This is a genomic window from Collinsella aerofaciens, from assembly GCF_015670745.1.
GTDB lineage: Bacteria > Actinomycetota > Coriobacteriia > Coriobacteriales > Coriobacteriaceae > Collinsella > Collinsella aerofaciens_T.
This window is the reverse complement of record NZ_JADPCH010000001.1, coordinates 1-57,671: the sequence shown is the minus strand read 5'-3', so window position 1 is coordinate 57,671 and position 57,671 is coordinate 1. Positions and strand designations below refer to the sequence as shown.

44 protein-coding genes (1 of these 44 running past the window's edge) are annotated in these 57,671 nt (G+C 60.7%); 31 read left to right on the top strand and 13 right to left on the bottom strand.

The features are described from left to right. From I4W07_RS00220 to I4W07_RS00175, 10 genes are all read left to right on the top strand, one after another. Positions 1-285: the end of an MFS transporter gene (locus tag I4W07_RS00220; RefSeq protein ID WP_196025228.1), read on the top strand. 915 nt of this gene lie to the left of the window's left edge; 285 of the gene's 1,200 nt are visible here — the last part of the coding sequence; its start codon lies off the left edge, out of view; its stop codon occupies positions 283-285. Between the two features lie 240 nt (positions 286-525). Then, a complete protein-coding gene (gene dnaE, locus I4W07_RS00215) occupies positions 526-4,329 on the top strand; it encodes a DNA polymerase III subunit alpha (protein ID WP_196025227.1) in 3,804 nt (1,267 codons plus the stop codon). A gap of 28 nt (positions 4,330-4,357) precedes the next feature. Then, positions 4,358-7,822, top strand: coding sequence for a DEAD/DEAH box helicase (locus I4W07_RS00210; RefSeq protein WP_196025226.1), 3,465 nt, complete (start codon positions 4,358-4,360; stop codon positions 7,820-7,822). Between the two features lie 150 nt (positions 7,823-7,972). Further along, positions 7,973-8,335, top strand: coding sequence for a desulfoferrodoxin family protein (locus I4W07_RS00205; RefSeq protein ID WP_196025225.1), 363 nt, complete (start codon positions 7,973-7,975; stop codon positions 8,333-8,335). Positions 8,336-8,452: 117 nt separating this feature from the next. Continuing rightward, entirely contained in the window at positions 8,453-10,438 is a 1,986-nt protein-coding gene (locus I4W07_RS00200; protein WP_196025224.1) for an NAD(+) synthetase, read from the top strand. Positions 10,439-10,575: 137 nt separating this feature from the next. Then, a complete protein-coding gene (gene ruvC, locus I4W07_RS00195; protein ID WP_118405685.1) occupies positions 10,576-11,097 on the top strand; it encodes a crossover junction endodeoxyribonuclease RuvC in 522 nt (173 codons plus the stop codon). Beyond that, complete coding sequence (gene ruvA / locus I4W07_RS00190; RefSeq protein WP_099431955.1) at positions 11,097-11,717, top strand: Holliday junction branch migration protein RuvA; 621 nt, start codon at positions 11,097-11,099, stop codon at positions 11,715-11,717. The genes ruvC and ruvA overlap by 1 nt, the downstream gene beginning before the upstream one ends. Beyond that, on the top strand, positions 11,717-12,784 hold the full coding sequence (gene ruvB, locus I4W07_RS00185; RefSeq protein ID WP_022095140.1) for a Holliday junction branch migration DNA helicase RuvB: 1,068 nt from the start codon (positions 11,717-11,719) through the stop codon (positions 12,782-12,784). Before ruvA ends, ruvB begins: the two co-directional genes overlap by 1 nt. 144 nt (positions 12,785-12,928) lie before the next feature. Continuing rightward, positions 12,929-14,596 carry a formate--tetrahydrofolate ligase gene (locus I4W07_RS00180; RefSeq protein WP_196025223.1) on the top strand — a complete coding sequence of 556 codons (1,668 nt, stop codon included), beginning with the start codon at positions 12,929-12,931 and terminating at the stop codon, positions 14,594-14,596. Positions 14,597-14,776: 180 nt separating this feature from the next. After that, entirely contained in the window at positions 14,777-15,745 is a 969-nt protein-coding gene (locus I4W07_RS00175; protein WP_196025222.1) for a hypothetical protein, read from the top strand. An 18-nt stretch (positions 15,746-15,763) separates the two neighbouring features. Here the strand turns inward: I4W07_RS00175 and I4W07_RS00170 are convergent, their stop codons facing one another. Then, positions 15,764-16,945, bottom strand: a complete 1,182-nt coding sequence (locus tag I4W07_RS00170) for a cation diffusion facilitator family transporter (protein ID WP_196025221.1) — start codon at positions 16,943-16,945, stop codon at positions 15,764-15,766. 218 nt (positions 16,946-17,163) lie between these two features. Here I4W07_RS00170 and I4W07_RS00165 point away from each other — a divergent pair, with 218 nt between their 5' ends. Beyond that, positions 17,164-18,501 (top strand): TFIIB-type zinc ribbon-containing protein, encoded by a 1,338-nt coding sequence (locus tag I4W07_RS00165; RefSeq protein WP_196025220.1) that lies wholly within the window; start codon positions 17,164-17,166, stop codon positions 18,499-18,501. A gap of 395 nt (positions 18,502-18,896) precedes the next feature. Here the strand turns inward: I4W07_RS00165 and I4W07_RS00160 are convergent, their stop codons facing one another. Continuing rightward, on the bottom strand, positions 18,897-19,946 hold the full coding sequence (locus tag I4W07_RS00160) for a PDDEXK nuclease domain-containing protein (RefSeq protein WP_229055537.1): 1,050 nt from the start codon (positions 19,944-19,946) through the stop codon (positions 18,897-18,899). A gap of 168 nt (positions 19,947-20,114) precedes the next feature. On the opposite strand from I4W07_RS00160, the gene I4W07_RS00155 reads away from it, so the two are divergent. Then, a complete protein-coding gene (locus I4W07_RS00155; protein ID WP_022095134.1) occupies positions 20,115-20,384 on the top strand; it encodes a hypothetical protein in 270 nt (89 codons plus the stop codon). A gap of 94 nt (positions 20,385-20,478) precedes the next feature. Here the strand turns inward: I4W07_RS00155 and I4W07_RS00150 are convergent, their stop codons facing one another. From I4W07_RS00150 to I4W07_RS00140, 3 genes are all read right to left on the bottom strand, one after another. Next, positions 20,479-22,965: a phosphatidylinositol-specific phospholipase C gene (locus I4W07_RS00150; RefSeq protein WP_196025219.1), complete on the bottom strand. Its 2,487-nt coding sequence runs from the start codon at positions 22,963-22,965 to the stop codon at positions 20,479-20,481. A gap of 304 nt (positions 22,966-23,269) precedes the next feature. Continuing rightward, on the bottom strand, positions 23,270-23,863 hold the full coding sequence (locus tag I4W07_RS00145; protein WP_196025218.1) for a hypothetical protein: 594 nt from the start codon (positions 23,861-23,863) through the stop codon (positions 23,270-23,272). A gap of 241 nt (positions 23,864-24,104) precedes the next feature. Continuing rightward, positions 24,105-24,533, bottom strand: a complete 429-nt coding sequence (locus tag I4W07_RS00140) for a hypothetical protein (protein ID WP_196025217.1) — start codon at positions 24,531-24,533, stop codon at positions 24,105-24,107. 549 nt (positions 24,534-25,082) lie between these two features. On the opposite strand from I4W07_RS00140, the gene I4W07_RS00135 reads away from it, so the two are divergent. The 7 genes from I4W07_RS00135 (at position 25,083) to I4W07_RS00105 (ending at position 35,765) form a co-directional block, all read left to right on the top strand. Continuing rightward, a complete protein-coding gene (locus I4W07_RS00135; protein WP_196025216.1) occupies positions 25,083-25,715 on the top strand; it encodes a cyclodeaminase/cyclohydrolase family protein in 633 nt (210 codons plus the stop codon). 2 nt (positions 25,716-25,717) lie between these two features. Further along, positions 25,718-26,572 (top strand): bifunctional 5,10-methylenetetrahydrofolate dehydrogenase/5,10-methenyltetrahydrofolate cyclohydrolase, encoded by an 855-nt coding sequence (locus tag I4W07_RS00130; protein ID WP_196025215.1) that lies wholly within the window; start codon positions 25,718-25,720, stop codon positions 26,570-26,572. 354 nt (positions 26,573-26,926) lie between these two features. Further along, positions 26,927-28,450 (top strand): C69 family dipeptidase, encoded by a 1,524-nt coding sequence (locus I4W07_RS00125; RefSeq protein ID WP_196025214.1) that lies wholly within the window; start codon positions 26,927-26,929, stop codon positions 28,448-28,450. Between the two features lie 99 nt (positions 28,451-28,549). Next, the gene (locus I4W07_RS00120) at positions 28,550-28,966 is read left to right on the top strand and encodes a hypothetical protein (RefSeq protein ID WP_196025213.1); all 417 of its coding nucleotides are present in this window, start codon (positions 28,550-28,552) and stop codon (positions 28,964-28,966) included. Between the two features lie 8 nt (positions 28,967-28,974). Beyond that, positions 28,975-30,738 (top strand): ABC1 kinase family protein, encoded by a 1,764-nt coding sequence (locus I4W07_RS00115; RefSeq protein ID WP_117655841.1) that lies wholly within the window; start codon positions 28,975-28,977, stop codon positions 30,736-30,738. Between the two features lie 431 nt (positions 30,739-31,169). Beyond that, complete coding sequence (locus I4W07_RS00110) at positions 31,170-34,847, top strand: DUF4430 domain-containing protein (protein WP_196025212.1); 3,678 nt, start codon at positions 31,170-31,172, stop codon at positions 34,845-34,847. A gap of 9 nt (positions 34,848-34,856) precedes the next feature. After that, complete coding sequence (locus tag I4W07_RS00105; protein ID WP_271739714.1) at positions 34,857-35,765, top strand: DUF4430 domain-containing protein; 909 nt, start codon at positions 34,857-34,859, stop codon at positions 35,763-35,765. Between the two features lie 159 nt (positions 35,766-35,924). Here the strand turns inward: I4W07_RS00105 and I4W07_RS00100 are convergent, their stop codons facing one another. From I4W07_RS00100 to I4W07_RS00090, 3 genes are all read right to left on the bottom strand, one after another. Further along, entirely contained in the window at positions 35,925-36,332 is a 408-nt protein-coding gene (locus I4W07_RS00100; RefSeq protein WP_022095123.1) for a GtrA family protein, read from the bottom strand. Between the two features lie 219 nt (positions 36,333-36,551). Beyond that, positions 36,552-36,947 (bottom strand): GtrA family protein, encoded by a 396-nt coding sequence (locus tag I4W07_RS00095; RefSeq protein ID WP_022095122.1) that lies wholly within the window; start codon positions 36,945-36,947, stop codon positions 36,552-36,554. Between the two features lie 78 nt (positions 36,948-37,025). Beyond that, complete coding sequence (locus tag I4W07_RS00090) at positions 37,026-38,942, bottom strand: fructose-1,6-bisphosphatase (protein WP_196025211.1); 1,917 nt, start codon at positions 38,940-38,942, stop codon at positions 37,026-37,028. Positions 38,943-39,263: 321 nt separating this feature from the next. Here I4W07_RS00090 and I4W07_RS00085 point away from each other — a divergent pair, with 321 nt between their 5' ends. Next, positions 39,264-40,154 carry a DegV family protein gene (locus I4W07_RS00085; protein ID WP_196025210.1) on the top strand — a complete coding sequence of 297 codons (891 nt, stop codon included), beginning with the start codon at positions 39,264-39,266 and terminating at the stop codon, positions 40,152-40,154. Between the two features lie 81 nt (positions 40,155-40,235). Here I4W07_RS00085 and I4W07_RS00080 read toward each other — a convergent pair whose 3' ends face one another. After that, positions 40,236-41,327 carry a beta/alpha barrel domain-containing protein gene (locus I4W07_RS00080; RefSeq protein ID WP_089572116.1) on the bottom strand — a complete coding sequence of 364 codons (1,092 nt, stop codon included), beginning with the start codon at positions 41,325-41,327 and terminating at the stop codon, positions 40,236-40,238. A 191-nt stretch (positions 41,328-41,518) separates the two neighbouring features. Between I4W07_RS00080 and I4W07_RS00075 the strand changes: the two genes are divergently transcribed. After that, entirely contained in the window at positions 41,519-41,689 is a 171-nt protein-coding gene (locus tag I4W07_RS00075) for a hypothetical protein (protein WP_006235403.1), read from the top strand. A gap of 24 nt (positions 41,690-41,713) precedes the next feature. On the opposite strand, the gene I4W07_RS00070 is transcribed toward I4W07_RS00075, so the two are convergent. Together I4W07_RS00070 and I4W07_RS00065 are read right to left on the bottom strand one after the other, a co-directional pair. Continuing rightward, a complete protein-coding gene (locus I4W07_RS00070) occupies positions 41,714-42,817 on the bottom strand; it encodes an RsmB/NOP family class I SAM-dependent RNA methyltransferase (protein ID WP_196025209.1) in 1,104 nt (367 codons plus the stop codon). A gap of 151 nt (positions 42,818-42,968) precedes the next feature. After that, entirely contained in the window at positions 42,969-45,119 is a 2,151-nt protein-coding gene (locus tag I4W07_RS00065; protein ID WP_196025208.1) for a class I tRNA ligase family protein, read from the bottom strand. Positions 45,120-45,251: 132 nt separating this feature from the next. Here I4W07_RS00065 and I4W07_RS00060 point away from each other — a divergent pair, with 132 nt between their 5' ends. From I4W07_RS00060 to queA, 3 genes are all read left to right on the top strand, one after another. Next, a complete protein-coding gene (locus tag I4W07_RS00060; protein WP_196025207.1) occupies positions 45,252-45,818 on the top strand; it encodes a DUF3267 domain-containing protein in 567 nt (188 codons plus the stop codon). Between the two features lie 10 nt (positions 45,819-45,828). Further along, positions 45,829-46,404 carry an epoxyqueuosine reductase QueH gene (locus tag I4W07_RS00055; protein ID WP_196025206.1) on the top strand — a complete coding sequence of 192 codons (576 nt, stop codon included), beginning with the start codon at positions 45,829-45,831 and terminating at the stop codon, positions 46,402-46,404. A 70-nt stretch (positions 46,405-46,474) separates the two neighbouring features. Beyond that, entirely contained in the window at positions 46,475-47,686 is a 1,212-nt protein-coding gene (gene queA / locus I4W07_RS00050) for a tRNA preQ1(34) S-adenosylmethionine ribosyltransferase-isomerase QueA (protein ID WP_196025298.1), read from the top strand. Between the two features lie 388 nt (positions 47,687-48,074). Here the strand turns inward: queA and I4W07_RS00045 are convergent, their stop codons facing one another. Continuing rightward, positions 48,075-49,838 (bottom strand): coiled-coil domain-containing protein, encoded by a 1,764-nt coding sequence (locus I4W07_RS00045; RefSeq protein ID WP_196025205.1) that lies wholly within the window; start codon positions 49,836-49,838, stop codon positions 48,075-48,077. Positions 49,839-50,132: 294 nt separating this feature from the next. Here I4W07_RS00045 and I4W07_RS00040 point away from each other — a divergent pair, with 294 nt between their 5' ends. From I4W07_RS00040 to I4W07_RS00020, 5 genes are all read left to right on the top strand, one after another. After that, positions 50,133-50,933, top strand: a complete 801-nt coding sequence (locus I4W07_RS00040; RefSeq protein WP_006235414.1) for an SDR family NAD(P)-dependent oxidoreductase — start codon at positions 50,133-50,135, stop codon at positions 50,931-50,933. Positions 50,934-51,313: 380 nt separating this feature from the next. Then, positions 51,314-52,453: a tRNA guanosine(34) transglycosylase Tgt gene (gene tgt / locus I4W07_RS00035; protein WP_195239462.1), complete on the top strand. Its 1,140-nt coding sequence runs from the start codon at positions 51,314-51,316 to the stop codon at positions 52,451-52,453. Between the two features lie 213 nt (positions 52,454-52,666). Then, positions 52,667-53,425, top strand: a complete 759-nt coding sequence (locus I4W07_RS00030) for an LOG family protein (protein WP_196025204.1) — start codon at positions 52,667-52,669, stop codon at positions 53,423-53,425. A gap of 113 nt (positions 53,426-53,538) precedes the next feature. After that, the gene (locus tag I4W07_RS00025) at positions 53,539-53,838 is read left to right on the top strand and encodes a type II toxin-antitoxin system RelB/DinJ family antitoxin (protein ID WP_138112866.1); all 300 of its coding nucleotides are present in this window, start codon (positions 53,539-53,541) and stop codon (positions 53,836-53,838) included. Between the two features lie 2 nt (positions 53,839-53,840). Further along, positions 53,841-54,149 (top strand): type II toxin-antitoxin system RelE/ParE family toxin, encoded by a 309-nt coding sequence (locus I4W07_RS00020; RefSeq protein WP_195239464.1) that lies wholly within the window; start codon positions 53,841-53,843, stop codon positions 54,147-54,149. 93 nt (positions 54,150-54,242) lie between these two features. Here the strand turns inward: I4W07_RS00020 and I4W07_RS00015 are convergent, their stop codons facing one another. Continuing rightward, on the bottom strand, positions 54,243-55,103 hold the full coding sequence (locus I4W07_RS00015; protein WP_196025203.1) for a DegV family protein: 861 nt from the start codon (positions 55,101-55,103) through the stop codon (positions 54,243-54,245). Positions 55,104-55,226: 123 nt separating this feature from the next. On the opposite strand from I4W07_RS00015, the gene I4W07_RS00010 reads away from it, so the two are divergent. Then, entirely contained in the window at positions 55,227-55,922 is a 696-nt protein-coding gene (locus I4W07_RS00010; protein ID WP_196025202.1) for an HAD hydrolase-like protein, read from the top strand. Between the two features lie 54 nt (positions 55,923-55,976). Further along, positions 55,977-57,413, top strand: a complete 1,437-nt coding sequence (locus I4W07_RS00005) for a M20 family metallopeptidase (protein WP_196025201.1) — start codon at positions 55,977-55,979, stop codon at positions 57,411-57,413. The last annotated feature ends 258 nt before the right edge of the window (positions 57,414-57,671 follow it).

The window sequence follows — 57,671 nt, the reverse complement described above, 5'->3', positions numbered from 1 at the left end:
TGTTTGTTTGGCCTTAGCATGGTGCTTTGTTTTCTCCCAGAAGTGGTGTACATCACTTCGGAAAACTTAATCCAAGACGCGATAGCGGACGATCTCCGCGCGACGATCCTTTCCATCGCATCTCTGGTAAGGGCTCTCTTTTCCGCAATGTTTTTCTCCATATTTGGACATGTGTTAGGGTTATATCCCATTCAGATAGCGCTCGGTATTATTGGCGCAATCGCGATAGCAATTACCGCCGTCGTTTCATTAAAAATGGTAGGAATGCAGGTCTCCAAGAATTGATATATCGATTGACGAGCCATCCGAAGCGTCGAGCCTTCTTGATGGACATGACTATTCGTCACAAATCATTCCGCGCATCGCCGGGGTTCCAGTAATACTCGATATATCTGGATGCCCTCATTCCCCTTTTTGAAGGTTCCAAAAAGACTACCCGTGTGGGTTTGGCTAGGTTCGGGTGCTGTCCGTGCCGTGGGGTAAAATCGTTCAGTCAGAACACGAACCCGCATCGGAGCTCATCACATGGCATTCGTCCATCTGCACAATCACACTGTTTTCTCCATGCTCGACGGCGCAACCCGTATCCAGGATATGGTCAACCGTGCCGTTGAGCTGGGCATGCCTGCCGTGGCCATCACCGACCACGGCTACATGTACGGCGTACCCGACTTGGCGCTGGCCTGCGACGCCGTCAATCACAACACGCCCGAGTACAAAACCTGGAGCCACGACAAGGCCTTCTTGGAAAAGGACCGCCGCGACGAGCTGGTGGAGCCCGATCCCGAGTCCAACCCGCGCGAGCATGCCCAGTACGTCAAAGACATGGCCATGTGGGACGAGAAAGGCAATATCGACGAGCTCAAGCCGCCCCTGGTCATCAAGCCCATCTTTGGCTGCGAGGTCTACTTTACGCCGGACGAGACCCTTGCCCGCGACCACAAGCCCGAGCTCTACCACATGATCCTTCTGGCCAAGGACCAGGAGGGCTACGTCAACCTGATGCAGACGGTCTCCGAGGCCGCCGTGCAGGGCTTTTACTACAAGCCGCGCGTGACGCTCGACAACCTGCGCCGCCATGCCAAGGGCATGATCTGCACGAGCGCCTGTATCGCGGGCATCATCCCCAAATACATCGACCACGGCGACATGGAAGGCGCCATCAAGTGGGCCGAGACTTTCCGTGATACCTTCGAGCCCGGCGACTTCTACATCGAGATCCAGGAACACGGCATCACCACCGACAACGGCCTGACTGACGAGCAGATGGACCGCACACTCATTGATATCGCCAAGCAGGTGGGCGTCAAGGTCATCGCCACCAACGACTTCCACTACCTGCGCCGCGAGGATGCGCCCGTGCAGGACGTCATCATGTGCATCGGCATGAACGCCAAGGTCGACGACCCCAACCGCATGCGCATGACCGGCTCGGAGTTTTACATGAAGACCGAGGAGGAGATGCGGGCGATGTTCCCGTATTGCCCCGAGGCCTGCGACAACACGCTCGAGATCGCCGACAAGTGCTACGTGGAGCTGGACTGGGACTCCATCATCCTGCCGCGCTTCCCGCTGCTCGACCCCGGCGAGACGCACGAGAGCCAGTTCCGCCGCGAGTGCGAGAAGGGCCTGCGCCAGCACTACGGTGACGACTGGGCCACGCGCGAGATCGGTGGCGTCAACATCAAAGAGCGCTTTGAGTACGAATACAAGGTCATCTGCGACAAGGGCTTTGCCGCCTACTTTTTGATCGTCGCTGAGTACGTGCAATGGGCCAAGGACAACGGCATTGGCGTCGGCCCCGGCCGTGGCTCGGCTGCCGGCGCTATCGTCGCCTACGCCATGAACATCACCGCGTTCGATCCGCTCGAGAACGGCCTGATGTTCGAGAGGTTCCTGTCCCCGCAGCGTACCGAGATGCCCGATATCGATATGGACTTCGACGATGAGCGGCGCCTCGAGGTCGTGGAGCACGTTCGCCAGCTCTACGGCCCCGAGAAGGTCACCCACGTCATCACCTACTCGACCATTAAGGCCAAGCAGGCCATCAACGACGCCGCGCGCGTCCTGGACTATCCTGTCTACATGGGCCAGCGCCTGTCCAAGATGGTCTCGAGCGACCCCAAGGTCAAGCTCAAGCAGGTGCTCGACAAACAACCCGGCAAAGAGGATTTGTTTAACCCCGATTTTGCCGAGGCCTATAAAAAGGACGACGACGCCCGCCGCATCATCGACACGGCGCTCTCGATCGAGGGTCTCACCCGTGGCGAGGGTGTGCACGCGTGCGCCGTTCTGATCTGCCGCGACCCCGTCAACGAGCACGTGCCCACCAAGCTCGACACCAAGGGCGGCGTCGAGATTACCCAGTACGAGGGCCATACCGTCGCCGACATGGGCCTGCTCAAGATGGACTTCCTGGGCCTGCGCACGCTGACGGTTATCTCCAAGGCCAAGGCAAACATCAAGAAGAACTTCGGCATCGACATCAAAGAGGAAGAGATTCCCTTTGACGATCCCGAGATCTTTAAGCTCATGGGCTCCGGTCACACCGCCGGCGTCTTCCAGGTCGAGTCCGCCGGCATGACGGCCACGATCAAGAACATGAAGCCCACCGAGTACAAGCACGTCGTGGCATTGATCGCTCTGTACCGCCCGGGCCCGTTGGGCGCCGGCATGGTTTCGTCCTACATCAACCGTATGAACGGCAAGGAGCCGGCCGTCTCCTACGATGACCGTCTGGACGACATCCTGGGCGAAACCTACGGCACCATGGTCTACCAGGAGCAGGTTATGCTCATCTCCGTCGAGATGTGCGGCTTCTCCAAGGGCGAATCGGACTCGCGTATCCGTAAGCCCGTGGCTAAGAAAAAGATTAAGCTGCTCACGTCGACGGTGCTCCACTGGGAGGATGGCTCGGACGAGACCACTTACGACCACTGGATGAATGGCGCTATCAAGAACAACTACACGCGCGAGGTCGCCCAGAAGATTTGGGACGATGTTCTCGAGTTCGCGTCCTACGCCTTCAACAAGTCGCACTCCGCCGGCTACGCCATTCTGGTTATGCAGACGGCATGGCTCAAGGCGCACTATCCGCACGAGTACATGGCGGCCGTTCTGACGTCCTATACGGGCAAGACCGATAAGATCGTGCACTACGTCTCGGCATGCCGTCACGACGGCATCCCCGTGCTTTCGCCAGATGTCAACGAGTCCGGTACCGAGTTCACGGCTACCAAGGAGGGCGTGCGCTTTGGTCTGGCCGGCATCCGCGGCGTGGGCACCGGCGTGGCGCAGGCGATTATCGCCGAGCGCGAGGCGGGCGGTCCGTTTAAGACGCTGCACGACTTTGTCGAGCGCGTGGACTCGAGCCAGGCCAACCGCCGCGTGATCGAATCGCTGATCAAGGCAGGCGCCTTCGACTCCACGGGGTATCCGCGTCGCCAGATGATGCACTTTGTGGACAAGAACAACCCCGAGAACATCATCGATGCCGCGGTAAAGCGCCAGAAAGATCGCGCGAGCGGCCAGACGTCGTTCTTCGATATGTTTGGCGACGTTGAGGGCTCGGGCTTTGAGGTGAGCGTGCCCGATCCGGATGGCCAGGAGTGGGACCGCCACCTTAAGCTGAGCCAGGAGAAGGAAGTTCTGGGCATCTATGTCTCGGACCACCCGCTGCGCCCGTTTGAGTATGCACTTAGCAAAGCGCGCGACTTCTCGTTCTCGCAGATCGACACCGGCTACGAAGTTCAGAATCCTACGGGCGGCACCATCAACCAGGAGATTCCCGAGGGCAAGGCGCTGTGGTGGGCCGGCATGGTCTCGAGCGTGTCCAAGCGCGTGACCAAAAACGGCGACCCCATGGGCATCGTGCAGCTCGAAGACATGGAAGGCGAGGCCACGGTCGTGGTGTTCCCCAAGACCTACAAGGAGGCCGAGGGGTACCTGTACGGCGAGGTCGATCCCGAGACCGGCGCGCAGCTGTCCGATGCGTTTGTGCGCATTAAGGGCAAGCTCGAGCGCTCGGACCGCGGCGACCAGATCATCGCGCAGGAGATCGTGCCGCTCGAGCTTAGCGAGGAGAACAACAAGCCCAAGGTCTTTGAGGTCATGGTGCCCAACAGTCGATTTAGCCAGGGCAATATGGCGCGCCTGGCCACGGTGCTCACCACCAACCCGGGCGGCGACCGCGTGGAGATCTTTATTGAGCAAGTCGACGGGCGCGTGCTGCGTGCTGAGGTGCCGGCCAAGGTCAATGCACGCTCGATTCCGCTGCTGGCAGAGGCAAAGGCCATCGTCGGCAACCAAGGCCGCGTGACGGTTATCTAAGCTACCCCGGGTGAGATTGGAGGAAGTGATGGCGCAGGGGACGTTTGTGCAGGCGCTTCGCAAAGAGGCGGCGTTGAGCGGCACCTTTATGAAGGGGCGTTCGCTCATGCTCAACGGCGCCGTGCTGTCGATCGAGGACAGCGGCTCGCGCTTCTCCAAAAACGTGACGGTTGAGGGCTCGGTGCGCGGTTCGCGCGGCGACCTGTACAAGACGCACGTGGCGCTCGACATGGACGAGCACGAGGTGATCGACTACGACTGCGATTGCCCCGCCGCCTATCGTTACCCCGGTATGTGCAAGCATGCCATCGCTACAGCGCTGGCGTATCTGGACGCCAGCGGCGTTGAACCTGTTGAGGGGCTGCGCACACCGGTCCGCACGTTTACGGCGCAGCCGAAACAGCCCGCGCGCACCGCGCTCAAAGCGCCGGCCGTCAATCCCAACTTTCCCTTTCCGGCGCCCGTCCCCACGAGTCCCAGCCTCATGGCGGCGCTCTCCGATCTTTCGGACGCACGCATGGATGAGCTGGCGAGCATGCGCCGCAAGCTCGCTGGCAGTGTGGATCCCGATGCCCCCAAGGCGGTGTTGGAGCCCTCGTTGGTGCCGTACTACAATCCACTGTTTGCCGACCGCTTTAGCTGGGCGCTCGAGCTTCGCATTCGTTGTGGATCGGTCTCCTACGTGGTCAAGGATATCGACGGCATGGCCGACGCCTATGTCCGAGGCGGCACCTTCTCGTACGGCAAGAAGCTCACGTTTGTCCATACGCCCGAAGCCTTCGAGGACGTGTCGACAAAGCTGCTCAACCTTGTTGTGACGACAGTTGCCTATCTCGATGACATCACAAGCTCGCGTTCGGCGTCGTACGACTTTGCCCGCAGCGGTTTTGTCGCCGAGCGTCAGTTGCCGCTGTCCGAGCATAGCATCGTATATGTGCTGGACCTGCTGCGTGGCCAGACCATCTCCTTTGAGCCCGCCTGGTCGCGGGGGACGACGACGCATCGCACCTATGACGTGGCGGTTGAAATGCCTCCGGAAGGGGAGGACGAGGCTCTGTCTAAGCGCCCACCGCTCCTTGCCGCCAAAATCGCGCCGGCGGCTGGCGGCAGCTACGATCTACGCCTGCCGGCCGATGCATACTGCTTTGCTTCGGGCGACGTTGCCTATCTGGTCGACACCCGCCGTGCGCGCCGCGCCGATGTAGCGTTTGCCCAGCATGCGGCGCCGTTCCTATCGCGCTTACTGCCCTGTCGCACGCCGATCCATATCGCTGTCGACCAGGTGGGGGAGTTCTGTCGTATGGCGCTGCCCATTTTGCGCGACTACACCGACCTTACCGCGCCCGCCGTGCTCGACACCGTGGCGCCCGAGCCGAGCTTTGCCATGGCAATCGGTGTCGACGACGGGCTCGTGACCTGCAAGATTACGGTTTCCTACGGCGACTGGTCGGCAGATCTCTTTAGCCTGGGTGCTCCGGGAAGCCCCTTCGAAGAACAGCGCCCGGGCGTGCCGCCGCGCGACGAGATAGCAGAGTTTCGCGTTATGGACACGGCGGCCCTGTATTTCGACTTTTACGAGGGCGGCCTGGCGTTTGAGGAGCGCGACGACGAGAGCCTGTTCTGCTTGCTGACCGAGGGCCTGTCTGCCCTGTCCGAGCTGGGCGAGGTCATGCTCAGCGACCACCTACGCCAGATCTCGGTGCGCCCTGCGCCCAAGCTTTCGGTGCGTGCCACCGTCAAGAGCAACCTGCTCGATGTTGAACTGGGCGCGAGCGGTCTTTCGGCGGCAGATCTTGCCATCTACCTCGACTCCTACAAGCGCCATCAAACGTTTGCGCGCCTTACGTCCGGCGACATCATTCGCCTGGACGAGGGCGCTCGAGCCGCGTTTGGCCTCGCCAAGGACCTGGGCGTCGATGCCGTCGACCTGCTCGACGGCGTGTCGCTTCCCGCGTCGAGTACCCTGTTCGTCGATGGCATGCTCGCACGCACGCCCGCGCTCGAGGCCGATCGCGACGCTGCGTTCCGCCGTACCGTCGAGCGCCTGGACACGCTCGGCAAGATGGACTTTACGGTACCCGCCTCGCTCAAGGCCACGCTGCGTGGCTACCAGGTCGACGGCTACCAGTGGCTCGGCTCGCTTGAGCATCTGGGCCTCGGCGGTATCTTGGCCGACGATATGGGCCTGGGCAAAACGCTCCAGATGATCGCGCATATCCTGGTGCGCGTGGAGGCGGGGGACAACAAGCCCACGCTCGTGGTATGCCCGGCCTCACTCGTGTACAACTGGACTGCCGAGCTGGAGCGCTTTGCGCCCTCGCTGGATGTGTGCGCCATCGTGGGCGCCAAGGCTCAACGCCGCGTGCAGATAGCAGGCGCCGACGAGCATAACGTGGTCGTGACGTCGTATGACCTCATGCGCCGCGATATCGACGAGTATGCCGAGCGGGACTTTGCCCGCGTGGTGCTCGATGAGGCCCAGTACATTAAAAACCCGCTCACCCAGGTGGCGCGCGCCGCAAAGCGCCTGCCTGCCGGCGTGCGCTTTGCCCTGACGGGCACGCCCATCGAAAACCGCCTATCCGAGCTCTGGAGCATCTTCGACTTTTTAATGCCGGGCCTGCTCGGCACGCGCGAGTCGTTTGCCAAGCGCTTCGAAAGCCCGGTCGAGCATGCCGAGGGCGACAGTGCCGCTCGTCTGCAGGCGCTCGTATCGCCGTTTGTGCTGCGTCGCGTCAAGGAAGATGTGGTGGCCGACCTGCCCGAGAAGATCGAGGATACGGTGATGGCGCAGCTTACCGGAGAGCAGCGCAAGCTTTACCTGGCCAACCAGGATCGCATTGCCCAGCAAGTGCAGCACCGCGAGGCGGGGGAGTTTAAGAAAGACAAGCTCAAGGTACTTGCTGAGCTCACCAAGCTGCGCCAGATCTGCTGCGACCCGCATCTGCACTATGCGGACTATAAGGCGGGAAGCGCCAAGCTCGATACGTGCATGGAGCTCGTCCACGGCGCGCTCGACGGCGGTCATCGCATTTTGCTGTTCAGCCAGTTTACGGGCATGCTCGATATCATCGGCAGGCGCTTGGCCAAGGAGGACATCGCCTTCCTTAAGCTCACAGGTGCATCGTCCAAGGAGGGCCGCGCCAAGATGGTTGCACAGTTCCAAGCGGGCGAGGTGCCGGTGTTCTTGATTTCGCTCAAGGCAGGCGGCGTGGGCCTTAATTTGACGGCTGCCGACGTGGTCATTCACTACGACCCGTGGTGGAACGTGGCCGCGCAGGACCAGGCGACCGATCGCGCCCACCGCATTGGCCAGCAGCACACCGTGACCGTGTACAAGCTCATCGCCAAGGACACGATCGAGGAGCGCATTATGCAGATGCAGGAGTCCAAACGCGATCTGGTCAACAGCGTGCTCGGCGGCGACGGCATCTCATCGGCGCTGTTCACGCGCGAGGATGTTCTGGCGCTGCTCGGCGGCGACGGGCGCTAACCCGCTCGGGTGGGGCCGCCAGGGCGGATAGTACGCGCCGCCTCACCGTTCCCGCCCGTTATGTGTTCATTTGCCATGCCGTGGATGGTTCGCCTGCCTTTGGGCATAAGAAGCATCAGGAATATTGGCACATCAGCAAAGGAGAACATCATGGCGAAATTCTTTAAGGACTCCGACGGCAAGCTTGTTGCCGCCCTTGGCGACGGCGTTGCGACCCCTGCCGGTTGCACGGAACTGACTTCAAGCACTGAGGACGCGGCTCACGAGAAGCACGTGCCTGTTGTCGAGAGCGAGCGCGACGGTCACGTGATCCGTGCGCGCGTGGGCTCGGTCGAGCATCCCAGCCTGCCCGAGCACTATATTGAGTGGATCGCCCTTGAGGCCGAGGGCCGCTTAGAGGTCCATTACCTTGAGCCCGGCATGAAACCCGCGACGTTTTTCGCGGGCGGCTCCAAGACCGGTACCGTCTATGCCTACTGCAACCTGCACGGGCTGTGGTCCGCGACATTCTAGGAGCGCGCCCCCGCTCGGGGTATCATAGCTAGCATATGCACATGCAAGCGCCGGCTGCATTATGCGGCCGGCGCTTTTACTACGATTTCGATGGTTTACGACGGAAAGGGCTGGGCCATGAAGCTCGCGCTTGCACAGATCGATATGCGCCTGGGTGATATTGAGGGCATTTGCGGCCGCATCGAGGACCAGGCTCGTCTGGCCCACGAGCGCGGGGCGCGCGTGCTGTGCGTTCCGGCTCCGCTCTTTATGGGCGCCATGCCCGGTGGCCTGGTGGGCGCTGCCGACTTTGAGCACGACGTGCTTGCCGGTTTGACTGGTGTCGCCGAGCGTATCCAGGAGCTTGACATGATCTGCATCGTGCCCGCGGCGGTTTCGTTTGAGGGTCAGCCGCTGCTCGACTACATGATGCTCAAGGACGGTCATGTGGTGCCGGCGCGTTCGAGCATTGCCTTGCAGCGTGGCGAGAACAACGACACGCGTTGGGCGCCGCCGGTGTTCGACGTGGACGGCGTGCGCATCGCCGTGATTTTTGACTTGGACCGCGAGCTCGAGATGTTGCCGACCGGCGTCGACCTCATCGCGTATTTCCAATTCAACGCGTTTGACATGACCGACCGCGAGACTGCCGCCATTGCCGCCGTTCGCAGCGGCGCCTACCGCAAGATCGCATCCAAGCGCAGCGTGTGGTTTGCCTGCATGGCGCCGGTCGGTGCCTATGACGAGTCGGTGTATACCGGCGGTTCGTTTGTGCTCGACGACTGCGGTCGCGTGGTGGCCCAGGCGCCGTGTTTTGAGGAGAGCCTGCTGGTTCAGGAGATTCAGCGTGGCGTGATGCTCGATGCCCTGGAAGATCACGAACTGCCCGAGTTCCGTTCCGAGGAGTGGCTGTGGCAGGCGCTGGTGCTCGCCGTGCGCGACAACGCCCGAGCCCACGGTGCGTCGCGTGCTGTGGTGGCACTCGAGGGTGACTTGCCGTCGTCCCTGCTGGCGGCGCTGGCCGTCGACGCTCTGGGTCCGCGCAATGTGATTGGCCTGGTGCTGGGGCGCAACCGTATCTTTACGCCGGCGCAGGAAGAGGCCGAGGCTGCCCGCTGTGCCGCCGTCCGCGCCATCGCCGAGCGTTTGCACATTCGCACCGTCGAGCGCGATGCACCGAATGCGGCGCGTGTGCTCGATCGCGACGTGTCGGCGGGCGATGCCGAGCGTCTGCGCTCGCGCACGCTGGGCCTCATGCTGGAGGACACGGCGCTCGAGCTGGGTGCGATGGCGCTGAGCCCGCTGTCCAAAACCGAGTATGCGCTGGCGGCGCCGGCGCTTTGCGGCGGTTACCAGGGCGACTTTGCGCCCTTTGGCGATGTGTACCTGTCGACGCTTGAGTTTGTGGCGCGTGTGCGCAACCGCACGTCTGCCGTGGTGCCCCAAGAGCTCGTGACGCTCAACGCGGTGGAAGATTGTATGGAGCGCGTGCTGGCGCAGGCGCTCTCGACGCTCGACGGTCCGGTCGATATGCTCGACCGCGCGGCACAGCTGCTCGGCGGGCTTGAGCCGGGTGAGGTCGATGGCGCGCTCGAGGCGCACGTGGACCGCAATCGATCTTTCGACGACATCCCGATGGCCGCCGGCAAGCCCGAGGCTTGCTCGCTGCTGCTGATGCTCGTGCGTCAGGGCGAGGCCGCCCGCCGCATGCTGCCGACGGCGCCGATCGTCTCGGCCCGTTCGTTTGTTGAGCGCGCCTGGCCGTACATGCTCGCGTGGTCCGACCTGGGGCTGAGCGGCAAGGAACGCATGACGGTCGATGCGCTGGCGCGCGCCGAGGTGAACCGCTTTGCCGACGAGGATACAAGCGAGCGCATGCGTGGCGAGATGATGGGCATATTGGGTGACCTGTTGGGCATTTCGCCCGAGCAGATGGAGGAGCTGCGCTCTGAGGACGGTCAGCGTCGTTTACACGAGGGAATGAAAAAGTTCGAGGGCGAGGTTCAGGACGCCATCGATAAGATGATGGGCGGTCAGGGCGGCTCGCAAGGTAGTCCCCAGGGTGGCCCGATGCCGCACCCGCCAGTAGATCCGAGGCAGTTCCCCTTTTTCTCGCAGAACTAACTATGGGATAGGATTCGCTTCCAACCCCGATACTTCAACTAAGCATCTTGGCCCCGTTGTGTTATTCTAGAACAGACGTTCGTGAATGATGCGCGGGGCCTTGTCTTGCGCTGTGCTTGTGGCGAGGGGAGGTCGGCTTGGTTATCTTGGGCATTGACCCCGGTTTGGCTCATACGGGTTGGGGGATTATCGAGGAGCGGCGTGGCGAGGTTCGCTGCCGTGCCTACGGTTGCATCGAGACCAGCGCGGGCAGCCCGCTTGCGGTGCGCCTGTCGCATATCGCCCGTGACCTTAAGGATGTCGTCGAGCGTTATCGACCCGACACAGCTGCTGTCGAGAGCATCTACTTTGGCGCCAACGTTCGTTCGGCCATCCCCACGGCGCATGCCCGCGGTGCTGCACTCGTAGCGCTTTCGGAATGCGCGCTCGAGATTGGCGAGTACACGCCCATGCAGATCAAACAGGCTGTGGTGGGCACCGGCGCCGCGGACAAGCGGCAGGTCGCCTATATGGTACGCACGCTAACACAGCTCGACCACGACCCGCATCCCGACCATGCCGCCGATGCCCTGGCCTGCGCCATCTGCCACGTAAACCTCAGCCGCACCCGCGCCCTCACCGGTGGCGAGTTCTATCAACAGAGAGGAACCGGATACTGATGATTTCCCAGCTCCACGGAACGCTTGTCGAGTCCACGATGAGCTCTGCTGTCGTCGATGTGTCGGGCGTTGGCTTTGAACTCGGCATCTCGGGCAGCACTGCGGCCACGTTGCCGACGCCCGGCGGCGAGGTCCGTCTCTACACGCGTATGCAGGTGCGCGAGGACGCCATGACACTTTTCGGTTTTTCCTCAAAGGATGAGCGCACGATGTTCGACCGGCTCGTGTCCGTTTCGGGCGTTGGCCCGCGCCTGGCGCTTGCCGTGCTTTCCACCTATACCGTGGGGCAGCTGTATTCGCTGGTGATGGCCGAGGACGACAAGGGCATGGCCAAGGTACCCGGTGTGGGCAAAAAGACAGCTCAGCGCCTGATCCTGGAACTCAAGAGCACCTTTGCCAAGGATAAGGGCTTTGTGCCGGTCGACGTGATTCCCGGACAGGTTGCGATGCCCGTGCCCGCTGCCGCTCCCTCGGCGATCGACGATGCCCGTGCGGCACTCCTTTCCATGGGCTTTAGCCCGCAGGAGACCGATGTTGCCCTGAGCGGGTATGATGGGCAGAATATGCGTGTCGAGGATCTGCTCGGCGCGGCGCTTAAGCGACTCGGAATGGATGCGTGATGTGGGAAGCCGATGACTCTCAGGACCTGTGGGCGACGCCCGGCAACTCGCCGGCGGCATCCATGGCGCACGGCGAGCGCATGGTGGGCTCGGAGCTGACGGCCGAGGACCTCGATGTCGACCGCACTTTGCGCCCCCAGCGCCTGGACGATTACTGTGGCCAGGAGCACATCAAGCAGAGCCTGCGCGTGTTGATCGAAGCGGCGCAGAGCCGTGGTGAGACGCTCGACCACGTGATTTTCTCGGGTCCTCCGGGCCTGGGCAAGACCACGCTGGCCACCGTTATCGCCAACGAGCTGGGCGCTCAGATCAAGACCACGAGTGGCCCTGCCATCGCGCGCACGGGCGACCTGGCGGCCATCCTTACTAACTTGCAGCCGGGTGATGTGCTGTTTATCGACGAGATCCACCGCCTCAACCGTTCGGTCGAGGAGGTCCTGTACCCCGCGATGGAGGATTTTGCCCTCGATATCGTGATTGGCAAGGGTCCGGCGGCGCGCTCGATTCGCCTGGATATTCCCAAATTTACGCTGGTAGCGGCAACGACCCGCTCAGGCATGTTGACAGGCCCGTTGCGCGACCGCTTTGGCATTTCATATCGCCTGGATTACTACACGGTCGAGGAGCTCGCGCAGATTGTGACGCGCTCGGCGACTATCCTGGGCGTGACGATCGATCATCCCAGTGCACTCGAGATCGGCTCGCGTTCGCGCGGTACGCCACGTCTTGCCAACCGCCTGCTCAAGCGCGTGCGCGACTATGCACAGGTGCGCGGCAACGGTCCCATTGAGCTCGATATCTGCCGTCAGGCGCTCGAGTTCTTCGAGATCGACGAGCTCGGTCTGGACTGGATGGATATTCGTATCTTGGAGACGCTTGCCAAGACGTTCTCCGGTCGTGCCGTGGGACTTACGACCCTTGCCAGCGCGGTGGGCGAGGACCCGGGCACGCTCGAGGATGTCTATGAGCCCTATTTGCTGCAGTGCGGGTTGATGATTCGTACGCCGCAGGGCCGTCAGGCAACCCTTCGCACCTTTGAGCACCTGGGGATTGAACCTACCGTTTAGGGCGCTTTGTTTTGGCGGGCTGTTGGACTATCGCTGGGCATCGGGTAAACATATCGCCGTTCATCGGTTATGGGCGTTTTACTATTGCGCGCCCGTGCTATGCTGAATTGGTCTTTTTCTCATTCGGTAACGAAAGGACCGCCCATGCCTACTGACATCGAAATCGCACGTTCTGTCACGCCACTGCCTATTACCGAGGTGGCCAAGAACGCCGGCGTCGACGTTAAGCACCTGATTCCGTACGGCTTCGACAAGGCTAAGGTCGACTATTCACTGCTCAACGAGCCGACTGATCACCAGGCCAAGCTTGTCCTCGTGACCGCCATCAACCCCACGCCTGCGGGCGAGGGCAAGACCACCACGACCATCGGTCTGGCCGATGGCCTGCGTCGTCGCGGCGTCAAGAGTGCCGTGGCCCTGCGCGAGCCTTCGCTCGGCCCCGTCTTTGGCGTTAAGGGCGGTGCTGCCGGCGGCGGCTGGGCTCAGGTCATCCCCATGGAGGATATCAACCTGCACTTTACCGGCGACTTCCACGCTATCGGTGCCGCCAATAACCTGCTGGCCGCCATGCTTGATAACCACATCCAGCAGGGCAATCAGCTCGGTATCGATGTTAAGCGCATTACCTGGAAGCGCGTTGTCGACATGAACGACCGCCAGCTGCGCCATGTTATCGACGGCATTGGCGGTAAGGCCCAGGGCGTGCCGCGCGAGGACGGCTTCGATATCACCGTTGCCTCCGAGGTCATGGCGATCCTGTGCCTGTCCACGAGCATCAGCGATCTTAAGGAGCGCTTGGGCGAGATCGTTGTCGGCTATAGCTATGCCGGCGAGCCCGTCCGCGCCCGCGACCTTAAGGCCCAGGGAGCTATGGCCGCACTGCTCAAGGATGCGCTCAAGCCCAATCTGGTGCAGACGCTCGAGGGCACGCCCGCGTTTGTCCACGGCGGTCCCTTCGCCAATATCGCCCACGGCTGCAACTCCATCATGGCCACGCGTATGGCTATGCGTTTTGGCGATGTCGCCATTACCGAGGCGGGCTTTGGTGCCGACCTGGGTGCCGAGAAATTCCTGGACATCAAGTGCCGCATGACGGGCGTTCGTCCCAACGCCGTCGTGGTCGTCGCCACCGCTCGCGCGCTTAAGTACAACGGTGGCGTCGCCAAGGCCGATCTCAACGAGGAGAACCTCGAGGCACTCAAGGCTGGCATGCCCAACCTGCTGCGTCACGTCGACAACATCCAGAACGTATATGGTCTGCCCTGCGTGGTTGCCATCAACCGCTTCCCGACGGACACCGAGGCCGAGCTCGCGCTCATTGAGTCCGAGTGCCAGAAGCTCGGCGTCAACGTTAAGCTTTCCGAGGTCTGGGCCAAGGGCGGCGAGGGCGCGCTCGAGCTTGCCGATGAGGTCATGCGTCTGATTGAGCAGCCGAGCGAGCTCAAGTTTGCCTATGAGGACGGCGCTGATGTCGCTGATGCCCTCGAGGCCGTTGCCACCAAGGTCTACCGCGCCGACGGCGTTGACTTTACGCCGGCCGCCAAGCGCCAGCTCGCCGAGCTGCGCGAGAATGGCTTTGGCAACCTGCCGGTGTGCGTCGCCAAGACGCAGTACAGCTTTAGCGACAACGCCAAGGCCCTGGGCGCTCCCGAGAACTTCCGCATCACGGTGCGTGAGCTCAAGGTTTCCGCCGGCGCCCACTTTGTGGTCGCACTGACTGGCAGTGTTCTGACCATGCCGGGCCTGCCCAAGGTCCCTGCGGCCGAGAACATCGACGTCGACAACGACGGCAACATCACCGGCCTGTTCTAAGCTCGCTGCTCATAGCCGCTTGCCCGCCCCGTCGAGCCTACCAAGGCCCGGCGGGGCTTTTTGATCCTTAGGCCCGCGCATGTCTTGTAGATACCGACGGACTCTGCCCATCATAGGCTTTTGCGCTGGTAGAATGCATGGATAACTTGATGCTTACAGGCGACGGAAAGGAATCGTTGCATGGATCAGGACAAGACAACCGTGATGGGCGGCTGCGGTTCCGCGCAGGCTGGCGATAGCGCCGATGCGACCCGCGTTGTTCCCAACCCCGGTTATGTCGACCCCGCCGCGACGCAGCCTTCTGCCGAGCCCACACGAGTTATGGGCTATGGCGACGCGGCGCAGGACCCTTACGCTGCATCTTTGCAAAGCCCCTATGGCAACGCGGCGGCAGACCCGTTTGATTACGCGCCGCAGGATTCTTATGCCGCCTCGACGCCGAATCCCTATGATGACCTGCCGCAGAATCCCATTCCGCAGCCTCAGCAGACGACGTATATGCCTCGCACGGCGCAGCCTCGCTACGAGTCGCGCGAGCCGTATCGCGAGTACCCCAAGTCGATTCCGCAATATGGCGAGGACGAGGAAGAGACGCCGTCGCGTTCGTCGAGCGTGATTAAGAAGATCCTCATCGTGCTGGCGATCTTCTTTGCGCTGTCGGTTGTGTTTGCCATCGTGTCGGGCATGCTCAACAAGCGAGGGAGTTCAACGGCCGATACCACTGCCGAGCAAACCGAGTCCGCCTCGTCTAGCACCGTCGATTTGAGTGATATCCCGGGGCAGTACTGGTCCAACGCCAAGAAGATCCTCAAGTCGCGCGGCGCCGATCTTTCGAATGCCGTGGTCCTGACTGATGATGGCTCAACGCCCGTCGTCGATGCCAACTGGGTCGTTACTTCTGCCTACTATAACGACAACGGCAACCTCGAAATTCAACTCACGCACAAGAACAGTTCGGGCAACTCGTCCGACGGCCAAAGCGGTACCGACAGCTCGAGCTCCAATACGCTGGAGGACTTGAGCAACAAGGCGCAGGAGCTGGGCGACACCGCTCAGAACCTGGGCGATACCGCGCAGAACTTGGGCGGCATGGCGACGGATGCCTGGAACGCCCTGCAAAACGGCATCTCGGGCGCGCAGGGAAACTAGCGGACGAGCGGAGCGGGGCTACAGCTGCTCGGCCGGACGCTCGGGCGAGCTGAAGCCCGAATCAAACGTGACGACGCATGAGACATCGGGCCGGCGCTCGTGCACGATGCGCGTGACGAGCTCCAGCAGCTCCTCGTCGGATATGTCAAAGCCGTCGGGACGCACCAGGTCAAACGAAACGAACCCGTCGTGCTCGTGCAGATCGTGGATGGAGAGCGCGGGATCGATCTGCATGACGCCGCGCTTGACCCAGCCGCGCAAGTCATCGCCGGTTGTCGCGATGGGGTCGCAGTGCAGCGTGATACCAATGCCCATCTGGCGCTTGATGTCGTGCTCGATGGTGTCCAGAATCTCGTGGTGCTCAAACGCGTCGCCCTCGCCGGGCATCTCCACGTGGGCGCTGGCAAACTGACGACCGGGGCCGTAGTCGTGCACCATGAGGTCGTGTGTGCCCAAGACCTGCGGATAGGACATGATCTTGTCGCGGATTGCCTGGACGAGCTTGGGGTCGGGCGCTTGCCCCAGCAACGGGCTGATGGCGTCGCGCACCAGGCCCAGACCGCTGATGCAGATGAAGACGCCCACACCCAGGCCTGCCCAGCCATCGAGATCAAAGCCGGTCGTCTGCGAAATAAGCGCCGCCACCAAGACCGAGCCCGAGGTGATGACGTCGTTTTTGGAGTCCTGCGCCGTGGCGATGAGCGTCTCGGAATCGATGCGGTTGCCCAGCGTGCGGTTGAACGCTGCCATCCAGAGCTTAACGAGCATGGACAAGACGAGGGCGGCTAAGGAGAGCACCGAATATGCAGTGGGGGAAGGCTTGATGATCTTAGCGACCGACTCGAGGATCAGGTTGATGCCGACGGCGCAAACCAGGACGGCGACGAATAGGCCGGCTAGGTATTCATAGCGGCCGTGGCCATAGGGGTGGCCTTCGTCTGCCGGGCGGCTGGCAAGGCGGAACCCGAGCAGGCTCACGATGTTGCTCGAGGCATCGGAGAGGTTGTTGAAAGCGTCGGCGATGAGGGAGACGGAACCGGCGAGCAGGCCCGCGATGCCCTTGGCTAGGCACAGGGTGATGTTGAGGCCAATGCAGACGAGGCTTGCGGAAAAGCCCGCGTTGGTGCGGCAAGATGCATCGACCGGCTCGCTCTCACTGCCGGGAACAAGCGTATGTACCAGCCGATTTACAAATAGCATAGCGGTCGTCCTCACAATCATGTTTAAGGGGATAGTGTAGCTCGCGCGGGGGCGCCGTGCACCGATGCTCAGAAAATGCAGCAATAGTCTGCCGGTGCTAACGAGCGAGCCTTCTCGTCTGCCTGGGTGGTCCATTTTGGGCCACATGGGTATGGGCATGTGCCTGCTTGCTCGACATACTTAATGTCGACAGCCCCTGTGCAAAGGAGGACGTTTCCATGGACGAGATGTTTGCCATTAAATGTCAAAACTGCGGCGGCCCTATGTACTCGCACCAGGCTAAGCGCAGCTTTGAGTGCGCCTATTGCGGCACGGTCGTTCCGTGGCAGGCTGATGCGGGGGAGCCCAAGAGCGCCCTGGGCATTCGCCATACGCCGCTGACGGTGGTGAATGGACTGCTCAAGCTCACGCATGTGTCGCAACTCGAGCGCCCGGAGGACCCGGACTGGTATTTCTTCAATTCGCACTGGCGCAATCAGTCGGTCCTGGAACATCTGCTGTGGGAGGATCGCGGCACGGCGCAGGAGTTCCAAGAGGCCACGCATGTGAGCATTCCTTGCCCCTTCTGTGGTGCGTCCTTTGAGGGCGAGTCGACCCAGCGCGTGTTTGAGTGCCCGTCCTGCGGCAATAAGATCGGCATTGCGGACCTGCTCAAGCCAGGGACGTTTAGCAAGCGTCTGACCATGGGCGTGGGTGCGGAGTATGTGCCGGATCAGGGTATTCCCTGCGAAATCTCGCCGCAGCAGGCACGTGCCAACGCGCTGCAGCTGGTGCGCCAGTATCCGGATGCCTTTGCCGGGCACGACGTGGAAGATGCGATCCAAAACGACATGATGCTCTTCTATTTCCCCATGGCGCTGGCGGACCTGCGCATGATGGCGAGCTTCCCGGGCAAGGGCCTGAGCAAGGAAACCCTGGTGTACTACGAGGTGCTCGACTGGGCATACCCCAGAGCAAACTACCTGGACGTTCGCCTCATGGGCATTTTGGAGCCGTGGGACTTTGCCAAGGTCGGTCCGTTCGATCCCGCCATGCAGGAAGGCGACTTCCGCGTTGTCTCCGTCGATGCATCTACCAAGGACCAGGTGGTCATTGATAAGTTGGCGCTCGACGTTGCGGGCAACGATGCCGAGGCCGTACTGGGGCTCAATAAAAAGAGCATCCGAACCTGGGCGCGCAAGGCCCGCAAGCATAAGGATGGCCTGGTGATGGTGCCGGTCTACTTTGTCGATCGTCCGGCGACGGATGGCCGCGATGGCGAGCAGGTGCGCATTGCCGTAAACGGCCAGACGGGTCGTGCGGCCGCGGTGGTGTTTAGCGACAAGCGCGAAACGCATATCGTGGCGCCGCTCAGCCCGAGCCTGCATCTGTCCGGTGAGAGCACCGTACACGCCACGCCCGTCGAGGTCAAATATGTTAAATCTCCGTTCCTATACCAGATCGTGCGCCGTGGAGGCGGCGAGCAACCGCGCCAGGTTGCAGCGGTTGCCGAGGGTTCCTGCCGAGAGGAGAAGCCCAAACGCAAGGGCTTGCTCGCTGCGATCTTTGGGAAGTAGGGAAGCGCAGCACGGGACGGCTCGCAGGCATGGGGGCTGCCATCCGGTAGTTTGGCAGGGGGTAGATGTAAATAAACGGTGGACCGGCTGCAAAAGGGCCGCCTCGCTGGGCAAGATCAGGTTGTGCCACGGAACCCGCTCCTCAGTTAGTCACACTTCGGAAGCGCGGGCAACGCAGGTGCTATCGTCTAAAGGGCCGGCTGCAACCGGCCCTTTTCTGTGGCAGCCAATGGACCAACATCAGACGAAGGCCGCGTCTTTGCCTGTCAGGTCACGCTCGCCAGCCACGGCTAGAATGTCGTTGCCGGCGTCCATGACCGGTATTGTTTCGTAGCGTGCGTCGCAACCGCGAGTGCGCCTGCGACGGCTGCGGTGGTTTCGGTCGCAACGTGCTGCTACCCTTGCGTTTCGCCATTGGTCGCTTCGTTGATGGCGCGGTACTCGGCACTCAGCTCGCGCGCCAGCTCTTCCTTGCTTGGAAGATATGGCAGGTATTTGGCGGCAAACACTTGGTCGTTGTCTTCGGGCAGCGTGTACTCGACGATCGAATCGCTTTTGTCCGCGCAGAGCACGATGCCTATGGGCGGATTGTCGCCTTCGTTCATGAGTTCGCGCGTGTAGTAGTTCACATACATTTGCATCTGGCTCAGGTCCTGATGCGTAAGGTCATCGGTCTTAAGGTCGATGAGCACGAAGCAGCGCATCAGATAGTTGTAAAAAACAAGGTCAATATAGAAATGGCGCCCATCAAAGGTGATGCGCTTTTGGCGCGCCTCGAAAGCGAAGCCACGGCCAAGCTCCAGCAGGAACTTCTGAAGATGCGTGATGAGCGCCTGCTCTAGATCGCTCTCACGAAACGTAGCATCGTCCGAGAAACCTAAAAACTCCAGTACATATGGGTCGCGGATGATATCCTCGGGGCGACGAGCCGGGGCGCTCTTTTGGATTTCCTGGGTGACGGCCTCTTTGTCCTTGCTGGCAAGTAGGCGCTCGCGGAACATGGTGTTGATCTGGCGCTCGAGCTGACGCGTGCTCCAACGAGAATCGGCGCATTCGTTCATGTACCAGGCGCGAGCATCAGGGTCGGGGATGCGCATCAACCTGCGGTAATGAGTCCAGCTCAATTCGCTACGCAGTGCGTCGCGAATTGGAAACGCAAGAAAGAACTGACGCATATTGCGAAGGTTTGCGATGCCAAAGCCTCTTCCGAAATCCGCGGTAAGCCTTCTGGAGAGGCCTGCAATCAATGCCTCCCCATATGCTGCGCGCTCCTCTCCGCCCTGCTCGTCAACAATGCTCTTGCCGATCTCCCAATACGCCTCAACCATCGCAAAGTTAACGGCGGTATAGGCCTTGTCGCGAGCGGCGTTGAGAATTGAGGAGACCTGCTTGTAAAAACCTTCGGGCACGATTGCCGATTCTCCACGGTTTACCAGTTCGCCCATCACTGTCGCCTCACTTTCCTCTTGTGGAATGCATCTTGATTGCATTTAGTTTAAAGCCTCGCGCGGACACGAATTGCTTTGCTGTCTGGCACCTTCGCATGGGAGCCTTGCGGTGACTAAAATGTGGCAATAGAGACAGTTTTAGCGAACCCCACGGGAGTGACGCGTATGGACAACAACACGCTGCTATTCCAGGACAAAGGTTCGGGTAGGTTTAAAGACGTTAAGATCTACCCCAATCGTATCGAGGTGCTCAAGAAGGGCACTTTTGGTGGCAAGCACACCGAGATTGTCTATCTTAAGGACATTACGGGGGTCAACAGGATCAAGGGCCGCGATGTTTTTCTGCGTAACAGGCTGTTGACTGCTTGTGTTTTTAGCCTGAGCAGCCGTGCGAAGGCCCAGGAGTTTGTTAACGCGCTGAACATGGTGATGTAGCCTATGGCGGCGTTTGGGCCAAGGTAAAAATCGGGGGCACAGAACGGTGTCCTGCGCCCCCCATTGAGTCGATGTGTCTAAAAGGCCGGCTTGCCTATTCGCTACCGTCCCCAGCGTTTTCGCGGTCGTTGGCAAGCATTGCCGCGCCGGCGACCGTTGTCGCTACGGCGGCGGCAGCGAGCCCGGCGGCAATGCCGGAGCCGTCGCCCGTGTCGGCGAGTTTTCCGCCCGAGTTCTTGCCCTTGTTGCCCTTACCGTTCTTATCAGCGCTGCCTGCGTTGGAACCCGTGCCACCGTCGGTGCCGGTGCCGCCTGCACTGCTCGAGGCCGCTACGGTAAAGCTCGCGGCTCCGTCATTAGCAAGCTTGTAGTTTTGCGCCGCGTCGCCCAAAAGACCGTTCGCGCGCACCCAGTACGTTCCCGCGGTAAATGCCTCGCCCTCGACCATTGCCGTGCCCGGAGCGCCGTCCGCGTCGTGCACAAACTCGAGCTGAGCCGTGCAAGCATCGTTTTCGAGTTTGCCCTCGAGCAGCGCCTCGACCTTTGTGCGCACATCCTCGCCGGCCTTAAGGCCTTCGAGCCCCTCAAAGTGGGGTGTCAGTGCGCGCGGATCGATATCGATGGGTACGGATCCCTGCAGCCCCGTAACGGTCTCGTTGCCCAAGGCGTCGACATCCACGTATTCGATGGTAAACGCATGGCCCGAAGCCGCCACGTTGAGTACGTTGCTGCTGTCGACAAGGCGGAAATGGCCCTCGCCAACGGTCTTGCCATCCTGGAGCGAGGCATCGCTCAGCGAGTCGCCGTACGTCATGCGCATGCGGGTCGGGAGGCAGCACGAAGCCGACTGCGTGTGCTTCGTATCGTAATTGTAATTGCGCTGGTAGATGCTCCGGGCCAGCGCCGCATCAACAAAGTCGGATGCGATGATGCCAATGTGCTTGAGGTAATCTGACTTTGTATCCTCGGTGCCGCTGGGATTGATGTACGGGCTCTTGTACAGATGCTCGTTGACTACTCGTGCCGAGGTAAAAGGATTGCCTCCGTGCGACAAGCCCGTGCAGCTGGTGTAGTTGATAGACCAGCAACGCTCCTGGACTTGCACCTCGGCCCCGGCATCGTCCACGACGTCCACCTTGTTGCACGTGCGCCCGGTCGTTTCCTTCAGCGCATTATCGACCCAGCTGAGCTTGTCGGTTCCCGTGAGTTTGTACTTGTCCTGGGCATATACCTTGGTGCAATAGGGCTCTTCATTGCCCGTTTCCCCTATGGCTTCAAATCCCCGCGCGTCTTGGACGAGACACATCGACTGCCCGGAATGCGCCTTGATCTTGTCATCCCATTGGGTGAGGTCGAGGCCCCACGTGTGGCCGCTTACGCTGTTGCCGGCGAGCCCAAATCGACGCAGCAGGACGATCTTTCCGCGCACCTCGCCCAGCGTGGGGACGTGGCTCGACGTGTAGAACAGGTTGGGGTTATCGGCCATAACCTTGGCGAAGGCCGTCGTTATGCTTTCGTCGGTAGCCTCATCGTTGCCGCGCGATGCGAGCATGATGAGCGCTTCTGACGGGTTTTCGTTCAAAAACGTTTTGAAGTACCCGATGACATCGGAGAGATGCAGATAGTTCCCGTCTTTTTTGAGTAGGTAGAAAATCCCGTGGTCGATGCCGGGGTCATCGCCCTTTCCGAGCCGGATATCAAAATAGCGAATGCCTTCGAGCAACTGCGTGGGAATGTAATCCTGCTGGCATTTTACTTGCGAGGATTGGGGCTCAGTGTCGTTGTCCACGCTGCAGGTGCCCGAATCGTGCGTACCCGGGATGCTCAGCTCGTCGAGGAACTTGTTGTCGTCGACGTATTTCATCCAACATGGTCCGTCGACGTAGCTGCTGTACGTGATCCAGTCGAGGCTGCTAACCGTGGCATCGTTCTTTTTCATGTCGTAACCGATAAGTTCGAGCTCCCACGGAATGCTCTTACTCTTATGGCAGATCTTATTGTTGTCCTGGTCTTCGCCGTTCGATTCTATTGCCAGGTACTTAATGTCTTTTTTCTCGGTTTCTTTCTCGACCGTGCGGTCTCGGATGATATAGGTTCCGTTTGATTGACGCTCGAACGCAAAAGCGCGGCTGGGCTTGTTGTCATACTCGCCGCTCCATACGTGGATGACCTTTCCATCTTTGTCAGAGTCGTCGTCGACCGACCAAATGCTGTAGCCCGTCTTTTTATGCTCTTCGAAATTGAGCAAGGTGCGGATAGCATACCAGTTTGTATCGTCATTCTTGGTCGTTACGTTCTCAAGGATGAGCTTGCTGGACGTGCCGTCGTTAAACAGGTGGCAGACGTTGCCGCGAACGTTGCCGTCTTGGTTGACGCTCGCGGTGCGAAAATAGCCCGCGGGGCGAAGGCGAATGACGAAATTGTGGAGGCTGTCCGACGCTGTGGCAGCGTCGTCTGCAAATGCCGCGCGCACGGGAAGGCCCAATCCCGCGGTTTCGGGCAGGCTTACAAAAGGCGACAATGCTGCGAGTCCTAGGCCCAACGTGAATGCTCGACGGCTGATGGCGTGGTGTTCGGTCATAACTCCTCCGTTCGCAGGGTGCGGTTATGCGCTCGTTTTGGATACTATACTGCCCAGATGTTTAAAGGCGTCGGCTTAAATTGTCTGCATGGCGCTATTGATCGGCGGGCGGACGTGCTGAGGCGCTTGTCTATTGGTGCTACTGGCGCGCTTGGGATAGTTTTGGAGTCCGGCATCCTCGCGTTCGCCAGCTACCGGCATAAGAAAGGGAGGGCCGGTGAGCCGACCCTCCCTTGGTGCGAAGCGCTGGGTTACTGTCGCTTGCTTCGCTGCGCTCGTGTTTCCCGTTGCGCTCGCCAGTCGCTTAGCGCTTAATCTCGATATCGTCGAGCTTAACATCCATAGCCTCGGTCTTGGCCTTGGCGATATCATCGGCAAATTCCAGGGACTTCATCATGGTCTCGACGGCGTCCTTGTGCTCTTCGACGTTGTCGATGCTCACGTAGACGCTGCCGCCGCCGGCTTCGGTGAAGTACTCAGTCGTCACGCCGCCCGAGTGTGTATAGGAAGCGTTGCGCCAAGTCTTGCCGTTGTACTTGACGGGGTCATTCTCGGTCCACTCAAAGCTGGCCTTCCACTTTGCCTCGTAGTCGAACAGCTCATCGGCGTTCTTGTCAGAGTCGAAGACGGGGATGAAGCGATCGCTGGCGTGCTCGCTCTCGGTGAACTTAAACTGGGTCCTATCGGCCGTGTCGCCGGCAACGTCGGTGATCTCGACGCCCTCGGGAACCTCGACCTTAAACCAAATGAAGTCGGTCCTCATATCCACGGCTGGCTTTTCTGCCCCGCCGCCACCGCCACTTCCGGTAGCGTCGCCGCTGCCACCGCAGCCCACCAGGGCAACTGCGGCAAAGAGACTGATGCAGAGGGTGAGAATCGCAAAGGCCTTCTTTTTCATGGTCGTGTCCTCCTCGATCTGTAACCGCCCATGGATTACCTGTCTTTACTGTACGCGTGGACGGCTCGCTAGGGTGGGCCATGTGTCCCATTCTGAGGGCCGGATTTGCGCCGTTAAGTGGCAATATGTTCGGGCGCAAAAGAGGGGAGGGCTGGTGCTGTCGGCCCTCCCCGGGTTGGGCGCCCGTTGTTTTAATGGGGCGCATGTGCGCGGGTGCGCGTAGGCGCGTGCGGGTGTCCCGTTACTTGATCTCGATGCTCGAAATCTCGACTTCGCGTGCCTCGGAAACTGCCTCTTCCATGTCATCGGGGAACTCGATGGAGTTGAGGAGTGTCTCGGCTTCTTTCTTGTGCTGGTCGAAGTTCGAGATGAGGACGTAGACGCTTCCCGGCTCAACATCGGTAAAAAGCATGGTTGAGATGCCGCTGTTGTCCTCGTATGTTCCGACGAGCCACGTCCTGCCGTTATACTCGACGGACCCGCCATCCTTCCACTGGAACGTATCCCCCTTCTTTTCCGCCGGGTCGGCGTGGGATTCCTCGGCCGTCAGCGCTTTTTTCCAAACGGGGATAAAGCGATCGGCCGAGGCGTTCTCGTCTTCGGGGAAGGTGAGCTGGACTCTGTCGGCATTCTTGCCGGCAGAGTCGCTTACGCCGACGCCCTCGGGCATCTCGACCTTAAACCAGATGTAGTCGGTCTTCTTGGCGACGGGGCCTTTTCCTTGCTCTCGCTCTTGGGGGCGCTGCCGCCGCCCGATGCGCTCCCGCCGCAGCCCACAAGGGCGAGCGCGGCAAAGAGGGCGATGCAAAGGGAAAGGATTGATAGGGTCTTTTTCATCATGGTGGCGTCCTCCTTGTCTGCTGATGACATCACGGCGCCGCATGCTGTTGGGGTACTGATTGCGCTGGCGGCGGATGTCTCTGTGTACTGTGCGACTTATGCCTCCGTTCATCGCTTGTGGCCGTTGTGCGGCCGTTCCCCAACGGGTTCCTTACTTATAGATATGCCCCAGCTTGTGCTGCTCGGGAGTCTCGAAAGATGGGCCATGTGTCCCATGCTTGCGTTGTCGACGCCTATCGCGTGCCATAGAAATCCGCGATGGCCAGATGCGCTGACGCTCGCGTACTTATGGGCTAGACTTAGCACCATTACGTGATCGATGCGGTCGGCCGGCGTCGGCCGCCCGACCGATATATATGACTTGAAGGTGCGTGTGCGTATGAGCCAAGAGATGATGGATAAAACCTGTCGCGGTTTTGCCGAGGCGCTGGCCGCGCGCGAGCCGGTTCCCGGTGGTGGCAGCGCGAGCGCCTTTGTAGGTGCGCTGGGCGCCTCGCTTTGCGGAATGGTTGCCCGCTATGGGGCGACAAACCCCGCGCTTGCCGATCGCGCAGACGATCTGACGCGCGCGTTTGCCCAGGCGGATGAGTTGGCGCAGGAACTTGTGGGTCTGGTTGCCGAGGACGTTCGTGCCTACGGGCAGGTGTCCGCGGCGTACGGTATTCCGCGTGACGATCCGGCTCGAGCGACCGCGATTCAGGATGCGCTGCATGTGGCCGCCATGCCACCGTATCGCATTATGGATGCCTGCGGGCGCGCGCTGGCGCTGCTCGAGGACATGGCGGACAAGGGCTCCCGACAGCTGCTGTCCGACGTGGCGTGCGGCGCCGTATTCTGCCGCGCCGCCATGCAGGGCGCGAGCCTGACGCTCTTTGCCAACACTACGTCTATGAAAGATCGGGCACGCGCTGAGGAGCTTGAGGCGGCGTGCGATGAGCTGCTGGATACGTGGCTGCCGCGCGCCGATGCGCTGGCGCGCCGTGCCGCCGATGCCGCCAGGAAGAGGGGATAGCCATGGCCGAGCTGCTGAAGGGTGCTCCCGTTGCTCGCGCTTTGACTGAGGAACTTGCTGCTCGCTGCGCAGCCCTGCGCGAGCGGGGCGTTGTTCCGACGTTGGCTATCGTGCGTGTGGGTGAGCGCGAGGACGACCTATCCTACGAGCGCGGCGCTCTCAAGCGCTGCGAGAAGGTTGGCATTGAGGCGCGCCGCGTTTTGCTTCCTGCCGATGTTTCGCAGGACGAGCTGCTGGCGGCCATCGAGGACATCAATACTGATTCGGCTGTTCATGGCTGTCTGATGTTCCGCCCGCTGCCCGCCGGCCTTGACGAGAACGCCGTCGCCGCAGCGCTCGATCCCGCCAAGGACGTTGACTCCATGACGCCGTCTTCGCTGCTTACCACGCTTTCGGGGCGCGGCGAGGGTTTTGCTCCCTGCACGGCCGAGGCCGTGCTGGCGTTGCTGGGCCATTACGGCGTTGAGCTGGATGGGGCCAAGGTCGCGGTCGTCGGTCGATCGCTGGTGATTGGCCGTCCCGTTGCCGCCATGCTTACGGCTCGCAATGCCACGGTGACGACGTGCCATACGCATACGCGCGACTTGGCTGCCGAATGTCGTGCGGCTGATATTGTGGTCGCAGCCGTTGGACGCGCGCGCACGATTGGCGTGGATGCCGTTCGCGAGGACCAGACGATCATTGATGTGGGCATTAACTGGGATGAGGACGCTGGCAAGCTGGTGGGTGACGTCGATTTTGTTGCCGCGGAGCCGGTTGTTGGTGCCATCACCCCTGTGCCGGGCGGCGTGGGCGCCGTGACAACGGCGATTCTCGCCAAACACGTGATTGAGGCGGCGGAGCGCGCATCGAAATAGGCGTTTTGGGCTGTTTGAGGGGGTTAGCTATATACCACGTGGTCAAACAATGCCAAATATGAGTACTGTTGCCAAGATAGTCACATATGTCTTACGTCTTTTTGGCTTCCTAACGGTATCCATTATCGTTAGGAAGCCTATTTTATTGAACTTATGGGGAATAACGTTGTCTTGCTTTTGGGCAAATGGGGATTTTCGGCACTCGTTACAGGGAAATTTGCTGCCACTAAATTGGTGACAGTACTCATATTTGGCATTTTTTGACCACGGGGCTGCCGAGGCCGTGGTTTCGCCCTTTCTGCGCCGAAGCGATACACTGTTATCGTTTGATTTCTTCGCTCAAGGAGGATGCGCATGCCGTGCACAACGATTTTGGTTGGTAAGAACGCGAGCTACGACGGGTCGACCCTGGTCGCGCGTAACGAGGACTCGTCCAACGGGGTGTTTGAGCCCAAGCGTATGCGCGTGGTGCATCCCGACGAGCAGCCGCGCGTCTACACGAGCGTCCTGAGTCACCTGACCGTTGAGCTGCCCGATAACCCCATGCGCTACACGAGTGTCCCCGATGTTGTCCCGGGCCACGGCATCTGGGCCGAGGCCGGTTTCAACGAGCTCAATGTGGGCATGTCCGCAACCGAGACGCTCACCACCAACGAGCGCGTCCGCGGCGCCGATCCGCTCGTCGACTACGTACCCGCCAAGGGCAACGAGGGCGAGGACGGATACGTTCCGGCACAGCCCGGCGGCCTGGGCGAGGAGGACATGGTGACCCTGGTCCTGCCGTACGCTAAGTCCGCCCGCGACGGCGTTCGTATCCTGGGCGACCTGCTCGAGCGCTACGGCACCTACGAGAACAACGGCATCGCCTTTAGTGATGTGGACGAGATCTGGTGGCTCGAGACCATCGGTGGTCACCACTGGATTGCCAAGCGCGTGCCTGACGACGCCTATGTGACCATGCCCAACCAGTTGGGTATCGACAGTTTTGACCTGGATGACGCCGAGGGCGCCCAGGCCGACCACATGTGCTCCGCCGACTTGCGCGCCTGGATGGCCGAGTGGCATCTGGACCTGACGCTGGGCGTCGAGGGCGACGGCCCGGCTGCGGTCTTTAACCCGCGCGAGGCCTTTGGCTCGCACAGCGACAGCGACCACGTCTACAACACGCCGCGCGCGTGGTACATGCAGCGCTGTCTCAACCCCAGCGACGTGTGGGATGGCCCCGACGCCGACTACACGCCCGAGAGCGACGATATCCCCTGGAGCCGCGTGCCCGAGCGCAAGGTGACCATCGAGGACATCAAGTACGTACTCTCGAGCCACTACCAGGGCACGGAGTACGATTGCTACGGTAGCAAGGGCACGCCCGCTACACGTGGCGCATATCGCCCCATCGGCATCAACCGCAACAGCCAGCTCGCCGTGTTGCAGCTGCGCCCCTATGCGCAGCCGGCCTATCGCGCCGTGCAGTGGATGGCGTTTGGCTCCAACTCGTTTAACGCGCTGGTTCCGCTGTACGCCAACGTCGAGACCATGCCCGAGTACTATGCCGACACGCAGGCTCGCGTGACGTCCGAAAACTTCTACTGGGCCAACCGCCTGATCGGCGCGCTGGCTGACGTCCGCTTCCATGAGTGCGGTCGCGCGGTCGAGGATTATCAGGAGAAGGTCGGTGGCATGGGCCACAAGCAGATCCATGACGTCGACGCTGCCGTAGCCGCTCTGCCCGAGGCCGAGGTGCCTGCCGAGCTTGCACGCGCCAACGAGGCCTTTGCCGAGCGTGTCCGCGTGGAGACCGATGCCCTGCTGGGCAAGGTGCTCTACACCACGAGCTGCGCCATGAAGAACTCTTTCGCGATGAACGACAACGTGAGGTAGGGATTTCCCGTCGATTGAATAGCGCTAAAACGCTTTGTCGCTTTCGCTCAATCTTGGGTACAAGAACGCCAATGCAGTTGTTTGTGATTGGAGACAACCATGGTTATGAAACTCGATCAGCTTGTTAACGGCGCCATTAACGTGGGCTTTGGCGCTGCCGCCGTTGCTGTCGAAGGCGGCAAGAAGGTCCTCGACGACCTTAACACCAAGGGCGAGCAGGTCCGCAAGGACACCGCCACCCCCGATATCGCCCGCAGTGTGTCCGACATGTTCGAGCAGGCCGGTGGTACCATCTCCGATCTGACCGAGCGCTTGGGCATGCAGGGCGAGACCGCGGCCCAGCGCGTGCTCGACGAACTCATCCTTGCCCGCGTCCGCGTTATGACCGCGCCCGAGCGCACGGCCTTCCTGGCCCATGTGCGCGACATCGTCGATTCGGTCGAGGACAACGTGACCTCGGTGCCCTTCGAGTCCGTTGAGCCCGACGATGCGAAGGATACCGAAGAGGCCGAGTAGCAGCGCAGATGGCAGATTCCACCACCGATTACAACAATCTAGATCCCTTGGGTGACGAGGCGGCGGTTGTCGATGAGGTCGATGCCGCCGTCTCGGGCGCTCGCAAGAAGCCGCGCGCTGTCGATATGGTGCCCGAGGAGCCCGACGCGATGGCGCCGGACGAGGAATACCAGCTCACGCCGGCGGGTCGTCGCGAACGCATTGGGCAGATTGTTCGCCTGGTCAAAAAGTACCGCGTGTGGGATAACCTCACGCCGGTTCGTTTGCGCCGCCTGCTCGAGGAACTCGGCCCCATGTTCGTCAAGATGGGGCAGATTTTGGCCAACCGGTCCGAGATTCTGCCGCAACGCTTTTGCGACGAGCTGCGTCGTCTGCGCTCCGACGTGGAACCGGTGCCGTACGAGGTCGTACTCAGTTGTCTGGAAGAAGAATACGGCCTGCGCCTGGGGGAGATGTTCGATGCGATCGACCCCAACCCGCTCGGTAGTGCGTCGCTCGCGCAGGTACACCGCGCTCGTCTGGTGACGGGCGAGGACGTGGCCGTCAAGGTGCAGCGCCCCGGTGCGCAGCAGGTTATGGCACAGGACATCGATATCATCCGCTCGGTGGTGCGTATCGTTTCCAAGTTCGTCAACACCGATCAATTCGTTGACCTGCACGGCGTAGTCGAGGAGTTGTGGACCTCGTTTCGCGAGGAGACCAACTTTTTGGCCGAGGCCAAAAACCTCAACGACTTCTACGAGTTCCATAAGAGCGTTCATGGCGTGACGTGCCCTAAATCCTATCTGGACCTGTGCACCGAGCACGTGGTGGTTATGGACTACGTCGACGGCATTTCGATTGCCGATCCTGAACGCTTGGTGGCCGAGGGCTATGACTTGGAAAAGATCGGTGCCGCGATTGTCGAGGACTACTCGACGCAGGTGCTCGACGACGGCTTTTTCCATGCCGACCCGCATGCGGGAAACATCATTCTCAAGGACGGCATCGTTTACTTTATCGACTTGGGCATGGTCGGACGCATGTCGAGCCACGATCGTGGCATCGTTAAGGACATGATTTTCGCCGTGGCCGAGGGTGACGTGCCCAAGCTCAAGGATTCGCTCATGCGCTTCGCCGTGACGCGTGGCGACTCGGCCGAGCTCGATCATTCGGCCTTTTTGTCCGACTTGGACTTTATCGTCGCCGACTTTGCGGGTCTTGACCTTAAAGATCTGGATATCGGCGAGTTTTTGACCTCGCTGCTAAACCTGGCGCGCAAAAACGATGTTGAGCTGCCGAGCGTGGTGACGATGTTCGCCCGCGGCATGGTGACGCTCGAGGGTTTGCTGACCGAGTATATGCCCAACGTCAACATGATCCAGATCATCCAGACGCACATCAAAAACGAAAAAAGCACCTATGCGCGCGTGCGTGATATGGGACGCGATCTTGCCGCGAGCAGCTATCGCGCGGCAAAAGGCTCGCTCGAGGCGGCCGAGTATTTGGGCTTGGCTTCGCGCATGCTCACGCGCGGCCAGCTTAAGGTGAACACGCAGATCATGAGCAGCGATAAGGCACTGCGACAGCTGGGCGGAATTATCGACCGTATGTCGATGGCTATCGTTATCGCTGGCCTGTTTATCGGTTCGTCGGTGGTGTACTACGCGCGCATCGAGCCGGTTGTCCTCGGCATTCCGGTCATCGGCTTCTTTGGCTACGTGAGCGCGCTGGTGCTGGCGCTTATGCTGGGCCGCAATATCTGGCTCAACAGTCACGGCGGCAAGCACTAGAGGCTGCGACCGTCACCGCATTTTCCTATCGCAAACAATAGCTTTTACCTTGGGCTTCGCCTGTGTGCGGGGCCCTTTTGCGTGATACCATTTTGACGGTAATAATCGATGGCCTAGATGGTGGTGCGGAGACGCACGAACGCGCGGTTTTCCTGCGCGTTTGGGAGAATCGGGGTGCAAGTCCCCGGCTGTACCAGTAACCGTAATTCCTCTTGGCTCGGGATGTTTGCGTCGCAGATCGGACGACGCGCCTGAGCCGTTAAGGTTAAGTCGGATCGCCTCCCATCTTGCATGCGGCTGCGGCATATGCCGCCGGTGTGCATAGGGCTCTGGAGGGAAGGGGGACCCCGATGGGGGAACTCGAGCGCAACATGCGCGATGACGTGGGGCAGCTTCAAGGCAACGCTCCAAGTACAGACAGTAGGAGACAAATGGATATGTTTGAGGACGAGTGCCAGCGTGCCTCGCTTCGTCGCCGTGGCGTAATCGCGCGCGGCGTGGCAAAGCGCTGCCTGGTGGCATTCCTGGCCTTCGCGATGGCCTTTGGCACCACGCCGGCTCAGCTGTGGGCCGAGGGTGCCGAGGGCATTACCGACGCTGTGGCTCAGGCTACGACGCCAGGCGAGGACGCAGCGCTTGCGGGCGGTACCGCTGAGCAGAGCGGCGCCGAGGTTTCGGATTCCGGGAGCGCGCCTGCAGCTAGTGCCGCCACTACAGAGGCAGCAACTGGCGACGAAGGCTCGGCGACGGGGGAGAGCCCTGCCACGAGCGAGCAGTCTTCGACGGCATCCGCTGGCCAAGCAGGATCTGCCGCCGCGGCTGCCGTCCAGACAGAGAACCCGACAGAAACTGGCGATGTCGTCAAGAAGCAAATCGAGGTCTCGTTCTCGATTATCGGAACCGATGCCGACGGCAAGGCTCAGACCTGGGTGGCGCCTACGCAGCTCAAGCTCGACGAGGGCGCGACGGCTGCGGATGCCTTCATTAAGCTGCAGGAGAAGACGGGCTTCAAGGCGAAGTACGATCCGAACACGGCATACGGTTTCTACCTCGAAAGCATCACCTCCCCGAGCGATGGCCGCACGCTTGCCTACGATTCGACGACTCATGCCTACTGGCAGCTGTTCGTCGACGGCGCGTCTTCCTCGGTTGGCGCGAGCAGCGTCAAACTCACCCAGGGGCAGAAGATTGAGTTTGCCTATACGGCTGGTAGCGCGTCCCCTGTCGTTAAGGACCAGCTTGCTGCGAATGTGACCGTCATTGGTCGCGATGCCCAGGGCAAGACTCAGACCTGGGTCGACAACGCGCAGTATGTGGTGACGTCCGGTTCGAGCGCGCTTGATCTTACGAAGGTCGCGCTTGAGGCGAATGATATTGACGCCGTTGCTGCGGGCTCCTTCATTCTGAGCCTTAAGTACAACGGTGTTGAGCTGGGTACGCCCCAAGATTATTCGACCTATTGGCAGCTGTTTATCAACGGCAAGTCGAGTGACTATACGGCGGACAATGTCACCATCCATGCCGGCGATACCGTCACGTGGTTCTACGGTGGCTGGGGCGACCAGTTGCCGTCCGATTCTGTCCATGCTTCCGTTCAGGTGCTTGGCAAGGACAAGGACGGCAAGCAGCAGGTTTGGGCTTCGACGGGCCAGACGAGTCTCAAGGCAGGCTCTACTGCCAAGGATCTCCTTGAGCAGACCGGCCTTACTCTCGATGCTGGCGAATCGTCTTGGGGCTGGTTCCTCAACGGCATTACTTCGCCGTTTGATGGTAAGTCCTATGGCTGGGATGCTGCGACCAAGAGCTATTGGCGCTTCTACGTAAATGGCAAGTTCGCCGACGTTGGCGCCGGTGCCTACAAGCTCCAGGAGGGTGACGCCGTCACCTTTATGTATGGTGCTGACGCCGATGCCCTCCCCGGTCAGGTGCTTGGATCCGCCGATGTTATCGGTCCCGATGTCAACGGGAACAATACGCGTTGGGGCACGGCAAGCAATGTTTCTCTGCCCGAAGGCTCCACGGCCCAGAACCTTATTGAGGCAGTTCTGAAGGCCAAGGGCGTTGCGTACAACGGCTCCCAGAGTGGTGAGTACTGGTTCCTGAATTCCATTACTTCGCCGTTCGATCACAAGCCGTATGGTTGGGATGCTGCGACCAATAAATATTGGCATCTGTATATCAACGGAGAGCCCTCCTTACTCTGCGCCAATCAGATTACGCTCAAGAGCGGCGATAAGGTCACGCTTGCCTATACCACCGATAATTCGCCCATGCCCGATCCCGACAAGATTGTCGTGGATCCGAGCGCGACGACTCCTGATTGGGATGCCGAGTGGGCCGGCTACGGCAACAGTGGCAACGGTTCGACCGTAACGGATGCCAAGACGCCTGCGCAGGCCGCCGGTCTTAAGTGGGCCTTCGATTGGAAGGCCGAGTCTGGTCAGCAGTATGCCAACTGCAGCGAGCCTGTCATCGCTAACGGCTTTGTGTACATCGCGACCGAGAACGAGCTCATTAAGATTGATTCGTCCACGGGCAAAAAGGTTGCCTCTGCGCCGCTTGCCTCCAAGGTGAGCTATACCTCTCGTCCGATCTATACCAATGGCCTTATCATCGTTCCGCTCAACGGCGGCGCGGTCCAGGCGATTACTGCAGACAAGCTGATCTGCAAGTGGCTGACGCCTGGTTTGACGGACTTGACGCAGAGCTCCTGCACCGTCGTTTCGGACGGCGAGTACGTCTATGTAGGCACGGCTGATGGGAAGAAATACGTCAACGGTTCCTTTACGCGCATCAAGATCGCCACAGGCGAAGTCTCTTGGCAGAACATCGACGCAGCTGAGGGCTATTATTGGACTGGCGCTGCCCTGACGGATAAGTACGCCATCGTCCCCACGAGCGCGGGTACGCTTAAGTGCATTGATAAGGCAACGGGTGATGTCGTTTCGACCATGAAGCTCGGCGCCCTTGCGAACGCTGACTGCGTCGCCGATCCGTCCAATGGCTCGACCTTCTATCAGATGACGCACGACGGAAAGCTCCATGTGATTTCGCTTTCGGCGAAGGGCGTGCTGAGCGAGCAGAAGACGGTCGACCTGGGTCTTACGAATAACATGAGCGCCCCGGCGGTGTCTGGCGACAACTTGATTGTCGGTGGGCAGACGGCTACTGGATCTGCTCTGGTTCTCTATAATCTGAAGACCGGTAAGACCACGATGGTCACCGCTGCTGACGGTAAAGAACTACCGGCCGGATTTAACGGTATTGCTGCTACTCCGCTGGTGAGTGTTCAGGGCGGCAAGACCTATGTGTACTTCACCGTTAACAGTGTGGATAACAAGGACCACGTCAACTACTCTGCCGGTGGTGGCGTGTACCGCTACACGCTCGGCGATGCAGAGGCGACGCAGATTTATGATGCGGCTGGCCATTACCAGTACTGTGACTCTCCGGTCATTGCCGATGCATCTGGCAACCTGTACTACATCAATGACTCGGGCACGCTGTTCAAGCTTGGGGCCGTTGAGTCTTGGACGGTTGCCTTTAATTCCAACGGCGGGTCTGCTTGCGACACTAAGTTTGTTGCTACGTCCGATGGCAAGCTGGTCAAGCCGGCCGATCCGATGCGCGATGGCTACACTTTCGGCGGTTGGTATACCGATGAGCCTTGCACGCAGGCGTACGACTTCAGTACGCCGGTGACGGCCGACCTGACGTTGTATGCCAAGTGGACCAAGAATGCCGTTAACCCTGGCGGTAATGGCGGCGCTGGTTCCAATAGCGGCAGCGGTTCTGGTACCGGTACTGGTTCCGGCGCTGGCGCTGGCGCGGGTTCTGGTTCCGGCTCGAAGGGCGGCGCTATCGCCCCGGGTCAGAAGCCGGTGACCAAGACGACGGTGTCGACCAAGGCCGAGACCAAGGAAAACAAGTCCGACAAGAAGTCCGATTCCAAGTCCGATACGGGTGCTGCTTCCACGGCCACTGCTAAGAAGTCCTCTAGTGCTTCCGAGCAGGAGACTGGCACCAACCCGCTCGCCATTGTTGGCGTTGCCGCCGGCGTCATCGGTCTCGCCATCGTCGGCGTGTTCGTGTTCACCAAACGTCGGTAGGTGAGGGCTGTGTCCAATAAATCCAAGGACGCTGACTCCAAGCAACCGGATTCCTCGTTCATTCAGTTCGACGATGCAAAGCAACAGGGCGCCGCTTCGGCGGCGTCCGCCTCTCGTCGCAAGGCGCTCCTTGGCGTTCTGACTGCCGCGTGCACCATTCTGATCGTCGTCTCGCTGGGTTTCGTCCATCCTTCCACAAGCGGTGCCTGGTCCATCGACTGGATCATTCAGACCGTGACGGGGGAGAGCGTCGTCACCAAGGACACCAAGGCATCTGGCTCGACTACGACTTCGGGCGAGGCCAGTTCCAAGGATTCCAAGTCATCGAATGACGCAAAAGACGAGTCCAAGGGTTCGAACGACGGCAAGGACGATTCCGAGTCTTCGGACAAGGAATCGGACAAAAACTCGGATAGCAAGAAGTCCGAGGACCAGGCCGGCAAGAAGTCTGGCGATAAATCCGCTGCCCAGAATACGGGCGCCGGCGATACTTCCGAGGTGTCTGGTGGTGCTTCTTCGGGCGGTGGCCAGTCGTCTAATGGAGCCTCATCCTCTAATGGTGGAAACGCCTCCTCGGGCGGCCAGAGCGGCTCACAGGAGTCCAACTACGTTACGGTGACGGTTTCGGTCACATCGAGCGCTGTGGGCAATCCTGTGTCCTCTGGTGGCACCTTTACCTTTAACGAAGGCGCTACCGTCTACGATGCCCTGTGCGCGCTGGGCCTTTCTGTTAATGCCGAAAACTCGCCTCTTTATCACGGCGTATACGTGAAGGCAATTGGTGGGCTTGCCGAGTATGAACACGGCGGCACTAGTGGCTGGTGTTATTCCGTTAATGGCTCACAACCCATGACGGCCTGCAGTAACTACGTTCTCTCCAATGGCGACAACGTGGTCTGGTATTACGTTACAGGCTAGGGACCTCGACATATCGCACCAAACGGGCGGTTCGGACAAACATCCGGGCCGCCCGTTTTTCGTGCGAATGGGACTGGGTCGCCGGGTCTCTCGGCAAACAAAAAACCGGTTGGAATGGGAATTCCAACCGGTTATACATTCAAGCAAATAGTGAATCGACTATGACCGTGCGCCCTCGAGGAAGAAGCGGCGGCTGAAGTAGTTGTACCAGGTGACGAGGAACGTGGCGATGGCCTTCATGGCTTGGTAGCCGATGCTCAAAAACGTGACGCCCACAAACATATACAGGTCGTTGAGGCCCAGGCCGATCACCGACAGGATGGTGAAGATCGTGAACTCGCGCTTGCGGCTCATGCCTTCGCGGTGGTCGAACACGTACTTCATGCTGAGCCAGTAGTTGACCACGACGGACGTGATAAACGAAACCGTGGTGCTCATCAAAAAGTCGAGGTGGAACAGCTCGACGAGCGCAATGAGCATGCCCCAGTCGATGCCAAAGGAGATAAGACCCACGACAGCAAACTTGAGGAACTGCTTGGTATGAGGTTGTGCCAGCGCCTTGCGCACGTAATCACATCCAATGCGTTGATGAATCGAGCAGAGGATACTTTAGAGCTTTTACAAGGGAAACGTAAGGTCTTTGCCAATAACTATATGAACTCGCCAAATTTTCAAGAGCTAATCCGCAAACGTTAAAAATTTGCCCGTAAACGAGCGACACCCACGGACGATACTGCGCTGAGTGCGCGTCGTCCGTGGGCGCCGTAATGCTGCAGGGGTTTCGAGCTATTTTGTCTCGTCGCCCTCCAGGAAGATTTTTCGGGTCACAAAGTTGTAGACCATGACAAGCGCGGTGGCACAAATCTTGGCGATATTGGCCTCGAGCCCCAGACCGGCGTTGAGCGCCAGCACGATGCCGTCGTTGAGCACCAAACCGATCACGGACAGCACGACAAAGATGATGAACTCGCGGCGGCGGCTCATGCCTTCCTTGTGCGCAAACACGTACTTCATGCTTGCGAGGTAGTTAAAGATGAGTGAGATGATAAAGCCGCTGGTGTTGGCGATTAGGATGTTGAGGCCGAGACCGTAGTGGAGCAGATTCATAATGCCAAAGTCGATAACCGTGGCAATGACACCGACGACGCCAAATTTCATGATCTGCGCAAGGAGCTTTTGCATGGTACCTGCCTTAAGCTGGCGCCGAAGCGCCGCGGGGATGACAAACTCAGCATGTTTAGCCAATCCCCGCGGGTGGTGCTAGGCGCGCTCCTCGATAGCACCGTTTCTATATGCATCGAGCAGCTGACGCAGGTCTTGGATTTGGCTGCGGATCTTGGCGCCAGTATCGGTGTCGCTCACCATGCGGCGACGGTCCGCTTGGTCAAAACGGTTGGTCTCGCTTTCGATGTCCACGTTGCGCGTGAGTGCCTCGGCAACCGTCGTAAAGGCCCGGTGCGACTTGAGGCGGCAGCCGCGCGAGCTCGAGATGAGCGTATAGCCGGCGATGCCCGTCTTGGGATGGTAAGCGCGGCAGAAGCCGCCATCGATGACCAGTAGCTTGCCCTCGGCGCGGATGGGTTGCTCGCCCTTGGTGGTTTTAACGGGCGTGTGGCCGTTGATGATGTGGCCGGTCGGCGAGCATGCCATGGGCGCGACGCCAAACTCGCGCATGATATCATCGCAGACCGAGGGCGACTTGGTAAGCGTAAAGTACGGGTCCATCGGCTCGACCCAGGTGCTCTTATCGGCGATATAGGCGCGCTCAAAGGTGCGCACCAGGCGTCCGCTGGCGGGCGAGTTAAAGCCAATCCACAGGTACCACATCCAGTCGAGAGCGTCGCGGTCGCCCACGCGCCAGGCGCGGCGGGCGATGTGGTCGCAAAAATCGAGATAATCGCGCCCGGCGTGCCAGGTGCCCAGACAGTTCATGCTGCTAAAGGTGCCGTCTTCGTTGAGCGGAACGCAGCCGTGGAAGAGCAGGTTGCCGTTGGCGACCTTGTACATCGAGCCGTGGGAATAGAGGAAATCGATATGGCGATGCAGGTGATCGGCGGTGACAAACTCGGACACGAGCTTGTCGATGATGTGCTGCTCCTGGGGCGTGAGCGTATAGGGGTCCGCCGGGTCGACGGTGGGGAAGTCGTTGGTCGTGAGCGGCCACACGCTGCCGTCGGCGAGCGTGACCGTGCCGGTGTCGTGTTCGATCTTGTCGAGTAACAGGCGGTTGGTCATATCGAACTCGGGGTGGCGCTGGATAATCTGGCCCTCGAGCTTAAAGAGCAGCACGTTGATGGCCTTGATCAGCGGAGTGATGGACTCGCCGGCGGTGTAGGTGGCATCGGCAAAGGCAACAAGCTCACGCAGCGAGATGCCGTAATCGTTCTCTAGAATCTCGTAGTTGTCGTAGCGTAGGTTGTTGCGCAATACCGTGGCGATGCAGGCAGGCTCACCGGCCGCAGCGCCCATCCACAGCAGGTCGTGGTTGCCCCACTGGATGTCGAGTGAATGGTAGGTGAGCAGGCGGTCCATAATCTTGGCCGCGCCGCCGCCGCGGTCGAAGATATCGCCCACCAGGTGCAGGTGGTCGACGGCCAGGCGCTTGATGAGCGAAGCGAGCGACTCGATAAAGTCGTCGGCGCTTGCGGTCTCCAGGATGGACTCCACGATGCGCTCGTGATAGCGCACGCGATAGTTGTTCTCGTCCGGGTGCGTGTGCAACAACTCGTCGATGATATAGGCGTAGTCGCGCGGGATGGCCTTGCGCACCTTGGAGCGCGTGTAGCGGCTTGAAAGCGAGCGAGCGACCATGATGAGCTGGTCAAGCATCGTCTTGTACCAGGTTGGCGAGTCCTCGCGCTGGCTGCGGACCAGCTCGATTTTCTCGCGCGGGTAGTAGATGAGCGTGCACAGCTCGCCCTTTTCGTCAAAGGAGAGCGTGTCGCCAAAGATCTCGTCGACATGTTCGCGCACGACGCCCGAGCAGTTATTGAGGATGTGCATAAAGGCTTCGTACTCGCCGTGCACGTCGCTCATAAAATGCTCGGTGCCCTTGGGTAGGTTGAGGATGGCCGAGAGGTTGATAATTTCGGTAAACGCGGATTGTTCGGTGGGGAACTGTCTCGACAGCAGGCGCAGATACTTGAAGTCTTGCGGGTTGCGATCGAATGCGACCATGAAACACCTTCCGATGGGGCTGGTAAAACTGATGAAACAGCGTCAAACGTTTATCAGTATGCGCCGCTTTTGTTTCGATTTTGCGCCAGCGGCTGAATTGTCGGCTGAACGGTTTGGTAAATCGATTTAGTTGAGGTAGATATGGCGGTTGAGTGGAGACGACAGAGGGTGTTTTCTCAGATATTTATGCGTGGGGTCGGTGGAGACGATGGTGGTAAAGATGTTCGCTATTTTTGGTTCGATTTGGTAAATAGTGGACATATGTACCGTATGTAGGCTCACTGTGCGATAATTTGCGCAGCAATACGTAAGGAGCCTCATATGAGTGATTTTGTCCTGACCTGTGAATCCGCCGCCGACCGAACCCGTGAGTTCTTTGCGTCGCGCAATATCCCTGTCGTGTGTTTTCATTACGAGATCGACGATGTTGTCCATACGGACGATCTGTATCAGTCGATTACGCCGGACAAGTTTTTTGCCCAGATTGCCGCGGGCGCCATGCCCAAGACGTCTCAGGTGAGCGTGGGTGAGTACGAGGAGTTTTGGGAGCCGTTTGTTGCCGAGGGTAAAGACGTGCTGCACCTGACGTTGTCGTCGGGTATTTCGGGCACGTATGGATCGGCCTGCGTTGCGGCGCAGATGCTCGCGGATCGCTATCCCCAGGGCGGCAAGGTGCGCGTCATCGATTCGCTGGCGGCGTCTTCGGGCTTTGGCCTGTTGCTGGAATATGCCGCCGACGTGCGCGATAGCGGGGCCTCACTCGACGAGACGGCTGCCTGGATCGAGGAGCACAAACTCAACCTGCACCACTGGTTCTTCTCGACCGATCTGTCGAGCTACCTACGAGGCGGTCGCATTTCGGCTGCGAGTGCGATCATCGGCACGGCGCTTAAGATTTGCCCGCTTATGACGGTCGATTGCGATGGCAAGCTGTCGCCACGTGAGAAGATTCGCACTAAGAAGCGCGCGATTTCCGAGATGGCCAAGACCATGATGGCACACGTGCAGGACGGTGTGGATTATTCGGGTAAGTGCATCATGTCGCACTCGGCGTGCCGTGAGGATGCCGAGGCAGTTGCGGCGCTGATTGAGGAACAGGTTCCGCAGCTTAAAGGCAAGATTGAGATCAATGACATCGGTACTCTGATTGGCTCGCATACCGGACCTGGTACGGTGGCGCTCTTCTTTATGGGCGACAAGCGCGTGGATTAACTTGGCTCATCACGTCGCTGCGTGATTGCTCAAACGAAAACGGCCCGCCTCACGTTTGTGGGGCGGGCCTTGCTGTTGCGGCTAGCGTTTCTTTCCGCGGAAGAAGAAGCCGTGCAGTGACGGCTTGAGGCCGCGGTTGGCGCGATGCTCCTCGACGCGCTCGTGGATCGAAGCGACACGCTCGATGACTTCGTCGGGAATCGGCACGTCGGGATTCATGTTCTCGACCTGGCTGACCTCGGCGGCGGCGACCTGGTCGATAATGGGCACATCGTCGCGCGAGATGACAGGTGTGGCGTCTTCCTTCATCTTGCGATAACGCTGCATCATGTCGGTCTGTAGCTGCTGGGCCGAAGGCGGCGTCCAGATGATGGCGTTGGCGCCGGCGGCGATGGTCTCACGGATGCTCTCGGGTGTCTTGCCGCCCGGCGCGATGAGCGGCAGGTTGGGATAGTGCTCGCGCAGTTCACGCAGGACCTGGGGTGTGTTTTTGCCGGCGGCGATGTTGAGAATCTTAGCACCGGCGCGCACTTTGGCATGCGCATCATCGTCGCAACGTACGACTGTGGCGATGACGGGGATGTCGGCGATGTTGGTGATGTGCTCGACCATCTCGGCAGTGGCGGGGGAGTTGACCACGCAGCCCGCCGCGCCCTGCATCTCGGAGACGGCTGCCATCTGTACGGAGCGCTTACCGGTCGTAGTTCCGCCGCCCACGCCTACAAAGACCGGGCACTCGGCGACGGTCAACAGCGCCTGCGTAATGGCCGGCTGCGGCGTGAAGGGGTAAACGGCAAAGACGGCATCGGCGTTGGAGTTGCGGATGACGGCCACGTCGGTGGTGTAGATGAGCGATTTGATACGACGTCCGAAGAGCGTGAAGCCGCTGGCCTCCTCGATCTCGTCGGGCATGCGAAGAGCAGCCTTGCGCAGACGTCCGTCGATGGGCAGGGGCTCCATGGGGAGCAGTCCGTTGGGGGTCACGGCTACCTGGGGCTCGGTGAACTCGTCTGCGAGCTCGACCTCGGAGAAATCGACCGAGGCGACGATGTCCTCGTGAACCTCGGCGGGTACATCGATGGGAGCTTGGTCGTTTGCCGCGGCAGGCGTGTCGAAGGAGCTGGTGCCGACAAAGGCGTCGACGCGTTCGTTTAGGTCGTTGAGGGTATCCATGGAGGCTCGATTCTATGCGATGGTGGCCGGCGCGATGCAGCCGGAATTGCGAATGCTAAATCGTTTGACGAGTTGATTTTTCCCCGCCGCACCATCCGTTAGACCGAAGGGCGGGAGAACGTGAAGGAGCTGTGGTGGCGAGGATCGAGGTGCTATCTTGAAAGTCCCGTTTAAAAGAGAGGTGACGCGGTATGGAATTGACAGCAATGTTTGGCTCGATTGGCCTGTGCGTGGGCGCAATCGTTGCCGCCGCGGTTATCTACTTTGTGGTCACGGCCATTAAGGGCAAAAGGGCCGAACGCAAGGAGCGCGCGATGCTTAAACAGCATCGCGACCAGCAGGGCAAACGCGCACAGAGATAGCTTGTTGAGTTTTTGATCCGTGCGCTAGCTGCGTTTTCGGATCAGGGCAATGTAGAAGCCCTCAAAATCGCGGCTAGGCGGAATGGTCAGCGTGCCGGGCATACCGTTGGCGATGGCCGAGACATGGCCGGCGGCGATGGCCTCGGTGAGGGCGTTGCACTCGATATGCGGCTCCTCGCCGGCATCCTGGGCGCGACGCGCTTCACTTTCGCTCGGTGTGCCGTCGAGGGGGATAAGCTCGCAATCCATGTGCTTGTCGAGGGCCTCTTGCAGGGCGTCCTCGTTTTCCTGCGGCATGATCGAACAAGTCGAATAGACGAGCGTGCCGCCCGGTTTGAGGGCCCCCATGGCGCGGTCCAGAAGTGCTCGCTGCGAGCGGGCGCACTTGCTCAGCAACTGCTCGGTGAGGCCGCGCAGGCTTTTCTCGTTGCCACTGATGACGGTGCCCGTGCCGGTGCAGGGAGCGTCGAGCAGGATGCGGTCAAAGCGGAAGAACTCGTCGAGCTCGCGTGCGTCGATGCGCATGACGGGCACGTTTTTGGCACCCTGGCGATGGAGGTTCGACTCGAGCTTTTCGGCGCGGGGAATGCTCATCTCACAGGCGGTGAGGTGCGCCTGTCCCTGGGTGAGGGCGGCGATCTGCGTCGTCTTGCCGCCGGGGGCTGCGCACATGTCCAGGATGTCCTCGCCTGCCTGGGCGCCCAGGACCAACGGCGGCATCATGGATGACAGGCTCTGCAGGTAGATTTTGCCGTCGCGGTAGATGTCGAGATCCCACAGATCTGAAACCTGGGCCTCGGGCAGGATAAAGGCGTCCGGATACCAGGTAACGGTTTGGTGGGCGATGCAGGCGGCATCGAGCGCCGCAGCGATGTCCTCGGCGGTCGCCTTGAGCGTGTTGGCGCGCAGCGTGACCGGGCGTGTGGCCGCGGCGCCGAAGCCCTCGATCATGAGCTTGGCATCGGCGGGCGCATAGGCGCCGGCGACCGTGTCGACCATAAAGCGCGGCAGGTCGGCGGCGCAGGGAAGGGCGGCAAGCTGGTCGGAAAGCTCGGTAGCAGCAAACTGCCTGAGCTTGAGCTCGGCCTTGACCTGCTTTTTCTGCTTACGACGACGCGGCTTGGACATCCGTCTTTCCTTCCCATTCCATTAAAAGTAGTCAATTTGGGACGGGGCTATTTTAGCTGCCCGTCCGTTTCGGCAGGCGTTGCAGTTAAATTTGGGACGGGGTAGCTAAAATAGCCCCGTCCCAAATTGACTACTCTGCCTTGGTGTTGGCTTAGTACTGACTCTCGTGCTTGCTGAAGAAGTCGAAGCGCGGGGGCAGCGGCTTCACGCGGTGCTCGCCGGGCTTCTCGCCCAGGATCTCCACGAACTCGTCCGTGGAGGCAAAGATGTTGTCCCAGCTAAAGAAGGCGACCGGGTCGACGTCGAAGTACTCGCAGATGAGCTCGCAGCCGGCCGGCACGATGCCGTGCATCAGGACGGTCGCCACGCGAAGCTCGGTAAAGGCGTCGACCAGGGCCTGCTTCATGGCAGCGTTGGCTGGCTCGCCCTCGAGCTTGTTGGCGGCCTTGGAGGCATCGCTCCAGCGCTTGTTTGCGGCGCGCAGGTAGTCGTCGCACACGGCGAGCGCGCGGTGCGTCTCGAACTTGTACATGGCCTGCTCAAAGGCAAGGGCGGCCTGCTCGGCAGCTTCGACCACGGCAGCAGAGGCGGCACCGGCGGGAATGCAGCCGTTGCGATAGGGACTCTCGTCGCCTTCCTTGACGGCGACGCCGTAGAAGCAGCTGCGGGCCAGGCGGTTGAACACGCCGGTCAGCAGCGCGCTCTCCTTAAGGGCGGGGTCGATAACGCGCTTGTCGTCGCAGGCGCGCACCTCGTTGCCGTCCTTGTCCTTGCCGGTCACGCGCGTGTCGTATGCCTTGGGGCTAAAGCTCACCGGTTTCTCGGACAGGCCGAGCGACAGCCAATGCGCGCGCATCTGCTCACAGGTGTAGTGGTTGAGCAGGTCGTCTGCCGGCGGGGGAGGAGTCTGCGAGGATGAGCTGGCCTTTTTGCCCATGTAGAGCAGGTGGTAGCAGGCGCTGACGGTGCTCTGCGTGAGGTTCCAGCCTAGGGCCTCCCACATGGCGGTCTGCGCGATGCAGTAGAAGTAGATGTTGTCCTGACCGATAAACTGGTAGATCTGTGCGTCGTCCGAGCACCACCAGTCGCGCCAGTCGAGCGAGCTGTGCTGGTAGGTGGGCGCGGGCACCTGTGTGGAGTCGGCAGCGGGCTCGCCCATGAGGGCGGCATCCTGGGCGGCGACGCCCTCGGTCACGCCGGCGGCCTTGGCATCGCGCGCGAGCACGGTACGCGTATAGCTGATGGGCGCCCACAGGCTCTCGGGCCAGCACCAGCAGGTGACGTCGGAAACGCCGTCGACCTGGGGCACCGGAACGCCCCAGTCGATGTTGCCGGTGATGCGGAAAGGCACGAGCGCCTTGCCGCTGCGGAAGCGCACGCCGCCGTTGGCGAGCACCGCATGGGCGTCGTCGCGCTCCTTCCAGCTGGGGAAGGTGACGGTAAAGCTGCTCTTGTTTCCCTCGGGCTCCAGCACGGTGTGCTCGGGAAGCTGATCCTCGACGGCATCGAAGGCCTCGCGGAACTTGTTCTGGATGTAGAGCTGAGCCGGCAGCAGCCACTCCTCCATGGTCTTGGAGACCACGGAGCGAACCTGCGGGTTCTGGGCGAGCTTGTCGGTATAGGTCTTCATAAAGTCGAGGTAGGCCGGCAGGTCGAAGTAGAGGTTGTCTACCGGGCGCAGCTCGGGCACCTCGCCGGTGAGCTGGCTCTTAGGCGCGATGAGCTCCTCGGGCTCAAACTGGTGGCCCAGGTCGCACTCGTCGGCATAGGCCTTCTCGGACTTGCAGCCCTGGATGGGGCAGCGGCCGATCACCTGACGGCCGTTGAGGAACGTGCCGGCCTTGGCATCGTAGAACTGCAGCGTGGAGCGCTTGGAGATGGTGCCCTGCTCGTGCAGGCGCTCGATAATCTCAGCGGTCACCTCGTTGTGGATCTGGGCCGCCGGCTCAAGGCCCGAGCCGCCGTAGATGTCACAGCTGATGTTGTAGTTGTTGAGGGTCGCGGCCTGGCGGGAGTGATTGGACTCGACATACTCGCTAATGGACTTGTCGTAGCCCTCGTTCTCCTTGAGCTTGCGGTAGCTCTCCATGATGGGCGAGCCATAGCAGTCGGTGCCCGAGGTGAAGATGACGTTCTCGCGGCCCAGACGGTCGCGCAGGAAGCGGGCGAAGAAGTCGGCCGGGACAAAGACGCCACCGACGTGGCCAAAGTGAAGGCCCTTGTTGCCGTAGGGCTCGCCGGCGGTAACGATGGCGCGGCGAGGCCAGCTGGGACGGTCGTTCATGGAGTATTTGGATGCCATGGGACTCCTTCGCATATGGTGAGAGCGCGGCCGGGCACAAGGCCTGGCGACGCGGTGGTCAATTCGTGCATATCGTTCGACATTATCGCACATGCGGACGGGTACGTGGCAGGGGCGCTATCCTAAGATGCTATGAATGAGATTTCCAACATACATGCGTTTGAGGACGAGGATTTTCTGCACGCTTGCTTCGTGTGGGGGATGGTCGTAGTCGGCGTGTTTGCCGTGTGCCTGGTGCCGGTGTTTATGCTGCTGGGCGGACCCGCGGACCTGGATGCGGCTGACGCGGGCGGCTGGATGGCCGTCTTGGGCTGGATAGTCGGCTTGACTGCGGTTTCGGCGGCTTCATTTGCCGTGCACGAGCTGGTGCACGGTGTGTTTTTTAGGCTGCTGGCGCCTGCGGGCGCGAAGGTGACCTTTGGGGCGAATCGCGAGACGGCGATGATCTATGCCTGCGCCGAAGGCGTTGTGTATTCGCGCCGGCGGTACATGGCGGTTTGCCTGGCGCCGACGGTTGTTGTGACGACAACGCTTGCCCTGGGGTTTGCGTTTTCGGGCTATCCGCTGCTGTGCTATCTGGCTGCCGGCTTGCATTTGTCGGGCTGTGTAGGCGACTGGTATTACGTGCGGACCATTTTGCGCGACCGCCGCATTGTCGCCTGCGAGGATACGTCCTTTGGCGTGCGCTTTTTTGGGTGAGGAGATGTCGATGAAGTCGTTGTTGCTGCATGCGTGCTGTGCACCATGCTCGCTTGAGCCGGTTCGCCTGCTGCGCGAGGAGGGGTTTGAGCCCACAATCTGCTGGACCAACCCCAATATTCAACCGCGCGATGAATGGCAGCGCCGCTTGGACGAGCTGCGCCGGTGGTGTGTCGATGGCGACATCGAGCTCATTGAGGCAGGGGAGGACCGCGATCACTGGGAGACCGGCGTGGCACCGCTGGGTGCCGATCGGCCTCGTCGCTGTCGCGCGTGCTATGCCCTGCGCTTGGCCGAGGCGTGCCGCGTGGCCCAGGAGCGCGGGTTTGAGTTTGTGGGCACGACGCTCGCCGTCTCGCCGTATCAGCTGTTCGATACCTGCAATGACGTGCTCAAGCGCCTGGCGGCGGCACGTGGGCTCACTCCGGTGATCCGCGATTTTCGCCCGTATTATCCCGAGGCTACGCGCCGTTCGCGCGAGCTGGGCATGTATCGGCAGAACTACTGTGGTTGCCGCTTCTCGGCTGTCGAGGCGGCCATGGACCGCGCCCGTATCCGCGACGAGCGCAAAGCCGCCAAAAAGTAGTTCATTTGGGACGTCAGCCTGCTAGGATGTAGAGCGGACTTTAGCTATATAAGGAGTATCCGACGTGTCTATGCGTACCGATGATTTTGACTATAACCTTCCCGAGGAACTGATTGCCCAGGCTCCTGCCGAGCCGCGCGACTCCTGCCGCCTGCTGGTGGTGGATCGCAAGGGCTCACAGGCGGGAACGCCGTTGGAGCACGGCGGTACCGTTGAGCACCGCATCTTCCGCGACATCATCGACTATATCGAGCCGGGCGACGTACTCGTCATCAACAAGACGCGCGTGATGCCGGCCCGCCTGATCGGTCGCAAGGCCGGCTCGGGCGGCGTGGTCGAGACGCTGCTGCTCAAGCGCCGCGAGGACGTTGACCCGCTGGGTCACGTTTGGGAGTGCCTGGTCAAGCCGGGTAAGCGCCTGAAGCCCGGTGCTCAGATTGAGTATCGTGCGGGCGGTGCCCATGCGCCCGAGGGCGCGCCCGTGGTGCTGACGGCCGAGGTCATCGACTTTGTCACCGATAGCCGCGGCGGCCGCCTGGTGCGCTTTGAGCCGGCCGGTTGCAATGCCGCCGGCGATCCGCGCACGCTCGACGAGGCCATCCATGCTGCCGGCCACGTGCCGCTGCCGCCCTACATTACCGATTACGAGGGCGATCCTGAGAAGTACCAGACCGTCTACGCCATGAAGGAGGAGCATTCGGCCGCTGCTCCCACGGCTGGCTTGCACTTCACGCCCGAGCTCATGGCTGCCATCGAGGCCAAGGGTGCGAAGTTTGCCGCCGTCGAGCTCGAGGTGGGCATCGATACCTTTCGCTTGGTGGAGGAGGACGACCCTACGCAGCACGTCATGCACACCGAGCGCTACCACGTATCGCAGGAGGTGGTCGACGCCGTGCACAAGGCCAAGGCCGAGGGACATCGCGTGATCGCCGTCGGCACCACCGCGGTGCGCTCGCTCGAAAGCGCGTTTGACGCGGAGGCGTCGGTGTCCGATCCAGCCGTGACGGCGCGCTATTTTGAGGGCCGCGAGGACGGGGCTGATACGCTCGGCCGTGGCGACATCGTGGTACGCGAGAACGCCACGACGCAGCTCTACCTCATGCCCGGCTCGACCTATCACGTGGTCGACGCGCTGATCACGAACTTCCACGTGCCGCGCTCCACGCTCATGATGCTCGTAAGCGCGCTTGCCACCCGCGACCAGATCATGGATGCCTACGCCGCTGCCATCGAGGAGCGCTACCGCTTCTTCAGCTTTGGCGACGCGATGCTCATTTGTTAGTTACGCGGTTCTACGAACCGCGTAACTACTCGACGCTGCGCGGGCCGCATTTGGACAATCTGACGTTCAACTTCAAGGGCGCGACCAGAAGGTCAGCGCCCTTTCGTTTCACGTCACCTTGCCTCAAATGCGACCCGCTCGCTGTCGTTGCTAAAACATCGGCGTTGCCGTGGTTGTCGCTGTAGTCATTGGGCACTTGGCACTTGGGGACGTTCCTTTTGTGCCGGCACCTGGGGACACTCCTTATGTCAAGAGATTGGTGCAAGAGGGATGGATTGCCTTGCATCAATCTAATAAGTTGCGGTGAGATAGTTCTTGAATTGGCTTTTTGAGGGCTAGGCAGGAACTATCTCACCGCAACTGCGTTGAGCGTTTTTTGGCGGCTGGTTTACTTGCTCGCGAACAGCCAGATCAGGATGATCACCAGGATTGCGGCGACGATGCAGACGATGGCGCCGGTGAATTTGATGCGTGAGTCGCGGGTACGCTCGCGCACCGCGTCCTCGGTGGCTTCGAGCTGGGTAACCTCTCGCTCGGTCTCGGCGTGTTCGGCTTTGTCTCGGGCCAAGGATCCTGCAAGCGACTCAGTGATCTCTGGGTGGTCGTGCACCTCGGTCGCCTGTTCGATGATCGACTGCGCGTGTGCGGCATCTGCTTGGGCGTTGGCGATGGTCTGCTCTTGGTCGTGGCGTGCCTTGTCCTCGGCGGCGATTTTCTCGCGCAGTTCGCGCTGGCGCGTCGCGGCGGCAGTCTTTGCCGTCTGCAACTCGTCGCGCGCGGCATCGGCTTCGGTCGTCACGGCCTGATGGGCTCGCTTAGCGTCGGCGATGGGGGCTTGCGCCTGTTCGACGGCCTGCTCGGCTGCGGCAAGCGAGTGCTCAAGATCGGCGGTGATGCGCGGGACATCTTCTTCGGCTTTACGCAGGGCATCTGCCGTGTCGGAGATCTGCATCGAGAGTTCGCTGGTGCGCACCGTATAGTTGGCGGGATTTGCCGAGGGATTGCGTTGCAGCTCGGCGTACTCATGACGCAGCGTCTCGAGCTGGGCGCGCGTGGCGTCGACGGTTTGTTGTGCGGCGGCAATGCCGGCGTCTCGCTCTGTCTTCACCTTGTCGCGGATGCGCTTGGAATCCTCAAGACGTCGAACGAGGCGGTTGCCAGTCTCGCGTGAGCTTGCCTCGCGGGCCTCCACGGCGTCGAGTGCGGCCTTCAGGCGGAGCTCAGTCGCGTCATCCTCTGTCTTCATTTGTTCGAGCTGACCCTTGAGCTCTGTCGCTTTGGCGGCGTGGGCATCACGGTCAATCTCGGCGGCCGCTGCAGTCTTTTGGGCCGTGGCAATCGCCTGACGCTGGTCGGCGACGATCTGGTCGTAGCGGCCAGCGATATCCTGGCGCGTCTCGAGCTCCTCGGCCTGATCGGCAATGCGCTGCTCAAGTTCGGCCAGGTGGGCGCGGGCATCGGCAAGTGCCTTTTTCGCGGCGTTCATCTCGCGCATGGCCGAGGCGCCCTGGGCGATAAAGGTGCCCACGGCGTTCGCGGTGTTCGAGACAGCGGTCCCCAGATCGCGACTCGCGGCGGGGGAGTGGGGGACGGTCGGGCGAGCGGTGCCGGCAGCGTCCGCATCGGCAGCCTGCGGCACGGCGATATTGCCGGTACCGCCCTCGATCACAGAAAAGCCTGCTGCGTGCGGATCGACCGCATCGGCGCCAATCGTGGGATGTTCGAGCTGCAGAAACGAGGGCATGGTACTGCCTTGGTCGGCAACCGGAGTCTCGCCGGGCACAAAGGTCGAGGCCGCCTCGGCGGCCTCCTCTTCTTCGGCATCAATATCGGCATCGGCCACGGCGTCTTTCATCGCTTTGACAGCATCCATCATGGAGTCCATGACGGCATCGAGCTCTTCTTCCGAAGAGACCTCGATGGGGCCCGCTGCTTGCGGGACGTCGTCCTGTACAGGGGCGTCGTCCTGAGCGGGCGCATCGTCGTTTTGCTCATCGGCGTTTTCTGCGGCAGGGGTTTCCGCCGTAGTGCTTTCGTCCAAGATGGGGTCGTCGATGTCGATACCATCGCAGGTTACAACGTCAGTATCTGCGATGACGTCTGCGGAATCATCAATATGCTGTTGAGTCTGGGGGTCCAGCTCGTCTGTCATAGGCATGTGCTCCTCATCGTTGTTTGTCACCCTATGATAAAGTTTCGCGCCGACATCCCACGCGCCGCAGCAAAGTTTCAAAACGTGTTCGATGGCTCGATTTGATAACAATAACTCGGCCGTTTTATCCAGTTTGTACTTGACAATCCCTTCGCCGAACGACGTGGTGCCGTTCGCCTACCGCGGTCTTTTATTTTCGCTTGAACACGCTAAAGTTGCATCTCAGCTTTTGGCGCGTGAAGTTGGATACGCGCAGTCGGCGGGCGTGCCCGTCGCGATTTGAAAGGACTTTGTATGGGACTTTTCACTGGTAAGACCGTGATCGTCACCGGCGGCGGCAAGGCCACGCTTAAGGACGGCTCCGCTGGTTCCATCGGCTACGGCATCGATATCGCATTTGCCAAGGAGGGCGCGAACCTCGTCATCACCGGCCGCAACGTCGCCAAGCTCGAGGCTGCCAAGGAATCCCTCGAGGCCGAGTACGGCGTCAAGGTTCTGCCTGTTCAGGCCGATGTCTCGGCTGGCCAGGACAACGAGGCCGTCGTCCAGAACGTCATCGACAAGGCCATTGAGGAGTTCGGCCGCATCGACGCCGTCGTCAACAATGCTCAGGCCAGCGCCTCGGGCGTGACCATCGCCGATCACACCATGGACCAGTTTAACCTGGCCATTTACTCCGGTCTGTATGCTACCTATCTGTACATGCAGAAGGCCTATCCGCACCTGAAGGAGACCAAGGGCTCCGTGGTCAACTTTGCCTCGGGCGCCGGCCTGTTTGGCAACTATGGCCAGTGCAGCTATGCTGCCGCCAAGGAGGGCATCCGCGGCCTGACCCGCGTTGCCGCCAACGAGTGGGGCAAGGACGGCATCAACGTCAATATCGTTTGCCCGCTTGCTTGGACCGCTGCGCTCGAGAACTTCCAAGATGCCTATCCCGAGGCGTTCAAGGCCAACGTCCACATGCCGCCGGCGGGTCACTACGGCGACGTCGAGAAGGAAATCGGCCGCGTTGTCGTTCAGCTCTGCGGTCCCGACTTTAAGTACATGAACGGTGAGACCGTCACCCTCGAGGGTGGCATGGGCCAGCGTCCTTAGGGGTTACGCGGTTTTACCAAACCGCGTAACGGCTCGACGCTGCGCGGGCCGCATTTGGACAATCTGACGTTCAACTTCAAGGGCGCGACCAGAAGGTCAGCGCCCTTTCGTTTCACGTCACCTTGTCTCAAATGCGGCCCGCTCGCTGACTTATGCTCAACCTGCGGCGCCATTTTGCTTGAAGGCACCTTGCTCGATCTGGCGGGTTTTCGCCGTCGGAAATGATCCGTTGGGGACGGAGGAAAACGGATCATTTTTATCCTGGTGCATTGGTGCAGGGGGGCAGGTTTCCTTTGCACTAGTTTCTGTCGAGTCGGTGCTTCTTGCGGGTTGCCCGTATAATGGTTTGCGTATGAACCGCAACCAAGGAGTTCCAGTTTATGGACCAGAGCCTTTTTAAATTCGACCTGATCGCAGAGGACCCGACGACGCATGCGCGTGCCGGCGTGCTGCACACCCCGCACGGCGACATCGAGACGCCAATCTTCATGCCCGTGGGCACCAAGGCAAACGTCAAGGGCATTCCTACCGAGACCGTCAAACAGCTCGGCGCCCAGATCGTGCTTGCCAATACCTATCATCTGTCCATGCGTCCCGGCGAGGACACTATCGCCGAGCTGGGCGGCCTGCACAAGTTTATGAACTGGCACGGTCCTATCCTCACCGACTCGGGCGGTTTCCAGGTGTTCAGCCACAACGACGCCGTCAAGCTCACCGACGAGGGCGTGCGCTTTATCGTCAACGATTACGACGGTCGCCACGTGTTCTGGACGCCCGAGGACAACATGGAAATCGCCATGAAGCTCGGCTCCGACATCTGCATGCAGCTCGATCAGTGCCCGGGCTATCCCGCCACGCGCGCCTACGTTGAGCGCGCCGTTGAGCTGTCGAGTATGTGGGCCGAGCGCTGCTATAAGGCGCATAACCGCGACGACCAGGCGCTCTTTGGCATTGTTCAGGGCGGCATGCACCTAGATCTGCGCCTGCGCTCGCTGCGCCATCTGGAGGAGTGCGGCGACTTCCCCGGTTACGGCATTGGCGGCTACTCGGTGGGCGAGGACCACGAGACCATGTTCGAGACCCTGGCACCGCTCGTAAGCGAGTACATGCCCAAGCACAAGCCGCGCTACCTGATGGGCGTCGGCAACCCCACCACCCTCGTGCGCGGTGTGGGCGTGGGTATCGACATGTTCGACTGCGTGCTGCCGACGCGTACGGGCCGCATGGGTACGGCGTTCTCCAGCGAGGGTCGCCTTAACTTCCGCAACGCGCGCTTTGCGCATGACGACGGCCCCATCGACCCCACCTGCACCTGCCCGGTGTGCACGGGCGGCTACAGCCGCGCGCTCATCCGCCACATGGTCACGCAGAAGGAGATGCTCGGCGGCATTCTGCTGTCGATGCACAACATCTACTACCTGCTCAACCTTATGCAGCGTGCCCGCCAGGCCATTATCGAGGGCCGTTACGGTGCATTCGTGAGCGACTGGATGAACAGTCCTGCTGCGGTGGATTACTAAGGGCGACAGGCACGCTTGCAGAGCGTGGGCAACGGCAAAGGTTGAGCGGCAGCCGCTCGTCACATTCGCTGACGCCGGCTGCGCGACCGCTGACCGATGCCTTGCAAGCGCTTGATGCAACGTGGGTACCATACCGAATAGTTGATGTTCGGGCGGGTGTTTGGCGCATGGCGTCGACCCCGCCCGCTTTTCTTTTTCTCGATAGGAGTACCCATGATTAAGAATGAGAACGTCGAGGGCGAGCCGGCCTACGACGAGACGTACCGACGCGGTCCTGTGGTCATGCGCGGTCCCATGATTCCCAAGGACAACACCTACGCCAACCTGCTGGCGCCCGAGGAGTCGACCGACTGGTTGCATGCCGATCCGTGGCGCGTACTGCGCATTCAGGCTGAGTTTGTCGACGGCTTTGGCGCGCTTGCCGAGCTCGGGCCCGCGGTGACCATCTTCGGTAGCGCCCGCACGCCCAAGACCGATCCGCTCTACAAGGCGGCGCGCGCGGTCGGTCGCAAGATCGCGCAGCGCGGCGTGGCGGTTATCACCGGCGGCGGTCCCGGCGTCATGGAGGCGGCCAATAGGGGAGCGGCGAGTGCCAACGGCAAGTCGGTCGGCTTGGGTATCGAGCTTCCGCACGAGCATGGGCTCAACAAATACGTAAACCTCGGTATGGACTTCCGCTACTTCTTTGTGCGCAAAACCATGTTCGTTAAGTACAGCTCGGGCGCCATCGTGTTTCCCGGCGGCTTTGGCACGCTCGACGAGATGTTCGAGGTGCTCACGCTGGTGCAGACGCACAAGGTCAAGCGCATGCCGCTCGTGCTGGTGGGCAGTGAGTACTGGCAGGGCCTGTTCGACTGGCTCAACGGCCCGGTGATGAGCGCCGGTATGATCAGCCCGCTCGATCCGGATCTGGTACACATTACCGATGACCTCAACGAGTCCGTCGACATTGCGCTCAGCGGGTTGATATAGGGCGAGCGTGCCTGTCGTTGTAGTATTGTGAATGGCAGACTGATGCTATTTAACATCAGTCTGCCATCTAAATTGGGTATACTGATGCAAAAGACGAGGCGAGGAGGTCGCGTATGTCCACTGCAACGGTTAAGCCTACGACGGTTCGCATCGAAGAGGGGCTCAAGGAGCAGGCGACTGAGTTCTTGGATACGGTTGGTCTAAGTCTCAATTCGTATCTCAACCTTGCTGTTCGGCAGCTGGTAAATCAGCGAAAGATTCCTTTTGAGATCGTAGGAAGGGCAGAGGTGCCCAACGAGGCGACGAGACGCGCCATGGTGATCGCCGAGGCTCATGAGTTGGGGATTTTGACGGACGACAGCCCGTCATTCAATAACGCTGATGAGCTTATATCGTTCCTCGATGAGGACTAGCGATGTTTGAGATTAAAGTCGAGGCTCAGTTTAAGGCGGATTACAAACGGACGATGCGCATCCATCCGCAGCTAAAAACCGAGTTTAGGGCGGCGGTCGCAGAGCTTGCAGCTCACGGCTCGCTTCCCGCGGAATATGGCGCCCATGAGCTTTCAAACCCGGGCGGCAACTACAACGGCCACATCGATTTCCATCTATCCGATGGCTTGGTCGACGTGGTCGTTCTCTACTTGCCGCATAAGACTAATCCTGTGATCCGGCTGGTCAGAATGGGCTCTCATGAGGAGCTGTTCCAGGGTCCGCAGGGCTGATTGCCGATTTCTAAGTTGCGGTGGAATAGGGATTGATTGGCGGCTAATAAGCCAAAAACAGTCCCTATTCCACCGCAACTGATGTGGGCGTCCCTAGCGAGTTGGCTGGTAGCGGGGGCAGTAGCTGATGGCGATGGCGTCGACGCCTACATGGGTGGCGATGGTGCAGCCGATGGGGCCGGTGCCGGCGTCTACGTAATCCTGGCCCGCGAGTGCCTCGTTGACAAGCTCCTGCTCCTCGGCGGCGCCGGTCGTGAGCACGCGCACGCTTGAGCCCGGGTGCTCGTCCAAAAACGCGAGGCAATCTGCCATAGTGTTGGCGACGATGCGCTTGGCGCCGCGACCCTTTTTGATTGCCTTGATCTCGCCCGACTGCCACTCCGGCGAAACGGCCAGGCGAATATTGAGCATCTGCGTGAGCTGGCCGGCGAGCTTGGGCGCGCGGCCGTTCTTAACGAGGTTCTCGAGCGTGCGGGGAATCAGCAGCAGGTGCGCGTCGGGCAGGGTCGCGCGGATCTGCGCCTCGGTCTCGTCCAGGCTGCGGCCATCTTCGCGCATGGCGAGCGCGTACTCCACCAGCAGGCCCTCGGCACCCGAGCCGGTGCGCGAATCGATGCAGCGCACGTCGAGCTCGTGGGTCTCGGCGACCAGGCATGCATTGGAATAGCAGGCGGACCACTCGCTGCACAGCGAGATAAAGATCGCGCTGTCGTGGCCATCGGCGCGCACGCGGTCAAACAGCGCCTTGAACTCGCCGGCACTCGGCTGCGAGGTATGCGGCAGCTGCTCGGAGCCGGCCATGCGGGCGACGTACTCCTGGGCGGTGATCTGTACCTGGTCGAGCAGGTCCTCGCCTTCGATAATCACATGCAGCGGAATGACGTAAATGCCGAGCTCTTGGGCGCGGGCGGGGGAGATGTCCGACGTGGAGTCGGTTATGATGGCAAAAGACATAATTGCACCTTTCGTTGGGGCGCGGCAGCGCCGCCTTCTGAGAGCAAAGTGCGACAAGTATAGTGGAGTCGTTCCACATTTATAGGTTCAATTGTTGAATAGTCAACAGTTTGAAGTGTCGGTGTGGAAATCGTCAACTGGGGAAGAGGGATGCCGATGGAGGCGCTGGAGATATGCAAGCGGCCGGTCGTGCTGTTTGATTTCGATGGCACGGTGGCAGATACGGGTCGAGCGGTGATGACCTCGACGCGCAAGACGTTGGCCGCGCGCGGGTTTTCGGAGGCGCAGATGGGTGATTTGCGCCGTATGATCGGGCCTCCGCTGTGGAAGAGCTTCCACGACTTTTACGGCTTCTCGCGCGAGGAGTCGCTGGTGGTGGCCGACGAGTACCGTGCCTTTTTTGATGAGTTAGGACCGGAGGAGTATCCCGTGTTCGACGGGATCCCCGAGTTGCTCGACGGGCTGGCCGCCCAGGGTCATCGCATGGCCGTGGCGACGTCGCGCATGGAGGTAAAGTGCATCGACATGGTGCATGAGCTGGGGCTTTCTCAGTTTGAGGCCGTGGTCGGCATGAATCCGCCTCAGGGACGCGAGACCAAGGCCGATTCGGTCCGCGATGCCCTGGCGGCGCTTGGCGCGACTGCCGACGAGGCCGTGATGATCGGCGACCGCTTTAACGATGTGGAGGGTGCGCACGCGATGGGCGTGCCGTGCATTGGCATCTATTCGGGCGCAGCGGCGCCGGGCGAGCACGAGGCGGCGGGTGCCGATGCAGTGGTGCATTCGGTGGCCGAGCTTGCTAAACTTTTCGCTATCTAATGACGTGATATGAGGGGCGGGCGTACCCGTCGCTCATTGCTAAGGAGGTCGTCCATGAATCAGGTGGAGCAGAGCGTTACCGAGTATGTCGACGAGGTCTGGGAGGATGTCGTCGCCGATATCGAGCAGCTGGTGAGCTATCCGTCCGTGGCGGTTTCTGCCAATGCGGAGCCCGGCGCGCCGTTTGGCCGTCCGGTCCGTGACGCGCTCGATTGCGCGCTCGGCATCGCGCAGAAGCTTGGCTACCAGACAAGCGACGACGAGGGTTACGTGGGTATTGCCGATATCCCGGGTCGCGGCGATAAGCAGCTCGCGACCATCTGCCACGTGGACGTGGTGCCCGCCGGCCCCGGCTGGAATACCGATCCGTTTGCGATGGAGCGTCGTGAGGGCTGGCTGCTCGGCCGTGGCGTGATCGACGACAAGGGTCCGGCGGTGCTGTCGCTCTACGCCGGCGCGTACCTGCTCAAGCACGGCATTGTGCCGCGCTACACCTTCCGCGCGCTGCTGGGCTGCGATGAGGAAGTGGGCATGTCCGACGTTCACCATTATCTGGAGAACTATGCAAACCCCGACTTTCTGTTTACGCCCGATGCCGAGTTCCCGGTCTGCAATGCCGAGAAGGGCCAGTTCGGGGCGACGTTTGTGAGCTCCAAGATCGACGGCGGGCGCATCGTGTCGTGGAGCGGTGCCGAGGCGAGCAACGCCATTCCGTCGCAGTCTATCTGCGAGCTCGCGATTGCCGCCGATGAGCTGCCGGCGCCGGTCGAGAACGCCGACCGCCTTGAGATCACGACACTCGATAACGGGCATGCGCAGATTTTCGCCCACGGTATTGGCGGTCACGCTTCGATGCCTGAGGGCACCATCAACGCCGTCGGCCTGATCGTGTCGTATCTGCGCGAGGCCGAGGACGCGTTTGGTGCACGCGACGAGCGCCTGCTGACGCCTGCCGAGCACGAGTTCGTCAAGTTCCTGGCCTTTGTGCATGCGGATGCCTATGGCCGCGGCCTGGGTATCGATGCGACGAGTCCGGCGTTTGGCCCGCTTACCTGCAACGCTGGCGTCATCCGCGTGGCGGATGGCCATATTGAGCAGGTCATCGACGTCCGCTTCCCCGATAGCACCAGTGCCGATACCATCCGCGAGCAGCTCGACCCGCTCGTGGGCCGTTTTGGCGTGACGTGCCAGCTGGGTCGCGCTAAGGTGCCGTTCTCGGTGTCTGCCGACGATCCGGCCGTGAAGGCGCTTATTGATACCTATAACGAGTTTACGGGCAAGCATGCTGAGCCCTTTGCCATGGGCGGTGGCACCTATGCGCGCAACTTTGCCCGCGCCGTCTCGTTTGGCCCCGAAGAGACCGGCCTGGAGCTGCCCGAGTGGGGCGGCCAGATGCACGGTCCCAACGAGTGCGCCAACGAGGAACAGCTCAAGCAGGCGCTCAAGATTTATATCGTGGCGATCCTGCGCCTCAACGAACTTGAACTGTAGGGCTTCCCCAGGCACCCGACCTTGCCCCTCAAACCGTCGCTTGCGTACCAAAATACGCGGCGCTCCTCTTTCGGGGTAATCTCGGGCACCTGGGAAACCCCTATATCCTGCTTGGATACAAACTTGCATTACGAGCCCGGTGCTTTTGCCCGGGCTTTTTCTGTTGCGGTGGGGTAGTCATTGGGTGTTCCTATAGTTTTGTCAACCGTCGGGGCTACTCCCGGTAGGGCACCCGGTCGCGCATCACGGCGTATATCG

Bases quoted from the DNA above. Each gene is read 5' to 3' on its own strand.
- dnaE (WP_196025227.1), top strand. From the start codon at position 526: ATGGCATTCGTCCATCTGCACAATCACACTGTTTTCTCCATGCTCGAC.
- I4W07_RS00210 (WP_196025226.1), top strand. From the start codon at position 4,358: ATGGCGCAGGGGACGTTTGTGCAGGCGCTTCGCAAAGAGGCGGCGTTG.
- I4W07_RS00205 (WP_196025225.1), top strand. From the start codon at position 7,973: ATGGCGAAATTCTTTAAGGACTCCGACGGCAAGCTTGTTGCCGCCCTT.
- I4W07_RS00200 (WP_196025224.1), top strand. From the start codon at position 8,453: ATGAAGCTCGCGCTTGCACAGATCGATATGCGCCTGGGTGATATTGAG.
- ruvA (WP_099431955.1), top strand. From the start codon at position 11,097: ATGATTTCCCAGCTCCACGGAACGCTTGTCGAGTCCACGATGAGCTCT.
- ruvB (WP_022095140.1), top strand. From the start codon at position 11,717: ATGTGGGAAGCCGATGACTCTCAGGACCTGTGGGCGACGCCCGGCAAC.
- I4W07_RS00180 (WP_196025223.1), top strand. From the start codon at position 12,929: ATGCCTACTGACATCGAAATCGCACGTTCTGTCACGCCACTGCCTATT.
- I4W07_RS00175 (WP_196025222.1), top strand. From the start codon at position 14,777: ATGGATCAGGACAAGACAACCGTGATGGGCGGCTGCGGTTCCGCGCAG.
- I4W07_RS00170 (WP_196025221.1), bottom strand. From the start codon at position 16,945: ATGCTATTTGTAAATCGGCTGGTACATACGCTTGTTCCCGGCAGTGAG.
- I4W07_RS00165 (WP_196025220.1), top strand. From the start codon at position 17,164: ATGGACGAGATGTTTGCCATTAAATGTCAAAACTGCGGCGGCCCTATG.
- I4W07_RS00160 (WP_229055537.1), bottom strand. From the start codon at position 19,946: ATGGGCGAACTGGTAAACCGTGGAGAATCGGCAATCGTGCCCGAAGGT.
- I4W07_RS00155 (WP_022095134.1), top strand. From the start codon at position 20,115: ATGGACAACAACACGCTGCTATTCCAGGACAAAGGTTCGGGTAGGTTT.
- I4W07_RS00150 (WP_196025219.1), bottom strand. From the start codon at position 22,965: ATGACCGAACACCACGCCATCAGCCGTCGAGCATTCACGTTGGGCCTA.
- I4W07_RS00145 (WP_196025218.1), bottom strand. From the start codon at position 23,863: ATGAAAAAGAAGGCCTTTGCGATTCTCACCCTCTGCATCAGTCTCTTT.
- I4W07_RS00140 (WP_196025217.1), bottom strand. From the start codon at position 24,533: ATGCCCGAGGGCGTCGGCGTAAGCGACTCTGCCGGCAAGAATGCCGAC.
- I4W07_RS00135 (WP_196025216.1), top strand. From the start codon at position 25,083: ATGAGCCAAGAGATGATGGATAAAACCTGTCGCGGTTTTGCCGAGGCG.
- I4W07_RS00130 (WP_196025215.1), top strand. From the start codon at position 25,718: ATGGCCGAGCTGCTGAAGGGTGCTCCCGTTGCTCGCGCTTTGACTGAG.
- I4W07_RS00125 (WP_196025214.1), top strand. From the start codon at position 26,927: ATGCCGTGCACAACGATTTTGGTTGGTAAGAACGCGAGCTACGACGGG.
- I4W07_RS00120 (WP_196025213.1), top strand. From the start codon at position 28,550: ATGGTTATGAAACTCGATCAGCTTGTTAACGGCGCCATTAACGTGGGC.
- I4W07_RS00115 (WP_117655841.1), top strand. From the start codon at position 28,975: ATGGCAGATTCCACCACCGATTACAACAATCTAGATCCCTTGGGTGAC.
- I4W07_RS00110 (WP_196025212.1), top strand. From the start codon at position 31,170: ATGGATATGTTTGAGGACGAGTGCCAGCGTGCCTCGCTTCGTCGCCGT.
- I4W07_RS00095 (WP_022095122.1), bottom strand. From the start codon at position 36,947: ATGCAAAAGCTCCTTGCGCAGATCATGAAATTTGGCGTCGTCGGTGTC.
- I4W07_RS00090 (WP_196025211.1), bottom strand. From the start codon at position 38,942: ATGGTCGCATTCGATCGCAACCCGCAAGACTTCAAGTATCTGCGCCTG.
- I4W07_RS00085 (WP_196025210.1), top strand. From the start codon at position 39,264: ATGAGTGATTTTGTCCTGACCTGTGAATCCGCCGCCGACCGAACCCGT.
- I4W07_RS00080 (WP_089572116.1), bottom strand. From the start codon at position 41,327: ATGGATACCCTCAACGACCTAAACGAACGCGTCGACGCCTTTGTCGGC.
- I4W07_RS00075 (WP_006235403.1), top strand. From the start codon at position 41,519: ATGGAATTGACAGCAATGTTTGGCTCGATTGGCCTGTGCGTGGGCGCA.
- I4W07_RS00070 (WP_196025209.1), bottom strand. From the start codon at position 42,817: ATGTCCAAGCCGCGTCGTCGTAAGCAGAAAAAGCAGGTCAAGGCCGAG.
- I4W07_RS00065 (WP_196025208.1), bottom strand. From the start codon at position 45,119: ATGGCATCCAAATACTCCATGAACGACCGTCCCAGCTGGCCTCGCCGC.
- I4W07_RS00060 (WP_196025207.1), top strand. From the start codon at position 45,252: ATGAATGAGATTTCCAACATACATGCGTTTGAGGACGAGGATTTTCTG.
- I4W07_RS00055 (WP_196025206.1), top strand. From the start codon at position 45,829: ATGAAGTCGTTGTTGCTGCATGCGTGCTGTGCACCATGCTCGCTTGAG.
- queA (WP_196025298.1), top strand. From the start codon at position 46,475: ATGCGTACCGATGATTTTGACTATAACCTTCCCGAGGAACTGATTGCC.
- I4W07_RS00045 (WP_196025205.1), bottom strand. From the start codon at position 49,838: ATGACAGACGAGCTGGACCCCCAGACTCAACAGCATATTGATGATTCC.
- I4W07_RS00040 (WP_006235414.1), top strand. From the start codon at position 50,133: ATGGGACTTTTCACTGGTAAGACCGTGATCGTCACCGGCGGCGGCAAG.
- tgt (WP_195239462.1), top strand. From the start codon at position 51,314: ATGGACCAGAGCCTTTTTAAATTCGACCTGATCGCAGAGGACCCGACG.
- I4W07_RS00030 (WP_196025204.1), top strand. From the start codon at position 52,667: ATGATTAAGAATGAGAACGTCGAGGGCGAGCCGGCCTACGACGAGACG.
- I4W07_RS00025 (WP_138112866.1), top strand. From the start codon at position 53,539: ATGTCCACTGCAACGGTTAAGCCTACGACGGTTCGCATCGAAGAGGGG.
- I4W07_RS00020 (WP_195239464.1), top strand. From the start codon at position 53,841: ATGTTTGAGATTAAAGTCGAGGCTCAGTTTAAGGCGGATTACAAACGG.
- I4W07_RS00015 (WP_196025203.1), bottom strand. From the start codon at position 55,103: ATGTCTTTTGCCATCATAACCGACTCCACGTCGGACATCTCCCCCGCC.
- I4W07_RS00005 (WP_196025201.1), top strand. From the start codon at position 55,977: ATGAATCAGGTGGAGCAGAGCGTTACCGAGTATGTCGACGAGGTCTGG.